The sequence below is a fragment of the Carboxylicivirga mesophila genome (genome assembly GCF_018271975.1).
Classification (GTDB): domain Bacteria; phylum Bacteroidota; class Bacteroidia; order Bacteroidales; family Marinilabiliaceae; genus Carboxylicivirga; species Carboxylicivirga mesophila.
Genome location: NZ_JAGUCN010000025.1, coordinates 1 through 57,671, shown reverse-complemented (window position 1 = coordinate 57,671; position 57,671 = coordinate 1). Strand labels below are relative to the sequence as shown.

General features: G+C 42.5%; 40 protein-coding genes (1 of these 40 running past the window's edge). 20 read left to right on the top strand and 20 right to left on the bottom strand.

The window, feature by feature from the left end:
- From KEM09_RS18105 to KEM09_RS18090, 4 genes are all read right to left on the bottom strand, one after another.
- Window positions 1-1,005, bottom strand: partial view of a TonB-dependent receptor gene (locus KEM09_RS18105; RefSeq protein WP_212230454.1) — the 5' portion only. Its footprint begins 2,493 nt before the window's first position; the window shows 1,005 of its 3,498 coding nt (coding positions 1-1,005); the start codon lies at window positions 1,003-1,005; the stop codon falls past the left edge of the window.
- A gap of 93 nt (window positions 1,006-1,098) precedes the next feature.
- The gene (locus KEM09_RS18100; protein WP_212230453.1) at window positions 1,099-2,079 is read right to left on the bottom strand and encodes a FecR family protein; all 981 of its coding nucleotides are present in this window, start codon (window positions 2,077-2,079) and stop codon (window positions 1,099-1,101) included.
- A gap of 141 nt (window positions 2,080-2,220) precedes the next feature.
- Complete coding sequence (locus KEM09_RS18095; RefSeq protein ID WP_212230452.1) at window positions 2,221-2,904, bottom strand: Crp/Fnr family transcriptional regulator; 684 nt, start codon at window positions 2,902-2,904, stop codon at window positions 2,221-2,223.
- A 114-nt stretch (window positions 2,905-3,018) separates the two neighbouring features.
- Window positions 3,019-3,606 (bottom strand): RNA polymerase sigma-70 factor, encoded by a 588-nt coding sequence (locus tag KEM09_RS18090; RefSeq protein WP_212230451.1) that lies wholly within the window; start codon window positions 3,604-3,606, stop codon window positions 3,019-3,021.
- Window positions 3,607-3,819: 213 nt separating this feature from the next.
- Here KEM09_RS18090 and KEM09_RS18085 point away from each other — a divergent pair, with 213 nt between their 5' ends.
- On the top strand, window positions 3,820-4,275 hold the full coding sequence (locus KEM09_RS18085; protein ID WP_212230450.1) for a UPF0158 family protein: 456 nt from the start codon (window positions 3,820-3,822) through the stop codon (window positions 4,273-4,275).
- Window positions 4,276-4,399: 124 nt separating this feature from the next.
- Window positions 4,400-5,614, top strand: a complete 1,215-nt coding sequence (gene gluP, locus KEM09_RS18080; protein ID WP_212230449.1) for a glucose/galactose MFS transporter — start codon at window positions 4,400-4,402, stop codon at window positions 5,612-5,614.
- Between the two features lie 53 nt (window positions 5,615-5,667).
- On the opposite strand, the gene KEM09_RS18075 is transcribed toward gluP, so the two are convergent.
- Both KEM09_RS18075 and KEM09_RS18070 read right to left on the bottom strand, forming a co-directional pair.
- The gene (locus KEM09_RS18075) at window positions 5,668-6,516 is read right to left on the bottom strand and encodes a fructosamine kinase family protein (protein ID WP_212230448.1); all 849 of its coding nucleotides are present in this window, start codon (window positions 6,514-6,516) and stop codon (window positions 5,668-5,670) included.
- The gene (locus tag KEM09_RS18070; RefSeq protein ID WP_212230447.1) at window positions 6,509-6,988 is read right to left on the bottom strand and encodes a low molecular weight protein-tyrosine-phosphatase; all 480 of its coding nucleotides are present in this window, start codon (window positions 6,986-6,988) and stop codon (window positions 6,509-6,511) included. The genes KEM09_RS18075 and KEM09_RS18070 overlap by 8 nt, the downstream gene beginning before the upstream one ends.
- A gap of 177 nt (window positions 6,989-7,165) precedes the next feature.
- On the opposite strand from KEM09_RS18070, the gene KEM09_RS18065 reads away from it, so the two are divergent.
- From KEM09_RS18065 to KEM09_RS18035, 7 genes are all read left to right on the top strand, one after another.
- Window positions 7,166-8,335 (top strand): alkaline phosphatase, encoded by a 1,170-nt coding sequence (locus KEM09_RS18065; RefSeq protein WP_212230445.1) that lies wholly within the window; start codon window positions 7,166-7,168, stop codon window positions 8,333-8,335.
- Window positions 8,336-8,461: 126 nt separating this feature from the next.
- The gene (locus tag KEM09_RS18060) at window positions 8,462-9,061 is read left to right on the top strand and encodes an RNA polymerase sigma-70 factor (protein WP_212230443.1); all 600 of its coding nucleotides are present in this window, start codon (window positions 8,462-8,464) and stop codon (window positions 9,059-9,061) included.
- Window positions 9,062-9,143: 82 nt separating this feature from the next.
- Window positions 9,144-10,121, top strand: a complete 978-nt coding sequence (locus tag KEM09_RS18055; RefSeq protein ID WP_212230441.1) for a FecR family protein — start codon at window positions 9,144-9,146, stop codon at window positions 10,119-10,121.
- Between the two features lie 106 nt (window positions 10,122-10,227).
- Window positions 10,228-13,578, top strand: coding sequence for a SusC/RagA family TonB-linked outer membrane protein (locus KEM09_RS18050; protein ID WP_212230439.1), 3,351 nt, complete (start codon window positions 10,228-10,230; stop codon window positions 13,576-13,578).
- 17 nt (window positions 13,579-13,595) lie between these two features.
- Entirely contained in the window at window positions 13,596-15,008 is a 1,413-nt protein-coding gene (locus KEM09_RS18045; RefSeq protein ID WP_212230437.1) for a RagB/SusD family nutrient uptake outer membrane protein, read from the top strand.
- 81 nt (window positions 15,009-15,089) lie between these two features.
- Entirely contained in the window at window positions 15,090-16,250 is a 1,161-nt protein-coding gene (locus KEM09_RS18040) for a zinc-dependent metalloprotease (protein ID WP_212230435.1), read from the top strand.
- Between the two features lie 277 nt (window positions 16,251-16,527).
- Entirely contained in the window at window positions 16,528-16,941 is a 414-nt protein-coding gene (locus KEM09_RS18035) for an acyl-CoA thioesterase (RefSeq protein WP_212230433.1), read from the top strand.
- A gap of 86 nt (window positions 16,942-17,027) precedes the next feature.
- On the opposite strand, the gene KEM09_RS18030 is transcribed toward KEM09_RS18035, so the two are convergent.
- The 7 genes from KEM09_RS18030 to KEM09_RS18000 form a co-directional block, all read right to left on the bottom strand.
- Window positions 17,028-17,789: an exodeoxyribonuclease III gene (locus tag KEM09_RS18030; RefSeq protein ID WP_212230431.1), complete on the bottom strand. Its 762-nt coding sequence runs from the start codon at window positions 17,787-17,789 to the stop codon at window positions 17,028-17,030.
- 65 nt (window positions 17,790-17,854) lie between these two features.
- The gene (trhO, locus tag KEM09_RS18025) at window positions 17,855-18,889 is read right to left on the bottom strand and encodes an oxygen-dependent tRNA uridine(34) hydroxylase TrhO (RefSeq protein ID WP_212230429.1); all 1,035 of its coding nucleotides are present in this window, start codon (window positions 18,887-18,889) and stop codon (window positions 17,855-17,857) included.
- A gap of 139 nt (window positions 18,890-19,028) precedes the next feature.
- On the bottom strand, window positions 19,029-20,348 hold the full coding sequence (locus KEM09_RS18020) for a TldD/PmbA family protein (RefSeq protein ID WP_212230427.1): 1,320 nt from the start codon (window positions 20,346-20,348) through the stop codon (window positions 19,029-19,031).
- A gap of 27 nt (window positions 20,349-20,375) precedes the next feature.
- Complete coding sequence (locus tag KEM09_RS18015; protein WP_212230425.1) at window positions 20,376-21,920, bottom strand: TldD/PmbA family protein; 1,545 nt, start codon at window positions 21,918-21,920, stop codon at window positions 20,376-20,378.
- 221 nt (window positions 21,921-22,141) lie between these two features.
- A complete protein-coding gene (locus KEM09_RS18010) occupies window positions 22,142-23,020 on the bottom strand; it encodes an alpha/beta hydrolase (RefSeq protein WP_212230423.1) in 879 nt (292 codons plus the stop codon).
- 88 nt (window positions 23,021-23,108) lie between these two features.
- Entirely contained in the window at window positions 23,109-24,005 is an 897-nt protein-coding gene (locus KEM09_RS18005; RefSeq protein ID WP_212230421.1) for a nucleotidyltransferase family protein, read from the bottom strand.
- A gap of 96 nt (window positions 24,006-24,101) precedes the next feature.
- Window positions 24,102-25,097, bottom strand: a complete 996-nt coding sequence (locus tag KEM09_RS18000; protein ID WP_212230419.1) for an N-acetylmuramoyl-L-alanine amidase family protein — start codon at window positions 25,095-25,097, stop codon at window positions 24,102-24,104.
- A gap of 137 nt (window positions 25,098-25,234) precedes the next feature.
- Here KEM09_RS18000 and KEM09_RS17995 point away from each other — a divergent pair, with 137 nt between their 5' ends.
- The 3 genes from KEM09_RS17995 (at window position 25,235) to KEM09_RS17985 (ending at window position 28,987) form a co-directional block, all read left to right on the top strand.
- The gene (locus KEM09_RS17995) at window positions 25,235-25,870 is read left to right on the top strand and encodes a class II aldolase/adducin family protein (protein ID WP_212230418.1); all 636 of its coding nucleotides are present in this window, start codon (window positions 25,235-25,237) and stop codon (window positions 25,868-25,870) included.
- 154 nt (window positions 25,871-26,024) lie between these two features.
- On the top strand, window positions 26,025-26,396 hold the full coding sequence (locus tag KEM09_RS17990) for a BlaI/MecI/CopY family transcriptional regulator (protein ID WP_212230417.1): 372 nt from the start codon (window positions 26,025-26,027) through the stop codon (window positions 26,394-26,396).
- Complete coding sequence (locus KEM09_RS17985) at window positions 26,396-28,987, top strand: M56 family metallopeptidase (RefSeq protein ID WP_212230416.1); 2,592 nt, start codon at window positions 26,396-26,398, stop codon at window positions 28,985-28,987. Before KEM09_RS17990 ends, KEM09_RS17985 begins: the two co-directional genes overlap by 1 nt.
- Window positions 28,988-29,040: 53 nt before the next feature.
- On the opposite strand, the gene KEM09_RS17980 is transcribed toward KEM09_RS17985, so the two are convergent.
- The 3 genes from KEM09_RS17980 to KEM09_RS17970 all read right to left on the bottom strand — a co-directional run bounded on the left by KEM09_RS17980 (window position 29,041) and on the right by KEM09_RS17970 (window position 32,807).
- Window positions 29,041-29,859 (bottom strand): DUF4249 domain-containing protein, encoded by an 819-nt coding sequence (locus KEM09_RS17980; protein WP_212230415.1) that lies wholly within the window; start codon window positions 29,857-29,859, stop codon window positions 29,041-29,043.
- Between the two features lie 11 nt (window positions 29,860-29,870).
- On the bottom strand, window positions 29,871-32,183 hold the full coding sequence (locus tag KEM09_RS17975) for a TonB-dependent receptor (protein ID WP_212230414.1): 2,313 nt from the start codon (window positions 32,181-32,183) through the stop codon (window positions 29,871-29,873).
- 210 nt (window positions 32,184-32,393) lie between these two features.
- Entirely contained in the window at window positions 32,394-32,807 is a 414-nt protein-coding gene (locus KEM09_RS17970; RefSeq protein WP_212230412.1) for a threonyl-tRNA synthetase editing domain-containing protein, read from the bottom strand.
- 335 nt (window positions 32,808-33,142) lie between these two features.
- On the opposite strand from KEM09_RS17970, the gene KEM09_RS17965 reads away from it, so the two are divergent.
- The 4 genes from KEM09_RS17965 (at window position 33,143) to KEM09_RS17950 (ending at window position 40,172) form a co-directional block, all read left to right on the top strand.
- On the top strand, window positions 33,143-34,285 hold the full coding sequence (locus KEM09_RS17965; protein WP_212230410.1) for an efflux RND transporter periplasmic adaptor subunit: 1,143 nt from the start codon (window positions 33,143-33,145) through the stop codon (window positions 34,283-34,285).
- Window positions 34,286-34,291: 6 nt separating this feature from the next.
- Window positions 34,292-37,420 carry an efflux RND transporter permease subunit gene (locus tag KEM09_RS17960; RefSeq protein WP_212230408.1) on the top strand — a complete coding sequence of 1,043 codons (3,129 nt, stop codon included), beginning with the start codon at window positions 34,292-34,294 and terminating at the stop codon, window positions 37,418-37,420.
- A complete protein-coding gene (locus KEM09_RS17955; protein WP_212230406.1) occupies window positions 37,410-38,813 on the top strand; it encodes an efflux transporter outer membrane subunit in 1,404 nt (467 codons plus the stop codon). Before KEM09_RS17960 ends, KEM09_RS17955 begins: the two co-directional genes overlap by 11 nt.
- Window positions 38,814-39,002: 189 nt before the next feature.
- On the top strand, window positions 39,003-40,172 hold the full coding sequence (locus KEM09_RS17950) for a BamA/TamA family outer membrane protein (RefSeq protein WP_212230404.1): 1,170 nt from the start codon (window positions 39,003-39,005) through the stop codon (window positions 40,170-40,172).
- Between the two features lie 388 nt (window positions 40,173-40,560).
- Here the strand turns inward: KEM09_RS17950 and KEM09_RS17945 are convergent, their stop codons facing one another.
- The 4 genes from KEM09_RS17945 to KEM09_RS17930 form a co-directional block, all read right to left on the bottom strand.
- Window positions 40,561-42,438 carry a SusD/RagB family nutrient-binding outer membrane lipoprotein gene (locus tag KEM09_RS17945; protein WP_212230402.1) on the bottom strand — a complete coding sequence of 626 codons (1,878 nt, stop codon included), beginning with the start codon at window positions 42,436-42,438 and terminating at the stop codon, window positions 40,561-40,563.
- 5 nt (window positions 42,439-42,443) lie between these two features.
- Window positions 42,444-45,500 (bottom strand): SusC/RagA family TonB-linked outer membrane protein, encoded by a 3,057-nt coding sequence (locus KEM09_RS17940; protein WP_212230400.1) that lies wholly within the window; start codon window positions 45,498-45,500, stop codon window positions 42,444-42,446.
- A gap of 429 nt (window positions 45,501-45,929) precedes the next feature.
- Window positions 45,930-47,591 carry a sulfatase family protein gene (locus KEM09_RS17935; RefSeq protein WP_212230398.1) on the bottom strand — a complete coding sequence of 554 codons (1,662 nt, stop codon included), beginning with the start codon at window positions 47,589-47,591 and terminating at the stop codon, window positions 45,930-45,932.
- A gap of 3 nt (window positions 47,592-47,594) precedes the next feature.
- The gene (locus tag KEM09_RS17930) at window positions 47,595-51,368 is read right to left on the bottom strand and encodes a sulfatase-like hydrolase/transferase (RefSeq protein WP_212230396.1); all 3,774 of its coding nucleotides are present in this window, start codon (window positions 51,366-51,368) and stop codon (window positions 47,595-47,597) included.
- A 203-nt stretch (window positions 51,369-51,571) separates the two neighbouring features.
- Between KEM09_RS17930 and KEM09_RS17925 the strand changes: the two genes are divergently transcribed.
- From KEM09_RS17925 to KEM09_RS17910, 4 genes are all read left to right on the top strand, one after another.
- Window positions 51,572-52,867 (top strand): T9SS type A sorting domain-containing protein, encoded by a 1,296-nt coding sequence (locus KEM09_RS17925; protein ID WP_212230394.1) that lies wholly within the window; start codon window positions 51,572-51,574, stop codon window positions 52,865-52,867.
- A 75-nt stretch (window positions 52,868-52,942) separates the two neighbouring features.
- Window positions 52,943-54,424: a sulfatase gene (locus tag KEM09_RS17920; protein ID WP_212230393.1), complete on the top strand. Its 1,482-nt coding sequence runs from the start codon at window positions 52,943-52,945 to the stop codon at window positions 54,422-54,424.
- Between the two features lie 12 nt (window positions 54,425-54,436).
- Complete coding sequence (locus KEM09_RS17915) at window positions 54,437-55,966, top strand: sulfatase (RefSeq protein WP_212230391.1); 1,530 nt, start codon at window positions 54,437-54,439, stop codon at window positions 55,964-55,966.
- Window positions 55,963-57,063 (top strand): SGNH/GDSL hydrolase family protein, encoded by a 1,101-nt coding sequence (locus tag KEM09_RS17910; protein WP_212230389.1) that lies wholly within the window; start codon window positions 55,963-55,965, stop codon window positions 57,061-57,063. Before KEM09_RS17915 ends, KEM09_RS17910 begins: the two co-directional genes overlap by 4 nt.
- Window positions 57,064-57,671 lie beyond the last annotated feature (608 nt).

The window sequence follows — 57,671 nt, the reverse complement described above, 5'->3', positions numbered from 1 at the left end:
ATATAATGATGCAGAAGCAGCATCTTTTAAAATAGTCATCGACTTAATGTCGGAAGGGTTAATGGAGTTAAGCGGGTTGGTTGCATAGTCAGAACTTCCGGACATATTTGATACATCCATAATAACGCCATCAATTACATACAGGGGCGCATTGGAGGCATTCATTGAACTGATACCTCTTAATCGAACGGTGTTCATAGCACCTGGCTGACCAGTTCCTGTAACAATTGTACCAGGCGAGTTACCTCTTAATACATCCTGGAATGAGGCCACCGGGCGTTCCTCGATTTTTTTGGCGCTTACAACGGCTGCCGAACCGGTATAAGCTTCTTTGGTAATGGTTCCGTAACCTGTTACAACTACTTCTTCCAGTCCTATTTGTTCTTCCAGTAGTGTTATATTAACCTGTGAGCGACCGGCTATTTGTACTTCCTGATCTTCAAAACCTATGAAGGAGAACATCAGCGAGGCATCAGCATTATCAACAGTTATGGTGTAGCTGCCGTCAATGCCTGTTATTACTCCGTTTTGCGGATTGGATTTGTCATAAACATTGACACCAGGCAAAGGTTCGCCATTGGCATCTACTACCTGACCAGTTACAGTCATACGCTGTTGCACTACAGTTGTTTTGGCTGTATTGGTTACTTTGGTAATGACCACATTGTTTTCGATAATAGTAAATGTGTAGTCAGCCTCGTTAAGTACTTGAGTCAATACCTCATGAATATCCTGATTAGTAGCATTGATCGAATAAGTTTTGTTCTGATCAATCTGATCGTCCTTATACAAGAATCCTAAGTCGGTATTGGCTTCAATTTCTTTGAATATCTCAAGAAGCGTGGCATTTTTCAAACGTAATGTCAGCTTATTGTTTTGGCTGAATCCAGTTGCTGATACCGATAAGCCAAATGCGACCATCAGAACGAACATGATTTTCATGATGCGTAGAATTTTTCCAATGCCAAGGTGATCCCACCTGGGCTCTGTTTGCTTTTTTTTCATAAATTTGTGATGTTATTATTAAACATTATGAAACTGTTAGAGCAGTTTCGTAAAATCTTAAGCAGTAGCCGCTTCCACCTGGCTGCTGCTTTTTTAGTGGATCATTATTTCTTTCGTGTTTTTAGATGCGTTAATACTGTATTTAATACCTGCCGGATAGGTAATGATATCCAGCACGTTCTCAATAGAGGTGCTTTTCTGTATAACCCCTGTGAAGCGCTCCTGCTTTAGCTTATCGTCTTTAAAAGTGATGGTGACACCATACCAATTTTCCAAATCCCTGGCAATATCACCTAATGTTTTATTAACAAACTCAAACTTTTCTTCGGTCCATTTGCCTGTATAAGTAGTGTCAATAGTGTTAATCGTATAAGTGCCATCATCGATGGAATAACTCAGTTTTTGACCAGGTGCTAATACCTGGCTCAGTAGATGCGCACTATCTTTTACAGCTATTTCTCCATCAATCAGGGTCGCAGTTATTTCATTATCGTTGTTATAGTTACGTACGGTAAAACGCGTGCCTAGATCTTCGATAATTAAGTTGCGGACATTCACTATAAAGCGGCGCTTATCGTCGTGGATAATATCAAATAATGCTTCACCAGTCAGGTTTACTTCCACTGAATTATCAGCAATGCTTACTATATCAATAGAACTATTAGAGTTGAGCCAGATAATGGAACCATCAGCTAATACAAAACTGTTTATACTGCCTTGTCCGGCTTCGAAATGCATAACCTGATTAGTAATGGGCTTACTTTTATCGGAAATATGCCACAAGGCATACGAAGCAGCAAAAGCAATTATAATGGCTGCAGCATATCCTGCAAATTGCCTAAGAAATTTAGTGCCAATACTTGGTTTCTGATACCTGTTTTTGAATTGTGAATAACGTTGTTCAAGCTGCTCATCAGAAAATTGCGGCTGGCTACCAGAAAGGGACCATGTTCTTTTCAGGTCTTTATAAGTTGTCAACAGTTCGGGTGATTGCACGATTTCGTCCCAAACCTGCTTTTCTTTGTCGGTCGGCAGCTGTTTGGTTATCAGCTGCCAAATGGTGTTTTTATCCATTGTGTTTCTCTTCTTCGTTAACTAAGACAGGTAGCGGATTAAATACCCTACATTCTACTACAAATTTAACTGATGATTTCTTCAAATGAGCATCTATGTGGTTGTAATCGTTTGTTGTTCAGGTATGCACTGTTACTGTAATTAGCAAATTCTACTGTATTTTAGTAAAGTTTCCATTTTATTTATGCGAATTTTTTTACCAATAAAGTCAATAATCCGGATGTCTTTGAATTCAGCTAACATCCGTACAGCAGACTCTGGTGCCGCACCAATCAGACCTGCAAAGTCTTTTCGTGAGATAGATATATTAAGAAGGCGGTCCTCGTCTAATCCAAATGTGTTTTTAAGGTATAGCAAACCAATGGCTACCCTGCCTCTAATCTGTTTTTGAGTAAGGTTAACAATAGAATGTTGTGTTTGATCTAATTCGCCGCATGCATGCCTAATCAGCTTTAGCCAAACTTGCGAATTGGAGTACAAAATATTTAGTAAGCAGTCCTTATTAATAAGTCCAATCTTGGCTTTAGTGATGGTTTTTGTAGTAGTGCAGGCTAGTTCGTTGGTCATCATTGAGCGGAAACCTACAATTTCGCCTGCTTTGGCATAGCGAATAATTACATTTCTTCCCCTGGGACCCATTTTTGATTGTTGTATAATGCCATCTAATAACAATGTTAAACTGCTTATGTGGCAATGTTCTTCATATAAAGTTGTATTTACATTTACTTCTCTGCAAATTATATTCTCGGTCAAGTAATCTAATTCTTCCGTTGTTAATGAATTAAAGATATTAAATGACTGAAGTGCAGTTGCTGTTACATTCATGTGTTTCATCTCATTTACAGTTCATTGAAAAACAAGTTAAGGAATGGCTTCATCTTAATATTAAGACAGGTAAACCAAATAATACCCTATATTGAGGCTTTAACTATAAATTGACTAGAGTAAACCCAGCAGAATGCACAAGGGAAGATAATCTTTCAGATGAATACGCAGATGTTTAAGTGCACGGGTAATGTTTGCTTCCACGGCCTTGGTTGAGATATTCAGGCTATTGGCTATTTCTTTATTTTTTAGATTTTTGAATCGGCTCATTTCAAATACGCGCCGGCACTGTTCAGGCATTTGTTCCAGTGCTTTGTATAGCAACCGTTCAATTTCATCGAATGTTACTTCAGAAATTTCCATATGCCCCAGGATATCTATATCTATTTTATACTGATGAAGCTGGTGGTTATTGTAGTTTAATTTATGAGATTCTTTTTCCAGGTGATTCAGGCACTTATTTTTAAGGGTGGTGTAAAGCCATGCTTTAATAGAACCGGGAGTGTTACCTGAAAGGTTTTCTTTGTACATCCATAAAGCCAGAAAGGTTTCCTGTACCAGGTTCTCTGCGTCGGCATTTTTATTAATGTATTGGTTGGCAAAAAAATAGAGCGAGCTATAAAATGCATTATACACTTGTTCGAAAGTTGCTTCGTGCCCCGATTTTAAGAGGCTCATATCTATATCAAGCGAATACTGCATTTCAGATACTTTCCTTTTTGGATTCTATGTAGATGGATGAAATATTTTGAAAGACGTAAAAATAAACAGCGCAATTGAAAATGCAAATTATGAGATATGTCAATTTTAATTACTTCTGTTGTTTTTTCTTATTCTTTTGGTCAATTGAACCTGAAATATTAGCAGATTATCATTAATTTTAGGTGCAACACACGTACCTTAAATATTACAGTGATGAAAAATAAATCAGAACTGATCGATAGTATCATTAAGCTATTAAATGATAACCTAAGTGTTTATATTCAGCGAGGTAGTAATCGAATAGTCGCTTTCCCCGAAACTGAGGAGAAGATAGACTTCATGGATTTTGATGATCAGGATTATGAGTTGCTGTATGCTGAAATAGAAGAAAATCCGGATAACTATTTTAAAATTGAACCTCTTACATCCCGCGAATTATTTAACCTGATGATGGACTTTGCGACAGAGCAGGAAAGGGTTGACAGCGTTAGGTTGGTGAAGGCCTTGCGCACCCGCACGCCTATTGAGCAGTTTCAGGTTGAAATACGGAAAATAGGAAGTGACATGCAAGCTGCATGGCAAACTTATTACAATGATCAATTGCGGACCATCTTACGAGGAAGGTTTTGTAAAGCGCGTATACATATGATATCCGAAAATTGCAATTAATATTACATTGGCTTTCGAAAGAAAATAATACGAAAGAATACAATATTAAACCGTAAGAATACGACAGCTTTCTGTTTTAAGTGTATATTTGCCACATCAATAAACTAAAACAAAACTATTGAATATGGCAAGTACTAATACTCATGACCAGAAAAGCTTTCTGGTCCCTATAACGATTATTGGGCTAATGTTCTTTGCAATCGGGTTTGCATTGGGCATTAACAGTTATTTAATTCCTTTATTAAACTCGGCTCTTGAGATCAGCTCCACAGAATCTTACCTGGTTCTGGCTGCCACTTTCTCGGCCTTCCTGTTGTTTGGCTATCCGGCATCTTTGGTAATTGGTAAGATTGGTTATAAAAATACCATGGCATTATCTTTCTTAATGTTTGCAGTGGGTTTCTACCTGTTTATTCCATCTGCTAACAATGAGAGCTTAGCGTTATTCCTTGTGGCTTCTTTTATCAGTGGTATGGGAAATACTTTTCTGCAAGCTTCCGTAAATCCTTATATTACCATACTTGGTCCTATCGAGAGTGCTGCTAAACGCATGAGTATAATGGGTATAGCCAATAAGCTGGCCTGGCCAATCGCTCCTTTGTTTTTGGCGCTTGTTATAGGAAAGGAAGTAGATATGGTGCAGTTGACGGATATCAACTTACCATTTATGATCATCATTGGTGTATTCCTGCTTTTAGGCCTATTGGCACTATTAGCTCCACTGCCGGAGGTAAAAGCAGCTGGTGAAGATGATGAAAATGGTGAAGATTGTCCGTATGCAGCCAGCAAATCTTCTGTTTGGCAGTTTCCACACCTCTTATTGGGCGTTCTGGCTCTGTTTTTATATGTTGGGGTAGAAACCATATCACTGGGTACACTGGTCGATTACGCTACTACACTTGGCCTGGCAAATGCCGAATATTATGCATGGATTGCACCAATTGGAATGGTCATTGGATATATTTGCGGAGCTCTGTTAATTCCTAAGTATATTAGTCAGGATAAGGCTTTGCGCATTTGTGCCTACCTGGCCTTGTTTGGGTCAGTGATGACCGTAGTGGTGCCCGAACAGTACTCCATTTATTTTATTGCTTTTATGGCATTGGGATGCTCGTTAATGTGGCCGGCTCTATGGCCCCTGGCGATGACTGAGTTGGGTAAATTTACCAAGGCGGGATCTTCATTGATGGTTATTGCCATTGTTGGTGGTGCTTTGATACCAACAGCTTTTGCCTCGTTGAAAGATGTATTTGGCGCTCAAAATGCTTATATGATTTGCATCCCTTGCTTTTTATTCATTTTGTACTATGGCATAAAAGGACATAAAATCAGAACATAGATTAATACAAGCTAATGTATATGGAAGGGTGTTCGTAAGAGCACCCTTTTCTGTTAACGATAACTGTTCATTAGTTGGATAGCCTGACTTCTGTAGGATGTTCCAAACAAATTCAAGTGGTTGAGTACATGATACAGGAGGTAGATGTTTTCGCGGTACTGATAGCCTTCTTTCAGTGGATAAGTATTGAAATAGCTGTTATAGAACTCAACACTAAAACCTCCGAATAGTTTCGTCATAGCCAGGTCCGCTTCCCGGTGTCCGTAATAGACGGCCGGATCAATTAATACTGGTTCACCGTTGGGGCCAACCATGTAATTGTCTGCCCATAAATCACCGTGCAAAAGACATGGCTTTTCCTCGCTGCCATCAAGTATTGCAGGCAACCTTTTTTCGATGATATGGAATCCATCTCTCACATGTTTATCTGCATAGCCGTTTTGTTCGGCCAATTGATATTGATAGAGCAAGCGGTGATTGAAATAAAACTCCATCCAGCTTGTAGATGCCTTGTTTATTTGAGGCGTTGAACCAATGTAGTTATCTTCAAAAAAACCAAATTGATCATTGGTGTATTGGTGGAGGTGGGCAAATGCCACACCAAATGTATTAAAGAAGCTATTTTCTTTATTACCTGTTTCTATGGCTTCAAGTAACAGAAAGTTATTAGCTACCAGAATAATCTCCGGTACAGCAAAAGCCTTCGCTTTGCGGAGCTCAATCAGGCCATTGGCTTCTTTTTGAAACATGCTGCCTTCAAAGCCTTGCTTTAAAAAGTAGTTGCGACCGTCATTGGTTTGAATAATCGAAGTTTGGGCAATGCAACCACCACCAGTTGTTTGTTGACTGGTGATGCTGCACTGTAATTGATCTTCTATTTGTTGAATAATTGAATTATTCATGGCTTTGAATATGTTCCAATAAACCTTCGCAGGCATCTTCAAGCAAGTCAAGCACCAGCTCAAAACCGGCTGCTCCGCCGTAATAAGGATCAGGGACAGAATCGTGTTGATGCCGTGTGCAATAATCGGTCATTTTACTAATCTTCTTTGCCTGTTGCTTGTTGGGCGCTAACTGGTGCAGATCATCAATATTTTGGTCGTCCATACCAATTATATAGTCAAAGTGCTCGAAATCAGCAGGACTCTTAACCTGCCGGCTAATGCTTGTCAGATGAATATCTCTGTTGAGTGCATGCCTTTGCATCCGTTGATCAGCGGGTTCGCCAGCATGGTATCCTGTGATGCCAGCCGAATCAATCTCGAAAAGTTCTTCTATTCCTTTGGCTTTAATCAAGCTGTTCATTACCGCTTCAGCGCTCGGGCTCCGACATATGTTACCCAGACAAACAAAGAGTATCTTGGTCCTATCCATTAGAAAGTTAATTTGAATTAAAAAAGTGAATTTGCAACAAACAATATAAACAAACCAATAAACTTGTTGTTTTTCTTAGTGAAAAGTGATTTTTTTACGCTTCCTTTTGAATTAATGGGAATCGACTATTAAAATAGAATTGCCTGGACAATTAATATAAAGTAATGAACTTTCAATATGAGAAATTTTAAAACAGCCTTTGTAGCCCTGTTGGTATTGGTTTGTTTCACAGCTAATGCTCAGGAAGATTATAAAGATCTTCATGCTAAATATGAGTATACCATTGAGAATACTCATGAAGTTTTAACCATTAACTACGATGATATCCGCTTTAAAAAGCGCCCAAAAAATATTATTCTTTTTATAGGTGATGGCATGGGCGTATCTCAGGTTTTTGGCGGAATTACAGCTAACAACGGTTTAAATATGGAATTAATGCCATATGTTGGGTTCAGTAAAACACAAAGTGCAGATAACTATGTGACAGATTCTGCTGCCGGTGGTACCGCATTGTCGACCGGTACAAGAACCTATAACGGCGCCATTGGGGTGGATGTTAATGGTGAAAATCTCACTACAATCCTTGAGTATTCTGAAAGGAATGGTAAAGCAACCGGATTAGTTTCAACATCGGCAATTACGCATGCTACACCTGCTTCTTTTATTGCACATCAGCCAAAGAGAAGTATGTATGAGGAGATTGCTGCTGACTTTTTAAATACCGATATTGATGTATTTATAGGAGGTGGTGCTGATTTCTTTACCAAGCGTACCGATGGAAGAAACCTGGTGCTTGAATTAAACCAAAAAGGCTACAGGGTAGGTTATAATGTTGAAGAGGTGGATGAGTTCACAAGTGGTAAGCTGGCAGTGCTAACAGCTGTTGGTCATAACGCAGGGTATCGCGATAGAGGCGAAATGCTTACAAAGTCAACAGCTAAGGCTATCGAGGTACTTGATAATGCAGATGGTAAAGGTTTCTTCCTGATGGTGGAAGGCAGCCAGATTGACTGGGGAGGTCACCAGAATGATGCTTCCTATGTCACCGGAGAAGTGCTGGATATGGATAAAGCACTAGCTGAAGCGCTTAAGTTTGCGATGGAAGATAGACGGACTTTAGTAATTGTAACTGCTGACCATGAAACAGGCGGTATGTCGGTATTAAATGGCGATCCTAAAAAAGGACATGTTAAAACCGCTTTTACAACCGGTGATCATAGTCCTGTGATGGTGCCAGTTTTTGCTTTTGGCGCCGGGGCTGAGCAGTTTTCAGGAGTGTATAATAATACAGAGATTTTTGAGAAAATGTATAAGCTCTTTAAGTTTAAAGAAGCCGATAAAGACTAGTTTTTACTAGCTAATAAAATAGAAAGGTGCCCGATGAGGCACCTTTTTTTATGCCCATCTTAATTGTTAAAAAATGTTGCCTGTTAGAATAAATTTCTATTTTTACACAGGCAATAAAGTTTAAAAGTGAATCAAACCATAGGACCTCAAATCAATAACGGCAATATTGAGAGGCATAAGGACGTGTATGAGTATTTGTTTAATACCTATTACTCGCGCCTATGCGCATATGCCTTGCGCTACGTTGAACGAAAAGAGTATGCCGAAGATGTTGTGTCGGATACATTTTATAAGATGTGGCAGAAAGGTGATATTTCTATAAAAACATCACTACAGGGCTATCTTTTTCAGGCAGTTTATAACAACTGCATGTATTTCATTCGTCAGCAGAATAGCCAACAACAGAAACATCAGGAAATTCAAAAGGAATTTGAGAATGCTACCTCAGGTAAGTTATTAGATGGATTTACCGAAGAGGATAGTTTGATACTAAAAGAGATTGAGGAGGCTATCGAAACAGCCATCAACAACTTGCCTCAGCAGGCGAGAACTATATTTATTCTCAAGCGTCACGAAGGATTGAAAAACAAGGAAATAGCCAAACAGCTGGATATTTCGGTTAAAACAGTGGAGATGCATATGACCCGGGCACTTGCTTATCTGCGAGATGAGTTGAAGGGGTATTGTCCCGTTATTGTTGCTTTGTATCTGTCAGTAATTCAATAGGCTAATATTTTATCTCAAAAAAAATAAAGAAACGTACAGGGTTTTTGTGTGCTGGTGCATCATATAATAAAAGGCACACTCAATGGACCATCATTATAAAGAATCATTAGCTATAAAGTACTTATCTGGTGAGGCAAGTATTGCTGAGCTTGAAGAGCTTAAAGCATTGCTGAAGAGTGATGCTGCTTTTAAAAAGCAGTTTGTGGAGTTGCGTGATATATGGAATGTGGCTCATCCAAATGAATTCAATAATCATAAGGCCTTTTTAAGATTCCAGGACCGCATCAAGCAGTCCGAAATCAGGGAGAAAAAGTCGACGTCTTTCCAATGGCTGAAGTATGCCGCAGTTGCTGCTCTTATCGCTATTTCATTATTAGTGGGTAAAGTGTTTTTAACCGAACAACAAGAGGAATTAAAATACTACACCTTTCAAACCAAAGCTGGTGAACGACAACAAGTTCAATTGCCAGATGGTACTATCGTTTGGTTAAGTGGTCAGACGGAGCTCACCTATAGTTCTGAATTTAATGACCTAAACAGAACAGTCCGTTTAAACGGCGACGCTTTTTTTGATGTCAGGCATAATGCCCGTAAACCTTTTGAAGTGTTATCGGGCAATCATGTGGTAAAGGTATTGGGAACGCGTTTTAGGTTGGAAGCGCGTGCCGATGCTTCCATAGTAACAACAGTGCTGGAAGAAGGTAAAGTACAAATAACCATACCCGAGCGACAGCTAAGGTGCGTTTTATTGCCAGGGCAAAAATCGGTTTATGACAAAAGGCTTAAAGAACTGAGAAAAAGGATTGAGCCAGATATAGAGAAATATACGGCCATTACTCGCGGACAGTTGGTATTTAAAGACGAACCGTTGCATGTATTGGCACAACGTCTGGAAAACTGGTATGGTGTTACAATCACTGTTGATGCAGCCATTCAAGACTTGCGATTCACCGGCACATTCGAAAAAGAAAGTATTGAGGATGTTCTGAACATTCTTTCAATGTCGAATGGCATAAAATATATGCGAACTAATGGAACTATTAATATAACCCTTAATTAGATAAGACCTATGTAGTGAAAACTAAAAACCGGAAAGTGCTGCCACACCATCCGGTCTTATTAAAAGTTAAAATCCTGTTTAAGTTTAACCTAAACATTACAAATCTATGAAATTAAAATTGGATCGTCATGCCATTTTCGAAAAGAGTGGTATGATAAAACTGTACCGAATTATGAGACTTACATGCCTACTGCTTGTCATTGGTTTACTGCAAGTTTCGGCTAGTGGTTTTTCGCAAAAGAAAACCATTACCATTTCTTCAGCAAAAATTGAATTAGCTCAGCTTTTCAAAGAGGTTGAAAATAAGACTGAGTATAAATTCTTCTTTAATAATGATGATGTAGATGCCAGCCTGACCACCAAAGTCAATGCTGCAGATGCCGATGTTTATCATGTGCTCGATGAGGCTTTTAAAGACTTGCCATACGCCTATAAAGTGTTGGATAATAATCTGATATTTGTACATAGCCTTAATAAAAATCACGAATCTGTACAGCAGACAATTCGCGTAACAGGGAAGGTGACCGACGAACTGGGAGAGCCTTTACCAGGGGTAAATGTTTTCGAAAAAACCTCACCCACAAATGGTGTGATCACCGGCTTTGATGGCACTTATAGTATTGAATTATCTAATCCTGATGCGATAATTGTCTTTTCATACATTGGCTTTGAAAAGCAGGAAGTTAATGCAGCAGGGCGAACAAGCCTGAATATTACGCTGGTAACTGAAAGTGAGCAGCTGGATGATGTAGTGGTAGTTGGATACGGCGTTCAGCGTCGCGAAGCCTTAACCAGTTCAGTTTCCACAGTTAAAGGCGATGAGCTCCAACGTGTTTCTACCTCGAGCTTCGATAAAGCGCTTCAGGGTAACACAGCTGGTGTGGTGGTGAGCAGTGCTGTGGGTAACCCAGGTAGTTATGCCGAAGTTGTCATCAGGGGAAGTGGTAGTATTAATGCCTCCAATTCACCGCTATACATTGTAGATGGTGTGCCGGTGTTAACTGGCCGTGTTGGTGACTGGGCTGATGATAGCCGCTCTAACTTTTTGAGCTCGTTGAACAGTAACGATATCGAAAACGTGACGATTATGAAAGATGCTGCTGCTACAGCTATCTATGGTTCGCGTGCAAGTAATGGCGTTATCATCATCACCACAAAAAGTGGTAAAAGTGGCAAAACAAAGGTGAATGTTAATGTAGAGAAAGGTGTATCAACATTGACTAATGCCAAAAACAAGAATGCCAATAGCGAAGATTTGGTTCAATACTTTCAGGATGCTTCCAGAAATGCCGGCGAGCGCTTTGATCCTGATGGCAATTATGCCGATTGGTATGATCCAATGGTAGAGGAGGGACTCTATTTCCCCAATTCACTTGCCGATACCAATTTTGACTGGTGGGATGCGTATACTCAAGCAGGTTCGTATGATAATTACAATGTTAGCTTAAGCGGTGGAAATGAGAAAACTGACTTCTTTGTTAGTGCCGGTTACCTAAATCAGGAAGGTACTGTGGTGGGCACTAATTTCGACCGCTTTAGTGGGCGTGTAAACCTAAATCATCGCTTAAATAAATTCCTCAAGTTTGGGAATAACATTCAGGTGAGCCGCAGCAAACAAAATTATGTGATGGATGGCTGGGCTTGGGCCAACCCGGTGGCAGCTTCCTTCTGGACTTTACCATTTTATTCGTCGCACACTGAGGATGGCGAATTTAATCATGATCTTGGCGGTTCTAATGGTAACTACAACACCCTGCATATTATTGATGTTAATTCAATGCAGAACCGCACCGTAAGTATCGTTAACTCAACCTATGTAGAACTTGATATTACTGATAATATCAAGGCTAAAAGTGTATTTGGTCTGGATTGGAAAGATGTTGATGATGACCAGTATTTTGATCCATCGGCCGCCAATGCTATCGATTGGGGAGGCGGTTACTATGCTGTTAATAATAAGTATTACAAGTGGAATATTAGTAATACCTTAACTTATAGTAAAGTGTTTAATGGCGCACATAGCCTGAATGTGATGCTTGGGCAGGAAGCACGCGAATATAGCAACTGGTGGGTGTATGCCGGCGGAACAAAAATAGATCCGGATATTCCAAACCTTGACGGAACTTCTGATGAGCAGGAAGTTGGAGGTTCACGCATTGAAAATTCGGGTATCTCATACTTTTCAAATGCGTCGTATAGCTTCGACAGTAAGTACTACGTAAGTGCCAGTATTCGCCGTGATGCCAGTAGTAAATTTGGAGCTGATAATAAATGGGCTACCTTCTCATCTTTCTCGTTAGGATATACCTTATCCAATGAAGATTTCTTTAATGTATCATGGATTAATAACCTGAAATTAAGAGCATCATATGGTGAGACAGGTAATAGTGGTATTAGCAGTTATGCCAGTAAAGGTTTATACCAGGCCGACAAATATAACTCGGGCTTAGCACTTTACCCTAAGCAAATTGAAAACACCAATCTGCGATGGGAGAGTGCCAAAACCACTAACATAGGTGTTGACCTGGGTTTGTTTAATAGAATTTCAGGTACTATTGAATACTATTGGAGAAATACCAACGATCTGTTGTTGAATGAAGAAATATCGCAAACATCAGGTCAGTCATCTATCCTTGTGAATAGCGGTGAAATTTTGAATAAAGGTTTAGAGGTAGCGCTTAGCTCTATCAATTTCAATGGCAATTTTAAATGGACAACTGACCTTAATTTCACATTGCCATCCAGCGAGATTATCAGCCTTGGCGAAGGAATGGAAGAAATGAATAATGGTTCGTTTCAGAAGCGACGCGTGGGAGGTAAGTACACCGAATGGAACCTGTTTCAATATGCCGGGGTAAATCCTGATAATGGTATGGCCTGGTGGTACGATGAGAATGGGAACAAGACTGAAAACTATGGAGAGGCAGCGCGCGACTATTGCGGAAGTCCAGAGCCGGACATTTATGGTAGTTTGACTAATACATTAAGCTTTAAAGGCATCGAATTGAGCTTTATGTTTTACGGTGTAACGGGTAATGAGGTGATGTTCTCGGAAAGGGTTTACCGCGAGCACGATGGTTCGGATGTGGGAACGCGCAGTTCAGGACCTGTGACGGCTTATGTAGCTAATAACTACTGGAAAACACCCGGACAGGTGACTGATGTGCCAAAACCAATCGCCTATAACGATACGCAAAGTAATGAGTGGGTTAGCTCAAGGTGGCTGGAAGATGGCTCATACCTGAGACTAAAAACGTTACGATTAGGCTATACCATTCCTAAAAACTGGATACAGAAGGCTCATATACAAAATGCCAATATCTACTTTCAGGCCACCAACCTGATGACATGGTCCAATGTAAGCGGTCTCGATCCGGAAGTGGGCATCAATGGCTACTCGTATAACGCTGTGCCAAACCCGCGTACATTTATTTTTGGAGTTAATTTAGATTTTTAATCTAGCATAAAAATACAATGAAAAAGCTACTATATATTATTTCATTCATCTTATTACTTGGATGTTCAGAGGACTTTATTGATAGAAATCCATTTGGGGATATCGATAAAGAACAGGCCTTATCGACCTATTCTAAATTGGAAAGCAGCACCAATGGCCTGTATGTTTACTTAATGCGTACCGACCTGTATGGCGGATTTATTCCAATTTCAGGTTCGTGCAAGGCCGATGATTTGATTCGTAACACGGCAGCCGAGACGGATCGATATGCGGATGAGTTGAATATGATTTTCTTTCCAACTTCAACGGCATCAGGTTTATGGAGCAATGCGTATATGGCTATTACTTCGGCCAATAATGTGATTGATGCCATTGATGCAGATAACTTTGATAAAGAAAATGCGCCACAATCATCCATCGATAACTTAAAAGGTGAGGCTTTGGTCATCAGAGCATTGATGCACTTTAATCTGGTCAATTTCTTCAGCCAGCATTATACGTTTAATGATGCATCCCTTGAGGAAGGTGCCAACGGAAACGGGGGCCATGTGGGCGTACCTTACAAACTCAATAGTGCTGTTGAAGAACCAGCCCGTAACACAGTAAAAGAAGTATATGACTATATCATTGCTGACTTGCAGATGGCCATCTCTTTGCTGGAAAACACTAAGGGATGCGTATATATTTCGCAGACTACTGCTAAAGCTTTGCTGGCCCGTGTGGCACTCTACAAAGAAGATTGGGCTTTGGCAGCTAAAATGGCTGATGAGGTCATTAAGTCAAACAGGTATCAATTATTAGATGTTGATAACTACACCGAATACTGGTCGCTGAAACGAGTTGATGGTTTCGAAAGTGTATTTGAAATTAACATGGATCCTAGTGACAGTAATTTTCCTGGTCGCAGTGAATCAATAGGTGGTATTTATCTTAGTTATCAGGATCTTGGTGTGCCGGTTAGCTTGTTGGCCATGTATGAAGATGACGATGTGCGCCGAAGTGTGATTCAGGATAATGGAGCTGATGGATATAGTATTTACAAATATCCGGGTGAAGGCAATAATACCAATGTGAATAATACCAAGGTAATCCGCTATTCGGAGATGTACCTGATTAGAGCTGAAGCTAACCTGAGAGCTGCTACTTCAATTGGCGATACGCCGCTAAATGATCTGAATGTTATCAGAGGTAAACGAGGTGCTTCTACACTGACATCAGTTGATGCAGAAGTAATTTTGAAAGAGCGACAACTTGAATTTGCCTTTGAAGGATTGAGGTTATTTGATTTGGCCAGGTATCAAAAGGATATTGTTCGCCCTGAAATACCGCAGAAACCATTGGTATCTTATCCTGATAAATCATTCGCATACCCCATTAGTGAATACGAGATGCGAAACAATACCAACATGAAGCAGACTGGAGGGTATTAATTCACGAAGCATCTCAGCCCATAAAAATTGAATGAACACATATGAGGGCGGTAGTGATACTGCCCTCAAATTTCGACAATAATGAGAAAGATACTTTTGTTAGCTTTATTTTTCAGTGCCCTGGCTGGCTATGCGCAGGATGTTAAACCAGAGCATGTTTGCAGTACAACCGATGTGCACGCTTTACCAGCTCATGCCTTAAGTATGTTAAAAGCAACTGGCCGGGAATATCATATACCGGTTGTGTTTCATGTTTTTGATCCTTATAATCCGCAGAGTAAGTTAAGCCTTGATAAAGCACAAAAGGTTATCAAACTGCTGAATGAGAATTTCGCTGCAAAAAATCCAATGATAAGCCAGGTGCAGGATGTTTTCAAGCCGCTCATACAGGATAGTAAAATTGTATTTCACCTGGCGCAGAAAGATCCATATGGCAATGCAACCAATGGCATCACCTATCACACAAGGGATATAAAAGGTGATAATCCCGGATGCAATGCCACCTTAAAAAGACAGGCCAACTGGAACATGGGAGGCGATTATTCGGGGATACAACGTTATCTGCAGATTTGGGTAACCTACAATGTTAATAGTTCCAATAATGGAACTGGTTGGTCTTACTTGCCTGATACAGACGGAGGCGGGAAGATGGCAGGCATTGTTTATAACCATAAGTACCTGTACGGAACATCCAGCGACAATGTATTAGCTCATGAGGTGGGACACTACCTGGGACTGTCGCATACCTTTGGCAGTAGCTACGACTACTGTGGTGACGACGGTATAGACGATACACCTGAAACACGCTGCTACACCTGGGAATGCCGAAAAGGAAATTTGTGTAATGACGGGTTGGTCAATACCGAAAACTTCATGGATTATTCGGGCTGTACGTCCATGTTCACCAAAGGTCAGATTCAATACATGCATTACTGGCTTGAGCATGAATACCGATCAAACCTATGGTCTGAAGACAATCAAAAGTTTACTGGTATTTATGATGAAGTGACTGTTGGTATCAATGATGAATTTAACAACCATATTAAGGTTTATCCCAACCCTTCAAAAGGAGTTATAAATATTACCGGCCTGCCTGGATTTAAAGCTGAACTTTACGATGTGCTCGGTAACCGCGTAGCACATTCTGATAATCAGCCCGTTTATTTCCATGTGCCAGGCATGTACTTCCTGAAAATTATTGTTGGAGAAAAGTCTGTAACAAAAAAAATAATGATTCAATAGGTATCTGTATTGAAATATTAGTGTGTGATTTGGATTTATACTGAGATGAGAACCTGCAAAGGTGGGTTCTCATCTCATAAATCTATGACAACAAAAAAGACATTTACAATAATCCCAAAATCATCTGTCTGAAGATAGTTAAGCCTCGCAAACGTGCGCCGGCACTATCAACATTAATCATAGGGACTAAAGGTTTAGAATATTCTGAGATGATTAATGGAAGGTGGCTTTCGGGCCACCTTTTTTATTTTTACATTCGCAGCTAAATTTTTTGATTATGGCTAATAACTACGATTACGAGCTGGAGTTTAAAGTGCGTGATTACGAATGTGATCTGCAGGGGATTGTTAATAACTCTGTTTACCAAAATTATCTGGAACATACGCGTCATGAATTCCTCGACTCGCTGGGCGTTAATTTTAAAGAACTGTATGATAGAAATATTGTAGCTGTAGTAGCACGTATCGACTTGTCTTATAAAACACCCTTGAAAAGCAATGACCGTTTTGTGGTGCGCACAAGAGTGGAGCACAAGGGTATCAAATACATGTTCTACCAGGATATCTATCGCCTGCCTGATGAAAAGCTCTGTTTGAAAGGCATCGTCACCACTACCACATTAGTTGAAGGCAAACTGGCTGTTTGTAACGAGTTGGCTGAGGCTTTAACGAACGGCGGACAGAAAGAATAAAATAGTTGAGGATGCTACTTTGCTGCAGCAATAATGTAGCATCCACCAATACTTCTGCCTTCTGACTAGTTATCTTCTGACTGAGCTTACAGCTCGATGCCAACAGGGCAATGGTCAGAGCCCATAATGTCATTGAGAATAAAGGCACCCTTTAACTGAGGCAGAAAACCCTCGCTTGCCAGAAAATAATCGATTCTCCAGCCTACATTTTTGCCGCGTGCACCGGCCCGGTAGCTCCACCATGAGTACTTATCAGTTACATCAGGGTAAAAATGACGAAAGGTATCCTTAAAGCCGCCCTGCGTAAAGCGATCCATCCCATCGATTTCTTCCTGCATATAGCCGGCTGACTTGTTGTAATTGGGTTTTGGACGTGCCAGATCAATTTCTGTGTGAGCGACATTAAAATCTCCGCAAACCAGAACCGGCTTGGTAGCTTCAAGGTTCTTCAGATAGTTGAAGAAATCCTCGTCCCAAGTCTGGCGGTAATCCAATCGCTTTAATTCACTTCCCGAATTAGGAACATATACCGTTACCAGATAAAAATCCTCATATTCGGCACACAGTACACGTCCTTCCTGGTCGTGCTCTTCAATGCCCATATCTTTTGTGATGCTCAATGGTGCCTGCTTGCTGATGATAGCTGTACCTGAGTAACCCTTTTTAACTGCCGAATTGGAATAAATATGATAGTCTTTAAATTCAGCCAGAGCCTCTTTTACCTGGTCATCCTGCGCTTTTGTTTCCTGCAGGCATAGGATATCGGCCTCCATGGAAGCGAACGATTCCGCAAAGTCTTTTTTTAGAACCGCTCTGATACCATTGACGTTCCACGATACAATCTTCATAAAGTCATTAATTTTGGTTGAGTTGCAAAATAGTGAATCTGCCTTAGGCTGCAAAATGATATTGTTTATGCCGTTTGATTAGGTCGATGAAAGCGTTTTCCTCTTTTAAACACCAGTCGTTGTTCCAAAGCTTCTTTCTCATCCTGCGGGGCCAGAAAGTAAGTTTGACAATCATCGCCACAGCAGGCATCATATTTAGCTTTACAGCTCTCGCATTGGATAAATAGCAGGTTGCAGCGTTTGTTAGCGCAATTGGTATGTGTATCGCAGGGTGCACCACATTGGTGGCAATGGCTGATGACAGTATCACTTATTCGTTCACCTAAACGATTGTCAAATACAAAGTTCTTACCAACGAACTTATTCTCTATCTGCTCAGTTTCAACCTGGCGGGTGTAATCAATAATACCTCCCAGTAGCTGGTTAACATCCGAAAAGCCGTGGTGCTTAAGGTAGGCGCTGGTTTTTTCACAACGCACGCCACCAGTGCAATAGAGCAGGATTTTCTGGTCTTTGTTGTTTTTCAGTTTATCAACAACCTCTGGTAATTCCTCCTTAAATGTTTCTGCATCCGGAAGTATGGCGCCTTCAAAACGGCCAATTTCGCTTTCGTAATGATTGCGCATATCTACCACAATGGCACCTTCTTCAATGGCAGTGTTCCATTCTTTGGCTGTCAGGTGTTTGCCTATATTTGTTACGTCGTACTCATGGGGCTTTAAGCCATCGGCAACAATTTGTTCACGTACTTTAATCTGTAGTTTCAAAAACGACTGACCATCATCTTCAACGGCTATTTTGAATGGTATGTCCTTAAACTGTGGGATAGCATGTAGTTGCTCTTTAAAGTCGTGCCACAGGTGGTCAGGAACACTCATCTGTGCATTTATTCCTTCTTTGGAGATGTATATGCGTCCATAACACTGCAGCTTATTCCAGGCAGAAAAGAGCTGGTCGCGCATTTCAGCCGGATCATCAATAATCACATATCGGTAAAACGAAACAGTCGTGCGTTTAAAGGTTTCGTTTGCCAAACGTTCTTTTAACTCTTCCGGGCTGAGGAGGTTAATCAGGTGCTTTTTGCTGCTATTCGGATCCATAATTTTCAAATTAGAGCACAAAAATATAAAAATACCTTAAAGTCTGAAAATAGAGCATCCAACAAAAGAAGAGGCTGCTTTATCGGCAGCCCCTTGCTCTAATCATGTATTAGATATTTTTAAATACAATTTATTAGCATCATAGTCCGCTAAAATCAATATCCTTAAATACAAGGGTAGGACTAAGAATGCTTGAGTACTGGTATGGATCATTGCCCAATTCAGCCAGTTGCTTCCAGAATTCTTTCGCATTACCGGATATATTCATTTCATTGACAGGCTTGATAATTTTACCGCCTTCAACGAGGAATCCTGAAACTCCGAAAGAGAAATCGCCGGTAGTTGAGTTGGAGTTACCACCGTTAAATGAAGTTACAAAAATACCCTTGTTGATATCTTTAACGATAGCATCAAAACCACGTGTGCCCAAATCGAAGCGTATATTGGAGGTTGAGCCGCCATTAGGTGTCATACCCAGCTTTTTGCCATAGTAGTTATCAACATAGTACTCTTTCAATACGCCTTTTTCAATCATGGTGCGCTGTCTGGCAGCAATGCCTTGTCCATCGTAAAGCCTTGAAGCAAAACCACCTTCCATCAAAGGATCGTCAATGACCGTCAATACAGGAGATGCAATTTCCTGGCCCAGCATACCATCCAGATATGAACTCTTCTGCTGAAGGGCACGTGCTGACATTGGTCTTACAAACATATACAATAAACGACCGGCTGTACGATTTTCAATCAGCATATCGTATTTGCCAGATGCAATTTTAGTTTGACCCATCTTACGGATGGCATTTTCTGCCGCTTTACTACCCAGCTCCTCCGGAGTGGGCATGGTTTTAAAGTGACGACTGCCACCCCAATGATAACCTTCAGGTCGGGCATCACCATCTCTGACGGTTACTTCACCACCTGCCCAGAATGAGGTAGAGGCACGTTCGGCTATAAGACCGTTGCTATGAACAAGCACACTTTCTGAATAGTCATCACTAAAACCTCCGGTTGCCGAGATGATTTTATCACTCTTTGAGCGGGCCACTTGTTCAATTTCTTTAGCAATTTGAACACGCTGTTCAGGTGCAACACTGTTGTAGCTTTTATCCTCAATTTTTAGATCCCGATTTAAATCAGCCGGATAGAGTGAAGGATCTGGCAATTCGCGGAATTCATCTGCCGTCAGGTATTTTGTGGCCTCAACCGCCTCAGTGATAAATTTCTCCAGATCTTTTTTATTCAAATTGTTGGTTGAATGTCCTGAGTACTTATGATCGCGATAAATATTCAACGACAACCCATTTGTGGTTGATTCTTTGATCTTCTCAATTTTCTGCTCGCGTACCTCAATTTCAACCGAGCGCGAGTTGTTGATAGATGCAGCTACTTCGCTGGCACCTTTTTGTTTGGCGAATTCAACGGCCCACATGGCCAGTTCTTTTCGTTCTTTATTGTTCATTGTTGTTCGTTTTTCGGGTTAGATAGATTAAGCATTTACACCACCAACGGTGATCTTGGATACTTTTACAGTTGGTAAACCTTGCGATACCGGCACACCTTGTCCGTTTTTACCACAGGTCCAGCCGCCTTCAGCCATCTTCAGGTCATCAGCCACCATCTCGATATCGGCCAGTACTTTTGGTCCGTTACCAATTATGTTGATGTCCTTAATAGGACGCGTTAGCTTTCCATCTTCGATGAGGTAACCCGATTTAACGTAGAAAGTGAAATCACCGGCACCAATCATCACCTGACCATTGGAGAATGATTCAGCATAAACACCATATTTCACACTTTCAATGATTTCATCTTTTTTATGCGGACCGTTTTCCATGTACGTGTTACGCATACGAGGCATTGGCATGTGACGGAACGATTCGCGTCGGCCATTACCGGTTGGTTTCACGCCATAATGCTGGGCACTGATGCGGTCGTGCAGATACGACTCCATGGTACCACCGGCCACCAGATACGTTTTTTCTGTGTTATTACCTTCATCATCTACATTAATAGAACCGCGAATATTAGGGTTCGTTCCATCGTCAACAATTGTTACAAAGTCATTGGCCACTTTCTTGCCAATTTTATCACTAAAAATAGAAGTCTCCTTACGATTAAAGTCTGCTTCCATACCGTGCCCTATGGCTTCATGCAGCAAAATACCTGAGCTACCGGCTGCCAGTACAACTGGTAATTCGCCAGCTTTAGGTTTAACGGCATCAAACAATGACACAGTTCGCTTAACAGCTTCGGTTGCCAGAGTGTTAATTGCCTCGGGTGTAAAGAATTCAATACCACGGCGACCTGAGTAGTCAAAATAATTTTGCTCTTTCTGGCCATTTTGCTCAGCCGTTACACTTACCGATAACTGTGCCATTGGTTGGTAATCACAAGTCATAAGGCCTTCGGAGTTGGCAAACAGCACGTAAGAAGTTTCGTCGTTAAACCATACATTTGATTTAATTACACGGCTGTCCATAGCAAAAACTTTATCATTCACCTGCTGCAGATATGGTATTTTTTCGTTGATAGATATTTCTTCCCATGGCGTTTTTATCATGTAGTAGCTGGGTAGCTTTGGCGATTCGAATGCAACAGGCTCAACGGTGGCACTGCTGTTGGCAATGTTAGCTGCTGTGCGGGCAGCTGACTTCATAGCGTTTAAACTAACCTCCTCGCTGAATGAATAACCGGTTTGGTCGCCTTTTAATACACGGATACCAACACCAAAGCTGATGTCGGAGTAGGCTCTGTTAACAGCATTGTCTTCTAAACCAATGTAATTGCCAATGCTGTGCTGGAAGAATAAGTCGCAATAATCGCCGCCTTTTGACAGGCCTTCTGCAATGATTTGCTGAATCATCTGCTCGGTTACACCAAAGTGCTCCAGATAGTCGTGAATAGTCATGTTACCTCCGATTTTTGCCGGCCCGGTTGTGCAACCGGAAAGAACGTGGGGAAGAACAGCTGCACCAACAGCTGTTACCGCTCCGGCCTTTAAGAAATCTCTTCGATTAATAATTGCTTTCATTTTCAAAGATTTTAGGGCAAAGCAACAGAAAAGCAAGGCTGCTTTGCTCATGGGTTTGTAGATAATAAGGCTATAAAAATTCTGACTGCAAATGCAGATTTACATTTGCAGCAGAATAAAATAAGCTAATAAATGGGACAGATTAGCTTTATGTTGTTTAAAGATATTTTTTATTGATGTGAAAAACAAGCAACTATGTTGGTGAAATTTAATACTATCAACTACAGGCGATGAAAAGTATCGCCAACAAATTGAAGACCATGAATGATGTTTGTGCGCCAGTAGGTCCAGTTATGTGCCCCTTCGCGAATACGAAATTCATGCTTAATTTTTAAGTCGTGCATTAATACATGCAGGGCTGCATTGCCTTTATACAGGAAATCATCATCACCGCAATCGATATAAAACCTTACACGTTTAACCTTGTCAATAGGGTTGTTTTGAAGCGTGTTTAGGATATTATAGTTCATCCAGTGTTGGGGGAGTTCGCCTTTCTTGGTAAGCGGACCATAGATGGGTTCAAACCATGCTTTGTTGCCTTCCTGCAAATGATGCTTCATTTCTTCATTGGTATAAACGGCTGCACTAAATGCTGCACAGGCACCAAACATTTCAGGATGTCGGATGGCGTATAGCAATGAACCATTTCCACCCATTGACAAACCACTAATGGCTCTGAATTCTTTTTGCGAACGAATGCGGTATTGCTTCTCCACCTGTGGAATGAACTCTTCAAAAAACATGTCCTCGTAGCGGTCGTTGCCGTCAAATTTATTAACATACCAGGTTACTTTGGCATTGGGCATAATAATGATCATGGGCGGAATAAGCCCTTCTTCGATGGCTTTGTCGGCTGTGCGATTGACTTCTCCAAATTGCACCCAGGCTGTTTCATTATCACTGTAACCATGCAACAGGTATAATACGGGGTAGGCGCGCTCCGATGATTCGTAGCAAGGCGGCAGATAAACTGAATAGTTAACATCATAGCCGGTTATTTTACTTGCGATAGATTGGCCTTCGATTACTTTGCCTTTAGGTGTTTGGGCGCTGGCACTGATCGTAACTAATACAATAGCCAGAAGAAAAAGTTTTTTCATGGTATTAAATATTTTAGAAAACCTAAGATAAAAAAAAGGCGCTTACCTGTTTAAGGAAGCGCCTTGTAATATTTAATGATGATTTATTTTACCACAGTTTTTCAGGGTAAATGCCATTAGCAATCAGCTGATTCAATTGCTCTTGCACCATTGGTTTGTCTTCTTTGTAAGTCACTCCAAACCACTTGGCATCGGTGCGTATAACTTTTGTACTGGCTTCACCTTTTTTAATTAACCCATCAACCACCGCATTAAAGTAAAATTCAGATTTCATCTCAGTTCCTTTCTCTTTCAGGAACTCAACAAAGGCTGTTTCCAGATGCTGGAAGTACTCTGGTTTGAAAGCCCAAAAGTTCATTGACACGGCTTCACTGCCAGTAAGCTCAGTTTTGCTATCTTCTTCATAAAAGAAGATTTTATCGCCTTCATAACCAATTTTGGTGCGCTCGGTAATGTTAACCAGATTGCCATTGACATCAGTCTCACAAACACCTCTCGATACAGTTCCATGCTCTGATAATGTGTTGTTCAAAGCATAACCTACCATGGCATATTCATTGGCATCTGCACTCTGAGCTACAAAATCGAACACCTGTTTATAGGCTTCTCTACCATAAAAATCATCTGCATTAACAATGGCAAAAGGTTCGTTGATAACATCTTTAGCCATCAGTATGGCATGGCCTGTTCCCCATGGCTTTTCACGACCTTCAGGTAAAGAGAAACCATCAGGCAGGTCGGTTAATTCCTGAAACACATATTCCGTTTTAATTTTTCCGGCCAAACGGGGTTCAAAGCGCTCCTTAAAAGCTTCGGCAAAGGACTCGCGAATTACAAATACTACTTTTTCAAAACCCGACTGAATGGCATCATATACTGAATAATCAATAATTGATTCGCCATGTGGCCCCAGTTCATCCATTTGTTTCAAGCCTCCATAGCGGCTTCCCATTCCTGCTGCTAAAATCAAAAGTGTTGGTTTCATTTTGTTTTCGTATTTGCGTGTGTTAGTATTCTATTAGTTGTGTTGCAATAATCACTTAGTGCATGATTAAAATTTTACGAAAGACAAAAATAAGGATTATTTCTTATTATTTCTTTCAAAATCTTTCTTTATTCCCTCATATAACCAATTGGCCAATGCTTGTCGGTTGTCTGCTATCACAAATCGCTGCTGATCACGATAATTTTGAATATTACCCAATTCAATGAAAACCGATGATGGTGTTGTGTGGCGCAGTAAATAAAGATTGCGAGTACTGACAGTACCTGAAAATCCCCTTGAAGGCTGGTGTTGCTTGTATTTTTCGTCAAAGGTATCGCGGAGCTGGTAAGCCAGATTTTTCCCGCCCGAGCTATTTTTATGGTGGTAAAAGAAAACATCAATCTGTCGCCGTTTACTTCTGCTGTCCAGGTGAATGATGATGCAGCGTCGGTAGGCTTCGTTATCTTTCTTATAAAGCTTGTTAACTTCGCGGGTGCGTTGTTTTAATCGTTGGTTCTGATCTAAAGGTATTGTTTCGCTACCGCAAGTTTCATGGTTATCGTATTTCAAGATTTGCTCGTCGCGGATACCGTCATCTTCATCCTGTATAATTAAATGAACTTTAGACCCATTCTCCATTAATTTTTTGGCTAAGCGCAAGGTGATATCATAGGCATATTCATCTTCGTGCAGTTCGTGGTTGCCATACTGACCAATGGCACCAGGATCGGGTCCTCCATGACCGGCAACAAGGTAGAATGCTGTTCCTTTCATGTCATTTGATTCGAGTGGAAAAAACGCTCTTTCTTTGCCAAATAGTGGTTCGTGTAATTCGATAGTTGTTGAAGGAATCAAATAGGCATGGTGTGCTAACAGCGCATTGTTTTTGCCAAATTTTCCTTTGTTGAGATCAATAAAGGCCTGCTGATGTTCTTGCGGCGATAGGTTGTGGCGGATCAGGAAACTGTAAAGTCCTTCACCTGGTTTGGGTTTATCTGTTGCTAATTCGTTTGTGCTTTGAGCTAAAATGGCAAAGCTGTATAGCAATGCGCCAATAAGTATGATGTATTTTTTTATAACTACCTTATTCATGGGCTACAAAAATAAGTTTTTTCGTTTTTCGGCCATGAATAAAAGAAAGGCATATCTGATTTATTTACAGATAGCCTTATTTACGCGATGAATTTTACATCTTTGATGATTATTTTTAGACCTCTAACATGATTATCATGCATAAAGAATCATTTTTGAAGCAGAAAAAAGATGTTGCCAAATGGATGCGTCGTTTATATAAGAGGGGGCTGACCACCTCTTTGGGCGGAAATATAAGTATGCGACTGGATGATAATCATATTGCCATTACGGCATCGGGAACCGATAAAGGCAGGATTAAAAGTAGTGGTATAGCCATTGTATCGATGGATGGTGAACAAATTGATGGACATCAGCCCATAAGCATGGAAACAGGGATGCACCTGGCTATCTATACTGCAAGAAATGATGTGAACGCCATTGTTCATGCGCATGCTCCAATGGGGAGTTTGTTTGCTGTTGTTTCGCGTGGTGTTAATACATCGTTACTGGCGGAAGCATATACCATTTTAGGTCAGCCCAAGCTTGCTGTATATGCAGCGCCCGGTTCTGAAGAGCTGGCAATGAATGTTGCTAAAGTGGCCATGAATACGAATGTTGTTTTGATGGCTAATCATGGTGTTTTAGCCGTAGGGAATGGCTTACTCGAAGCTTTCGATAGAATTGAAGTGCTTGAGAATGCCGCTAAAATGACTTTTCTTACCTCTTTGATAAACGAAAAAAGAGAACTGACAACTGAGCACTTAGTTGAGCTGAAGCGCCTGTTTGGATAATTTTTATGACAGGTTATTCTCTGATAAAGCAGTTGTATGACTCTTTTTAACTAAAAATTTCGTTTGCAAACGAAAAAAATAGTTGATAAAACGAAATAGTTAGTTATATTTGTTTTGTCAATACAATCATGGTACAAAATTTTAATGCAGAATAATGATTTCGAAACGATTAACAAAGCGCGAAGAAGATGTGATGAAGATATTGTGGGAAGCAGGTAAGGGATTTGTAAAGGATTTGCTCAAGCAACATCCGGAGCCTAAACCGCACTATAATACCTTTAGTACTATTATTCGCGGTCTCGAAGAGAAAGGGTATGTGGCACATAATTCATATGGCAACTCCCACGAATACTATCCTGCGGTTAGCAAGGAGGTATATCGTAAGTTGTTTATTAAGAATGTGGTGTCGGATTACTTTGAGTCATCTTACAAAAATGTGGTATCCTTTTTTGTGAATGAGGATAAGCTGAATGTAGATGACCTGAAAGAGTTAATTGAATTAATAGAAAAGAAAAAACAAGACTGATGGATGCTTTTCTCGAACTGCACGTAAAGTCCGCTATTATCATTGCCATATCTGTATTGGTGTATTTAGTGTTTTTGGCGCGCGATAGTTTTTTTCAACGTAACAGAATTTGGTTATTAACCACTTTGTTTGTACCATGGTTGATGCCATTATTGGCGATGCCCCTGTGGTTGAAAGAATTATTGTTTAAGCCTGAAATTAATACTGAGCCGTTGGCATTGACATTTGATGTGCCGGTGACACAAATTATGGCAGCGCCCGCTCCAAATCCTATTAACTGGATGAACTGGGGACTGGGATTTTATGCAGTGGTGAGTTTATTTTTCCTGATGCGCTTGTTATGGGGGTATTACAGTATCAGTCGCTTAAAGCAAGGCGCGCGTGTTAGCTCTTACAAAGGTTACCAGTTAGTATTGCTTAATGATGGTGATGTTAATCCCTTCTCATTTTTCAAAACTATTTTTATGCCCGCTCATTTGGAGAGAGACAAGCATGGGCGTATGATTTTGGAGCATGAACGCACACATTGTGCACAGTTGCACTCAATTGATATATCCCTGGCCGAATGGTTGCTGGTAGTTCAATGGTGGAATCCGTTTGTTTGGTGGCTGCGTAAGCTGATAGCTCAAAACCATGAATATTGTGTTGACAACGCGATGGTGCAAAAAACAAAGGAACCACAGGCTTATCAGTATTCGTTGCTGAACCTATTGCAAAGCAACAGAGGGGTGCAATTGGTCAATAACTTTAATCAAAGTTTAACGAAAAAACGAATTGTTATGATGAATAAAAAACATACCAGCCTGATAGTTGGATGGACAAAGAACCTGCTGCTGATTCCGCTTTTGGGTTTGGCTCTGCTGGCCTTCACTAATCCCGATAAAACAAATAACGTTATAAGTGCAGAGGTAGATGCAAAAATTGAGAATACGAATGACTTAAGAAACTTTATTGCCCGAAGTATCAAGTATCCATTGGTGGCTCGTGATGGTGGTGTTGAAGCGACGGTGACGGCCAATTTTAGTGTGAATAAAAAAGGCAAAATTACAGAAGTAGCCATTGGTAGCAAACCTGGGGCTGTTAAACTTGAAAATGTGGTAGTTGTTGCTTATGCCGGTGAAACAGAAAAAACCAAACAACTGGAAGTTTCGCCAGAGAATGGCAAATTAGCCTTGGAGGATGAGGTGGTAAGGGTTGTGCAAAAACTCCCCCTTATTAATGATCCGGGACTTCTAGGCAAGCAACTGCAAATGGATTTTGAATTCAAGCTGCAACGGAAAGTAGGCAAAAACGATAGTAGTCGCGCAGAGGACTGGGAGGGACGAACAACTAAACTGACCAATTCTAAAGGCGAGGAGTTTGAACTTGTAGCTGCAAATGGACGTATTAAACTGGATGGGCCAGCCAGCAATCAGCCTGTTTTAATACTTGACGGCAAAGAAGTGTCAATGAAGGAAATAACAGCTTTGGATTTGAATGAGGTAAAAGCCATTGGTCATTCGCCTGCTGGCAATCCGATTAAATATCTTTCGTCAACACCCGAAAATGGGGCCTTTATTATCCATACTGAAGCTTTTCTGGCTGAAAAACTAAAGGCTGGCAAGGCTTATGCATCAAGTGAACCTTCGATGTATATTGTTGATGGCAAGGAGGTAGATAAGGAAGTGTTTGGTAAGATTGCTCCGGAACAGATTGCAAGTGTGAATGTACTTAAAAACAACGCTGCAACCGATAAGTATGGTGACAGGGCTAAAGATGGTGTTGTTGAGATCACAACTAAAGGCAATGCTGATGCAATGCCATTCTTTAAGTCAACGGATAAGGTGAAGATTAGTTCCATGAAACTGAGTGTCACTGCCGATAATGGTGAAACTCCACTATTTGTGGTTGATGGCAAAAAGCAGGAAAAGAGCGAGGTGGATGAGCAAAACATTGAGTCAATAACCGTGCTTAAGGAGCAGTCAGCCATTGATTTGTATGGAGAAGAAGGTAAGAATGGGGTAGTTATTATCAATACGAAAAAGGGAAAGTCACTTGATATGATAAAGGATGGTGAAGTGAAGATCAACACCACTAAAGACGATCCGCTTTATATTGTAGACGGTAAAAAGTACTCGGGAGGCGGTGTTGTTGACGCTAAGGATATTGAATCAGTTAATGTTCTTAAAGGTGATGCAGCGATTGATTCGTATGGCGAAGAAGGTAGAAATGGGGTTATTCTTATCAATACTAAAAAAGGAACGGTTGAGCATGATGATGTCGTAGTATCGGCTGAAACGGTTGATATAAAGCCTAACGATGCTGAAGAGGTAGTAGTGGTTGGTTACGGATCAATGAGAAAGGGAAATTCAGCTGCGATGGATAATATTCTGGTTCGTCGAGGAGAAAAGGCAGAGACTGTTCGTATTAAAGGCATGTCGGGCGAACAGCAACCCTATGTTATTTTAGATGGTGAGGAATATACGGGTTCTATGGAGGATTTAGATTCTGAGAAGATTGAGTCCATCTCAGTCTTAAAAGATCATTCTGCTGAATCGCTTTATGGTGATAAGGGTAAAAACGGCGTTATCATCATCGAATCGAAAAAATAAAAAAAGTAAGGTGCTGGAAGCTACTTTTGAATAGCTAGCTTCCAGCAGCTTGCTTATTCATCTTCAACCTGAATGCTTTTTTCATCGAAGGACCAGGCTCTGAAATAACCCAGAATACCTTTCCCCAGGTTGGAGGCCGGATTAAAAGGCGTTGAACTGCCACCTCCACGCTGGTCAATTATTTCATCGAGTTGAGAATAATAATCATAGGTACCCTCATCAATTGAATAAGCCTTTACGGTTACAAAATCGTCCTTAGTAAAAGAAAATCTGAGAGGTGAGAATTCAATTAATTCATCATTAGGAAAAAACTCATGTGACCACAAGCTATAGGTTTCCTCTTTATCAGAGCTGTTCAGGTAATATTTTACTAAGTAATAGTTGTCTTCCTGTGGATTGTTTTTAAGTACTATCTCTAAGTTGTATTCGTCTTCGTCAGAAGAGCCAAAGCCGTCGAATTTTGTGTAGCTGAGGTCAACAATTTGAGTGGGTGTCATAAGTCTGCTACTGCCAGCGTAGAACTTGTCATCCACTTCAACAGATAGCTCATATTCAATGCCTACTTCGCCCAATAAGCTCTGTCCGATGTAATATCCATTGCCAACATGAGAAAGTATCTCGCTTGTGCCCCTTGTATTCGTTATCTTAATTGTAGCATTGGTCTCGTAGATTGGCGGTTCATCAGCAAAATAGCTGGTAGTATAACTTAGTTTTACAGTTGCCGGACTATTGAGGCTAATGACACCATCAATCGTTAGCTTAGGTTCTGCATCATTGAGTGTTATATCAATCACTTCTTCGCAGGATGCCAATACCAGGCTGATAATTAACAGATAGTTTAGGCCGAATATATATTTCTTTGTTGCTTTCATAGGTAGTCATATTAGAATTTAAAATTCCATGTTACGGAAGGGACAATGCCGAACAAGCTTAATTTAACAGCCTCTGTGATATTTGGATTCGTTTCATTCTCGCGAAAGTTAATGGTGTAGGCATTCATCCGGTTATACAGGTTGTAAAGCGAAAAGTCCCAACTTGACTGTATACGTCGTTTGCCTTTGCCTTCCAGGTGTATGTTTAAATCCAATCGATGGTAGTCAGGCATTCGATAGCCATTTCGTTCGGTATAATAGGGCACCTGATTGCCATCAAATTCGTACTTGCCACTTGGGAAAGTTACAGCATTCCCGGTATAAAAAATCCAGTTGGCAGAAACCGATAGGCGTGTGGACAGCTGATAGCTTGATACAATGGACACATCATGGGTTTTGTCATACGACGAGCTGTACCATTGACCGTTGTTAATGCCATCAATCTTATTCTCAGTGTTCGATAGGGTGTAGCTTATCCAGCCTGTAAATTTGCCATACTTCTTTTTCAGGTATAGCTCCAATCCAAAACTCCTGCCTTCACCCTGAAGTACATACGACTCGATATCTTCGTTAAGCATTACCTGAGTGCCATCCTTATAATCACTGATGTTGTTCATGGTTTTGTAGTAGGATTCGGCAGAAAACTCGAAGGTATTATCGAAGAAGTTTCGGAACCAACCGACTGAATATTGGTTAACTGTTGTTGGCTTAATATTATAAGTACTGGGAGTCCATGTGTCAGTTGGCTGCCCCGAGGTGCTGTTCGATAGCAGGTGCAGGTATTGAACCATTCTGTTATATGAGGCCTTAAAGGAACTTTGAGGCGTCAGCCGATAATTGATACCCAAGCGAGGCTCCAGGCCATAATAGCTCTGCATTATCTGGCCATTGCTGAAATACTCTTTGTCGATGATGTTATTGTCATCATCGTAAGTGATATTTTCGCCTTTGCCTACCTGGTTAAACATGGAGGCTCTCAGACCGTAATCCAGTACCAGCTGTTGACCAATCTTTTGTTCGTTACTAATGTATAGCGAAGATTCAAAGGCTTGTTTCTCGGCTACTTTTATGTCAGAGATGGATTGATCTTCAAATAAAAATTCGCCCGGATAGAAAATGTGATAGGTGCAGTTAAGCCCATATCTAAGTGTATTTTCAGGACTGGCGTACCAGGTAAAATCCTGTTTTAGGCTCACATCTTTAATGCCCGATTGCATGCTCCCATTATCGCCAAAATTAAAGCCATAATCGTATTCGCTGTATAGCGCCGTAGTATTCGAAAAAAGTTTGGCACTAAACAGATGGTTCCAGCGCAGAGTGGCTGTTGTATTACCCCAATCCATCCCCAGATCGTCAAAGCCAAAATCATCTTTACCAAAGTATCCGGAAAGAAACAGACGGTTGTTATCATTTATTTTATAATTGAGTTTGGCATTCAGATCGTAGAAATACATTTTCGTATCCCCATCAATTTGGTTGGCACCCTTCGCCATCAGGTCGGCATAACTGCGGCGCCCCGATATTATGAATGACACTTTATCTTCAACTACCGGGCCTTCTATGGTGATGCGCGATGCCAAGAGGCCAATACCTCCTGAACCTTGTAGCTTTTTCATGTTCCCGTCTTTCATGGTAATATCGAGTACAGATGCTGCTCTGCCACCATAATTCGCCGGAATGCCGCTCTTGAATACGGTCATGCCTTTAATGGCATCGGCATTAAAAACCGAGAAAAAACCCATCAGGTGCGAGGCGCTGTAAACAGGCGCTTCATCCAATAAAATCAGGTTTTGGTCGATAGAACCACCTCGCACGCTAAAGCCATTACCGCCTTCAGATACTGTGCTAATGCCTGGTAATAACTGGATGGTTTTTAACACATCGCGCTCACCAAAAAGTACCGGGAGCTTATCAATGGTTTTCATGTCCAGTTTTTCGCCAGCCATTTGTGTTGAGGTAATGTTCTTGTCCTTCTTTTCGGCCTTTACCACCACCTCATTTAAAGCAGTTTCATTGGTTTGTAAAGCTATTTTAATGTTTTGATTTGTATTAAGAAGTAGTTGCTTTTGCTGGGTTTTATATCCAACAAAACTAAAATAGATGGTTTGTTGACCAGCTGGCAAAGTGAGCGAATAAAAACCATAAGTATTGGTCATGGTGCCGATCATTTTATCTGCCGTGTATATGGTAACACCAATCAAAACTTCCCCCGTTTCAGCATCGGTTACTTCGCCACTTATGGTGTATTTCTCCTGCGCAGTGACAAGTAGAACAGATAGCCAATAAAGTGCAATTATTAGCCATAGGTATTTTTTAAAATTCATTGATAAGATTTAGGTTGTATAATCTTAGATTACTTTGTTGTTACAATGCTTTAGCAATGTATTAAAAATTAATAGTGTATTTACACTAAACATCTCTCCACTGGCAAAAGTAGGCCTTTTATGCACCTATAGTTGTAAAAGGCTAATCAATCATGAAAAAACAGTGATGAATCAGTTGGTTCATTTAATGAAAGGGTGATGTGTCAGGCTTTAAAGGTCGGCCCATATTCTCGCCAGGGAGAAGCCTGGAGCATCTATTTTAAGGTCGAGAAAATAGCCAAAAGGAGTCTGAGCCACTTGATAGTCTGCATTTTCTAATCTGGATTGGGCATCATCAAATAGTTGCTTCGTAAAGTCAACCGAAGCTTTGGAATCAGAGAGGTGTGCAAATGAATGGAGAACAATGTTATTGGTGTTGTTTTTACGGGCGGCCCATTTCAGGTGATTGGCCAGCTTTTTTTCACGGCTTCTGACGCCTTTAACTTCATCACTTTGTTCAACCTGAATACATGCCAGAAGACAATCGGTAAAATTTTTAGGCTCACCTGGTTCCGGGGCATTCTCCAGATTTCTTTCTGAAGGCGTGTAGGCAAACTCTTTGGTATAGAAGATAAGTACTTTCATAGGGGCTTAATTATTGTTCTTTGCTAAATTAACAAAAAGATTAGTGATGAATAGAAAAAACAAGCGCTTAAGCGTTGTGAGTAATATCTGTAAAAGTATGTAATGTCTTCTTTGTTTTTGGACTCTTTACCGCTTGTATAATAAATAACATAAAGAAACTTGGTGGTGTATTAGTGATCTTAGAATTTTCTTAAGATGTGTTTTTGTTGTTTCTTTATAAAACATTAGCACTCCAACATCATTTAACAAATGTTATTGGGAATTATTAGTTGAAAATTATCTTAAAACCATGCAAAAGCGTAATTTTGGCCTTTCTTGATAATAACTTACACACCATGAGCAATAGAAAATTACTTCTGTTCCTATTTACTATATTTAGCATACTAGCTTGTAAAAAAGAAAAAGAACCTGACCATCCGGCAGTTGTTGTGGCATCAGTCGAAAGAGAAGATGTAAAGCTGTTTGGCGAATACGTTGGTCGCATACGCGCCTATCGTTATGTTGAGGTACGCGCCAGGGTTGAAGGTTACCTTAACCAAATGATGTTTGAGGAAGGAAAGCGGGTAGAACAAGGTGAGGTTTTGTTCTTAATAGATCCATCTCAGTATAAGGCACGTATGGACAAAGCTGAAGCGCAGTTAAAGCGTGATATAGCTTCGTTTAATAAGGCCAAACGCGATTTGGAACGTCTCAGACCACTCTATGAGCAAAATGCTGCCAGCCGCCTCGATTTGGACAATGCAATTGCTGCTTATGAAAGTGCCGAGGCTAATGTGGCTATGAGTAAAGCCGATTTGGCTCAATATAAACTCGAATATGATTTTACTACTGTGCGCTCACCGTTGCATGGGTATATTAGTGAGCGTTACGTGGATATAGGAGCCCTTGTTGGTCCGGGTAACAATTCACTTTTAGCGACAGTTGTACAAAGTGATACGGTTTTAGTTGATTTCAAAATGACCGCATTGGATTACCTGCGAAGCCGTGAACGTAATGTTAATATCGGGCAAACGGACAGTACACGCTCGTGGCAGCCAACAGTAAGAGTGACTTTAGCAGATAACAGTGAGTATCCGCTGGAAGGTGTGGTTGATTTTGCCGATCCTCAGGTAGATCCCAAAACTGGTACTTTTGGCGTAAGAGCCGAATTGGCAAATCCTAACCAGGTGCTATTGCCGGGGCAGTTTACCAAGGTTAATTTCCTGCTGGATGTCCTTGAAGGTGCAGTAGTAGTGCCGCGCAAATCCCTTATCATCGAAAAGGGAGGAAGTTTTGTATATGTGATGAGGCGTGATAGTGTAGCTGAGAAGCGTTTTGTTGAAACAGGCCCCGAGATTGATAATAACGTGGTCATAGAACGAGGTCTGGGCTACAATGAAAAGATAATTATTGAAGGTCAGCAGAAAATAAATCCGGGTATTAAAGTGAATCCGGTAGCTCCTTCTAGCAATGACAGTACTAATGAGGATAAAAAGTAAGGCAAGATGAAACCAGGATTTTTTATTGAGAGGCCGGTCTTTTCATCCGTTATCTCCATTCTGATTGTGCTGTTGGGACTTATTGGCCTGATGTTTCTGCCCATCGACCAATATCCTAAAATAACACCACCGGTGGTAAAAATCAGCGGTTCATATCCGGGAGCCAGTGCCATAACCGTATCTCAGGCTGTATCAACACCTATTGAGCAGGAGCTGAACGGAACACCGGGAATGATTTATATGGAATCAAGTAGCTCCAATTCGGGCAGTGTTTCCATCAATGTAACATTTGATGTGGGTGTTGATCCTGATTTGGCGGCCGTTGAAATTCAGAACCGGGTAAAACTGGCTGAGTCTAGGTTACCCGCCGAGGTGGTTCAGAACGGCTTAAAAGTAGAAAAACAGTCGGCCAGTCAGCTGATGACCCTCTGTCTGGTTTCTGAAGATCCCAAGTTTGATGAGATTTACCTCAGTAATTTTGCTACCATAAATGTATTGGATGTATTGCGACGCATACCAGGGGTGGGGCGCGTATCTAACCGCGGTAGCCGTTACTATGGTATGCGCATTTGGGTGATGCCCGACAGACTGGCGAGTTTTGGATTGACCGTGAAGGATCTGCAGGATGCCCTGAAGGATCAGAACCGCGAATCGGCCGCTGGTGAGCTGGGACTGCAGCCTATGGATGGCATTGATGTAACCATGCCTATCTCTACCAAAGGACGATTGGAGACCGCCGCAGAGTTTGAGCAGATCGTAGTCAGAGCCAACAGTGATGGAACCATCATCAGGATGCGCGATGTGGCACGGGTGTCGCTCGAGTCATCGTCGTATACACAAGAGAGTGGTATAAATGGGGGTAATGCCGCTATGCTGGCTATCTATCTTTTGCCGGGTGCCAATGCGGTTGAAGTGGCAGAAAATGTGCGTGCTGCCATGGAAGATATCAGTCGTAACTTCCCGGAAGGTTTAGAATACCTGATTCCGTTTGATATGACGGATTATATTACACAGTCTATTAAAGAGGTGTATGTTACCTTATTTCAGGCATTGCTGCTGGTGGTAATAGTTGTATTTCTTTCACTTCAAAATTGGCGGGCAACCGTTATTCCGGTTATAGCCGTGCCAATTTCTTTGATAGGCACCTTCGGTTTTATGCTGGCTATGGGATTTTCGCTCAATATGTTAACCCTTCTTGGACTTATTCTGGCTATTGGTATTGTTGTGGATGATGCCATTGTTGTGGTGGAGAATGTTGAGCGCATCATGGAAGAAGAGAAGATAGGGGCCCGTCAGGCCACTCATAAAGCTATGAAGGATTTGTCGGGAGCACTTATTGCTACGTCTTTGGTGTTGGCAGCCGTGTTTATTCCGGTAAGTTTTTTGAGTGGTATTACCGGAGAATTGTACCGCCAGTTTTCAGTGACGATAGTTGTATCAGTACTGATTTCAACAGTGGTGGCCTTAACCTTAAGTCCGGCTATGTGTGCCATTATTTTAAAGCCTGGTGATGCCAATAAAAATATCGTCTTTAGAACAATTAATCGCTGGCTCGATATAACGAACTCTAAGTACCAGGGAATCCTAGGTAAGGCAGTTGGAAATCCTAAACGTATGCTCGCTGGTTTCGGAATGGCCATGGTATTCATTTTTGTGTTGGCCAGAGTTATCCCGACGTCGTTTATACCCGAGGAAGATCAGGGCTTTTTTACAGTTGAAATAGAGCTAAATGAAGGAGCCACGCTGGAACGCACAAGAGTGATAACCGATTTGGTTGTAGATTATTTTCAAGAACAGGAGGCTGTTGAATTTGTGCAGAGCATAGCTGGTACTAGTCCACGCGTGGGGACCAACCAGTCAAGGGCTGAGCTGACTGTGACGCTTAAGCCATGGGACGAGCGCGAAGATGATGAGCTAAGTCTTCAGAGTGTTATCGATAAAGCCCGGGCAGACTTACACGATATACCAGAGGCTCGTTTCTTCTTTAATAAACCGCCTGTTATTCCAGGTCTTGGAACTTCCGGGGGATTTGAGTTGCAGCTTCAGGCCAAGGCAGGTGCCACCTGGGAAAATCTGGTTGATGCTACAGATACCTTGTTATTTTATGCCGGACAGCGCAAGGAGCTTAGTAATATCTCATCAGCATTGCAAGCTGATATACCACAGCTTTATTTTGATGTTAATCGTGACAGGGTGAAGCTATTGGGGATACCGCTATCAGATGTGTTTTCCACCATGAAAGCATTTCTGGGTTCGGTATATGTGAATGATTTCAATATGTTTAACCGAATCTATAAAGTATTTATTCAGGCCGAAGCGCCTTACCGTGCCAATAAAAATACACTTGGATTATTCTTTGTAAAGGGAGACAATGGTGCTATGGTGCCGCTTACAGCATTAGGCAATACTTCCTATACTACAGGGCCTGGTAACATAAAGCGGTTTAACATGTTTTCATCAGCTGTAGTAAGAGGCACTCCGGCAAGTGGCTATAGCTCTGGTCAGGCAATGGAAGTAATGGAGGAAATTGTAAGAGAGAAACTACCGGATAATATTGGTTTAGACTGGAGTGGTTTATCCTACCAGGAGAAGCAGGCCGGGGGCCAAACAGGCATTATTATGGCTTTGGTGTTCTTATTTGTTTTTCTGTTTCTGGCTGCTCAATATGAAAGCTGGCTGGTGCCCGTTGCTGTCATACTATCATTGCCAATTGCTGCTTTGGGTGCCTTTGCAGGTATCTGGGTAACCGGGCTTGAGAATGATATCTATTTTCAGATTGGGCTGGTAACCTTGATCGGACTGGCGGCGAAAAACGCTATTTTGATTGTTGAATTTGCAAAGGTTGAGGTAGATAAGGGTATGGATGTGGTGCAGGCCGCGCTTTTAGCTGGTAAGTTGCGATTCCGACCTATCGTGATGACTTCACTGGCTTTTGTATTAGGCATGCTGCCTATGGTGCTGGCTACAGGTCCTGGCTCAGCCGGGCGTCACTCAATTGGAACAGGGGTGTTTTTTGGTATGCTGGTAGCCATTACAGTTGGTATCGTGTTAGTACCATTCTTTTTTGTGATAACATATAAGGTAAAAGAGTTATTTGCTCAAAAATTAAATAAAGCAGGGGGTAATGAAGAATAATAAACTGTTTTACACAATGCAGCAAAAAGCAGTTGTTTTGTTGCTCATCGGCCTGATAGCCCTAGTTTCTTCATGCAAAGTGGGAAAGAAATATGTGAAGCCCGAATTAAACTTGCCTGATAAGTTGGAGGTGATGAGTATCGATTCTACTACTATTGATGATTTGCAGTGGTGGGAATTATATACAGATACAGTGCTGCAGCAATTGGTGTATGAAGCGCTTGAAAATAACAAAGATGTGTTGATAGCCAGTGCAAGGCTAAAGCAATATATGGCGGCCAAGCGCATTGCTTCGGCTGATTTGTTTCCTCACCTAGGGGCAGATTTTCATGCCGAACGTGAGATGGAGAATTATGGTGGTAATAATGAGAGTGCGTCAACAGAGTTGGAGGTACGGGCATCGCTAACATGGGAAATTGATCTGTGGGGAAATATACGATGGGGCCGTGAGGCAGCTATTGCTGATTATCTGGCCACTGAGGAGGCCCAAAGAGCTTTGCAAATGTCTATTGTGGCCGAAGTGGCGGAAACTTATTTTGTGCTTTCAGCTCTCTATGATGAACTGAATATTGTACAACAGACATTGCAGGCACGTCAGGAAGGGGTGCGTTTGGCAGATTTGCGCTTTCGCGGTGGTTTAACTTCTGAAACATCTGTTCAGCAAGCTGAAGTGGAACTGGCTAAAACAATGACATTGGTGCCTGTATTGGAACGAAAGATACGCATATCTAAGAACAATATGGCGCTATTGCTCGGAACCTATGAAAGTGAATGGGTGAGAGGTAAAGGCCTGGATGAACAATACATACCAGATGAATTACCAGCCGGATTACCCTCAGAGTTACTGGAGAGAAGACCTGATATAAGGGCAGCCGAACAAAGTGTAGTTGCAGCGAATGCTATGGTTGGTGTGGCCACAACCAATCGTTTTCCCAGTCTGTCATTGACCGGACGATTCGGCCGTGAAAATGATGAGCTGGGTGAGTTTCTTAAGTCGCCATACTGGTTTATAGCCGGCGATGTGCTGGCACCAATATTTCAGGCTGGTAAGCTCAAAGCGCGTCAAAAAGAATCAGAAGCACGACTTGAGCAGGAAATTTATGCCTATCAGCGCTCGGTACTGCAAGCTTTCCAGGAGGCTAATACTGCCATTATGACCTTCAGAAAAGCAAAAGAGGTTTACGATGCACAGTCAAATCTTGAGGAGGCTACTCGCAAATACCAGAAGTTGGCCGAATTGCAATACCTGAATGGGGTTATCAACTATCTGGATTTATTAGATGCTCAGCGTAGTTTATTCGATGCAGAAATAAAACGCAATAATGCCCGGCGCGATGAACTGCTTTCAATGGTTTATTTATATAAAGCACTAGGTGGTGGTTGGAAGCTATAAGCAGCAATTTGCCAGTGCTTCAATAAAGCTAGTGTGGGTATTTTAGGACGCGAGAAATATTTCAATATTTCATATGTTAAATAATATTGACTCACTCGCTTTGTTGCGCTATATGTTTTTCTTTGTAGCTTTGATGATATTAAGTGCATAGCCACTCTGGTGATGTACTTGATAATAGATTTGCTGTTTATGAGAAGTGTTCTGAGAATTAATGCAATAATGTTGGTAGTTTTTTATGTCAGCACTATACAGGCGCAGGCAAGTGAAAAAGATAGTATTCAGCAGAAGAAAAATCTGAGGTTTAGTATCCTTGGTGGGCCTGGCTATACACCTGATTATGGATTGGTCATTGGAGGAAGCTGCCTTTTTACCTTTTCTACCAATGTGGCAGATACAGCCATGAAGCGTTCGGTATTGCCTGTTGCTTTTGCCTATATGACCAATGGGGGTGGCACTATGATTGTCAGACCACAATTGTTTTTTAATGAGGATCGCTTCCGGATTTTCGGCCAGTTCAGCATTAACAGTACCCTTGATAACTACTATGGTGTGGGGTATGAAACCAATTCCAGTACCGAGCGGGGAGAGGAAACCACCCAATACAGAAGTGTCGGGTTTAAGCTGAATCCGGTTTTTTTATTCCGATATAGTGACACAAACTTGTTTTTAGGAGCGTCAATTGACGCCGGAAAACGTTCAATGGAGGAACCCAGTGAGGGAGTTATCAACGATCCGCATTTTATTGCACAGGGAGGAACTACTGAAGGACTTAGTTTTACTAATGTTGGTATTGGTGCCAATATCAGTTACGATACCCGCGATATCCCCGCCAATGCATATTCAGGTTTGTTTGTTGAAGTTTCGGCGACGTATTACCCGAAGGCAATAGGAAGCACAATGGAATATGGTGTTTACAAGCTGGATTATCGTCAATTTAAAGAATTAAAGATGCTGGGAGAAAGGCGTGTATTAGCCTGGATGCTAAACGGACGATTTACTTCAGGAGATGTGCCCATCACTGAGATGTCGCTGGTTGGTTCGCCTTTTGACTTACGCGGGTATTATTTGGGGCATTATCGCGATCGCAATGCCTTAATGTCGGTGGTGGAGTACCGTCACATGTTTAATGCTGGTGATGAAACCCGGTTTAGAAGACTCCTTTCCAAATGTGGCTTTGTAACATGGGGTGGAGTTGGTTCTGTCAGTGATAAGTTTATGGATTCAAATCATCTGTTGCCAAACTATGGTGCGGGTTTACGTATTGAAGTGCAGCCACGCATGAACTTCAGACTGGATGTAGGTCGGGATCCGACAAATAAGCAAAACCTGATCTATTTTAACATGACGGAGGCCTTCTGATAATATGTCGATGAGGTAAAATTAAAAAGGCCACCTGTTGGCAGCCTCCATATGATTATACATTAATTATTATCTATTGTCTGAATTGAGAAATGGTTTCAACAACTGCTAAAACGATTGCTCCGCTTACAATGGCCAGTACGCCGATCAAGAAAAACTTTGCTAGTATCATATCATTTAGTTTTTAATTGTTTGTAACTGATATTGCAAGTGCCATACCAAAAAGAACGCCTAGGCAGGTGGCTTAACATTCTTTATCAAATCACTTGCGTTTTTAAACTTTTCTAACGATTGGTGAGCAATAGCTGTAGTATATCCTTCAAAAAAAGTCCCCAAGGATACCCTTGAGGACTTGACTATATGGTAATAAGTTTTGGTTATTAGTGACTTATTGTTTTGAAATCCACATTCTGGTAGTGATGAAATGGCTACCATTTCCTACCTGACCATACTCACTGATTTGGCGCTGTATGGCTGCCTCGATGTTTTCTGTGTTATTCGTTCTTTCCGCGTTTGGATAGTTAATGCGTCGGGGACGGTGTCCCTCAGTATCACCTCCGTTATGGAAAGGTTGATTGGTGAATTCGCTGGTTGGAATCTCCACAGCAAATGCGGGATCTTCAACTTGCTCAGCTGTATACACAGGTATTTCGGTGAACTCAGTTCCCGGGTAAGGAATCCCTTGAGGGATGATTGACAGGTTGGTGCGGTTCCAAAGAGTAAACGCATCGTAAGCAAAAGTGGTCATTAACGATTTCCACCGCTCTCTCCAGATTAACTCCAGGTCAATGGTTTCATTCATTACCATGTCCATGTACTCAGCCTGCAAACCTTCATAGCTCAAATCTGTACCTTCAGTAGCCGATTGCATAGCCAGGTATGTTTGAGGCGAATTTGAACCTTTCTGGAAGAGAACAGGGTACTTTTCGAAGGTTAGCTCCATTGCCTTTTCAAGGTTGGAAGCCACATCGCCTGGCACGTTCCAGCCTCTTTCTTTTGCTTCAGCTAAAATGTAATATGACTCGTCGCCACCAAATACCACAATAGGTGCTTCTCTGTGACCAACAGTTTCAGGATTGATACCTGTTACTGTATGGTATTGAGCGTAGTTGGCAGTGGTAGCATTTAAGTCAACAAACCAGTCACCACCAACTTTAGTCAGGTCACCATCTTGTCCTTTCACAGCATACATGGCACGAATGGATAAAGACTCTGTACCACCAGCCTTAATTGGCATAAATGTGACAGGTTTCCAAGGCTCTCCAAATTGGGGTGCTTCTTCAAAAGCATCAAAATTGCTCATGCCTGTCCATGCCGACCAATCGTTGCTGTTAGTTACCTGCGAGGCCACATAAAAGATGCGGGGATCACGGTTTCTTTGTGCTAAGCGCAACCATTTTTCGCCCACATAAGTGTGTCCCCATTTGGTAGCGTTGGCACCATTGATATGGTTACCCCAGTCTCCACCGTTTACGCTGGTCTGAAGTATAAATGCATCTCCAATTTTAATGGAAGTGATGAAGCCTGCTCTGTTATTAGCTGCTTCTTCAACCGTTGAACGGGCCCATGATTCATCTGCTGCAGATGCATTCATGCCTAAGCGCATGATTAAAGAGTTGGCGGTTTTGGCCCATGCTCTGTTCCTTTCTGTCTCATCCAGATTACCAAAGAAGATATCATTTTTCGGCAGGAATGGTTCAGCATCGGTTTCCATCAGTATATCGCGGTGCTTCTTCAAGGAGTCTACCATTGACTTGTAGATATCTTCCTGGCTGTCAAATTCAGGATAGAAAGAACCAGTGTTATAGGCATTACCGGCGTCATGGTACGGTATATCGCCATACATATCGGTTAAGCGCTGAAATACGAATTGCATGGTAATAGTTGCAATCGATGTTTTAGCCGTATTGTCATTTTCTTTGTCAGTGTCAAGGTTCTTAAGCAATTGCACGCCGTTTTTTACAGCATCCTTATACATCTCAACATATTTGGCTTCGTTATATTGATCATTGTTACCCTCAAAGCCTTGGCCTGTTCTGTAAGCCGATTGCACAATGCCCGATAATGGACCAGCCATAATCATGTTGCCTCTTAATTCCTCGTGTGGAGTACCATTGTAGCGCATCCAAACACGGGTTAGTAGTAATCCCGGATCAATTTTCTCGCCCTGGTTAGGGTCATTGTTAATTCGTTCAAAGTCATCGGTACAAGCTGCCGAGAATAGCATTACGACAGCGAGTAGCATATATGTTATTTTATTTCTCATTGTTCTTAGAATTTAATGTTCAAGTTGAATCCATAAGTTGTTGGCAGGGCCATGTTACCCATTTCAACACCAGCTCCACCATTGGCAATAGAGAAGGTAGCTTGCGGATCGATGTTATCAGTAGCACGCCATACATAACCCAGGTTTCTAACAAATAAACCTGCTGAAGCACCTCTCATGAAGTTAACATTGTCGAACAGCTTCGATGGTAAGTGATACGTTAAGTTGATTTCCTGGATAGCCACATATGAAGCGTCATACACAAATTGCTCATCCACATTGGATACTGATTGGTAGAATTCCTGTGGGGTTGAGCTGGTACCTTGTCCGCCAAGGACAGAAGGATACCAAACACCGCCGTCGTAGCCATCACGATCTAAAGTGGCTTGGTGACGACCGGTTGAGTAGGCCTGTGCCTCTGTTTGAGAATATACTTCTCCACCAAATTTAGCATCCATCACAAATGTAGCTGACCAGTTTTTGTACTGGAACTGGTTCACCCATCCGAGCATTACTTTATGGTAGGCATTACCAATTACGCCTAATCCATCATTGACCATTGGTCGGCCGTTTTCATCCAATAGGATGTTTCCGGCATCATCACGTCGGTAAGTAGTACCCATAATCTGACCGTATTCCTCGCCAGGACGAGCTACCACACTAACGCTTCCGTTTGTTTCAAATAAGGTTAGCTGGTTAACGCCTTCAGTTAAGCTAAGTACTTTGTTTTCGTTGTAAGCATAGTTAAGGGCAGTGTTCCAGTTAAAGTCCTTAGTTTTAACAGGATCAGCATAAAGGCTCATTTCAACACCGGCATTCTGTATAGCACCGGCATTGATAATGGCATTGTCGTAACCAGCTGATGGAGCTGTTGCAACGCGCACAATCTGATTAGTGGCTTTTGAGTTATAGTAGGCCACATCAAGTCCAAGGCGGTTGTTGAAGAACTTAAGATCCACACCAAATTCGTACGATTCGTTCATCGATGGTTTCAGGTTACGGTTGGGTACCGTACCACTGCCGATACCTCCACTCGGTGAATCACCTCCTGCACCTGGGTGCAGAACTCCATCGATATTATAGTATAAACGTGTGCGGTATGGATCGGTGTCAGAACCTACTTTGGCCCATGAAGCTCGCAGTTTACCAAACGATAACCAGTCAGGAGTATCCATTATCTCAGTAAACACAAAAGACGAACTAAGAGATGGATAGAAATAAGATGGTTGTGCATCTATTAAAGATGAAGCCCAGTCATTACGGGCTGATATATCTAAATACAAGAAGTTCTTGTAACGCAATTGCGCAGTTGAGAAAACTGAGTTGATGCGTTTTCTGTTGTAATTAACAAAGCTGGTGGTTACTTCACCAAAACCAGGCTTTTGCATGGAAGGGTCCGAAAAACGCTCGTCAAAGATTTGACGCTCATCAAATTCCTGGTCCATACGGGCTGCACCCACATTTACCGTGAATCCCCAATCGGCAAAATCTTTGTTGTACGACAGCATACCGTCGATGTTGGTCTCTGAGTTGATGGCACGCACCTCAGAAGCTCTACCTTGTTGGTAATGAGGTGTACCAATAGGCCAAATAGACTGCTGGTTGAAGAACGTTTTGTCATCTCCGTAACGAACCATTACACTTAAGTCGTTGGTGAAGTTATACTTCGCCTGAGCCATTGACATCACCCGGTCTTTATTATACAAGTGGCTTACTTCATACAGGTTCCAGTATACATTCGAATTCAGGTTACCAAAACCAACAGGTAATCCTGTTACCGGATCTTTGTAGTTTCTTAAGTCTGATAATGGCACGTTGTTAGGTGTACCCATCAGGTTAGCCGAGAAAGGCGTGTTGCCAATCATGGCATTGGTTGAATTCTCATTCACATATGATATTTTCCCCGTTAACTCCAGCTTGTTATTCATTGCTTTTGTTGAACCGTTCAAGGTCAATGTGTTTCGGTTGTATTCTGTATTTGGCAACATGCCATTGTTATGCAGGTTACTATACGACATACGCAGAGTCGATGACTCGGTGTTGTGGTTAATAGCAACGTTGTTGCTGGTTGTTACACCTGTTTCATAGAAGTTATTTTCATTGTCGTAAAAACGATATTCCGAACTTTGCCCCCTGTAGTCGGTGTACTTGTTTACATCCGAATACCGGGCACCCCACATGCCGGTGTTGTCTTTGGCCTCTTGCATTGATGATGGTGCGTTGCCAAAGTTACCTTGTCCGTAAACGTTTTGCCAGTCTGAATAAATGCGGGCATTCTCAATAGTAGTAGTTGAGTTAAAATCGATGGTTGTACCTTGAGCACCTTTACCCGATTTGGTGGTAATCATTACTACACCATTAATGGCACGCGAGCCATACAAAGCCGTAGCTGAAGCACCTTTTAGTACAGAGATGTTTTCGATGTCGTCGGCTGCAATACCTGACATACCGTTACCTGAATCGATACCTCCACCGTCTTTGTTATCAGCATTAGAGTACTGGCTGTTGGAGATAGGAATACCATCCACAACATAAAGTGGCTCGTTTGAACCATCGGCCAATGCATTACCGCGAATAATTACGGAAGTTGAACCGGCTGCACCTTGCCCTGTTGAGTTAATTTGCACACCCGACAGGCGTCCGGATAATGACGACATTGGGTTGGCTGCTTTTGAGCTTTCGAAGGCCTCATCGCCTACTTCAGCAACCGAGTAACCCAGCGCTTTCTTTTCGCGTTTAATACCCAAAGCTGTTACCACCACATCTTCCAGCAGCTCCGAGTCATCTCCCAAGGTTACGTTAATAACGGATTGGCTTCCAACAACAATCTCCTGTGCCTCAAAGCCAATGAATGAGAAGACAAGGGTTGCATTGTCATCCTCAATTTCTATCGCATAATCTCCGTCAAGATTAGTGACAGTCCCATTCATCGTTCCTTTAATCATGATATTTGCTCCCGGTAATGGTTCCCCGTCATCAGAACTGACACGGCCTGTTATAGTCCGTTGGGCAAAAGTATTGCCTGCCAACAGAACCAAAATGAGCACCCATAAACTTCTCATAAACTATAAATTATTTGTTAGATAAATTTTTTGTGTAATGGCTTATATACTCCACAGGCAGTTAGAAACCAGTAAAAGCATTAGCATTACGGTGTTATTTTAATTAGAATGAGCTAGATTATAGACTCATGCATCTTTCGATGCGTTTCAATAGAAAGGGGCAAGCCGATAAACAAAACACATGCCAATAGTGTATGTGATAATTAGGTACTTCAGTACCTTTAGGGGGATAAATTTTAGTATTTGTTAAGGAACAAACTAAGCCAGGTCTATTGTCAGTCGTTTGAAGAGCTTCAAAAACAGCGCAATAGTTTATAAGTAGTAGGGTGTATAAATGTTCAACGTTAAAGAAGATTAAAAAAAACGCAGAACCGTTAATATCCTTTTAACGGTTCCGCGTTTTTTATCGATCACTTGAATGCACCTGTTTTAATGCACAATTATTTCATTGATGGCAGAAGTTTGATAGCCGATTCGAACAGCCCTTGCAACGATTTTTCCCTTTTTTAGTATTATTGGTCCGGAATATAACTCCCATAAGTTAGTGCCAATATTGTTATCCTTTTGGTAAGCAATAGAAGCGCCGGGTGTTGCGCAGGTCATTGACACATACCGGTTCTCGGTAGTAAATCGGACAGCTGCCGTTTTCGGTTGAATGCCATTGGGCCACATCAGGTGAACCAGGTCGTGCTCGGGGATAAAGCCTTTGTCATTCATCTCCAGTTGCCATTGGCATAAAGCGTTTCTGAGCTCTTCCAGCTTATCCTGATAGTCAGGATGATTTGCCAGATTATGGACTTCATCCGGATCATGCTCCAAGTCATATAATTCTTCCCTGGGTAAGCTTTGCTGGAAGATATAGCTGGCATCACCACTTAGTTGACCTTGTTGATTAAGTGTAATCAATTCACGGGTCATCTCAATTTGCTCCCTGTAATACAGCGGATAGGTATAGGGCTGATCAAGCAGGTAGTTGCGAATGTACACATAGCGTCCATCCAGCACCGAACGGCTCATTTGGGTATGCTCATCAAAACGGTCGGCACTGCCAAAAGCATATGGATGCGCATTTTCGGCTTTGTATGAGCCAAAGAAGGCCTTGCCATGCATATAATCAGGTGGTTGAATGCCTGCCAATGATAAAACGGTTGGTCCTAAATCCATCAACGATACAATGTCATCCACAACCGTTCCGGCTTGTATTTTATCCGGAAAGCGAACGATTAAAGGAACTCTTAGTCCCGAGTTGCCCACAGCCCTTTTTTGTCGCAGCAGGGGGCCGCCATGGTCGCTCCAAAAAAAGATGATGGTTCTGTCCAATAAATCTTCTTCTTCGAGCTTTTGCAGCCATTCGCCAATTTGTGCATCCAGCTCTTCGATGTTGGCGTACTTGCGTCCCACATCGCGTCGAACGACCGGAATATTGGCGTAATAATCTGGTATGCGTATCACATTGGTATCAACGGTTAATGGTTCGCTTTGGCGTTTCCATATTTGCGATTCGTGGGTGATACCATGATTGAATACGGCAAAAAAGGGTTGTTCTTTTGCTCGGTGCTGATAATGGGCATCATTACCCACTTCATCCCAGGCGGTGATGGGGCAGTTAAATTGGTAATCGCACTTGGCATTATTGGTACAGAAGTAACCCGCTGCTCGCAGGTATTCAGTGAAACAACGGACCTCTGCTGGTGGCACCACCGAGTATTGGGGCACATTACGGCCTGTTTTATCTTTTACTTTAATGCAGGTTTCATAATGTTCCTCTTCGGGCGTATGAAATCCCCAGTGATCGCCTGTTCGCATGTTATGCGCCCCAATGCTGATGGGGTACATGCCCGTTATAATGGATGAGCGGCTTGGGGCGCAAACACCCACTGTGGCATAGGCCTTACTGAACAGGATACCTTCTTTGGCCAGCCGGTCTATGTTGGGTGTTTCAATACCACTGGTACCATAAGCACTCATAATGGGCCCAATATCTTCACAGCTTAGCCATAGAATATTGTAAGGCTTCTGAGCGCTGCCCTGAAGGCTATATGTTACAAGTAATGTAAAAAACAGGATGTATTTCAGGTGTTTCACTTTCATGCCTTACTCTTTAATGAATTTGTGTATGCTGCGTTGCTGACCAATGCTTAGTTCAATAAAATAGATGCCCGAAGCCAAGTTAGAGATATCAACTGTATTTTGCACATCCCACTGACGTAAAAGCACCTGGCCTTTGGTATTCAGGATGGTCACTCTGCTAATGGCTTGCGATGATTTAAAGTACAATCTGTCAGTGGCAGGGTTGGGATATATCACTACCGACGGGCTATGCTTTTCTTCAATATCATTGGCTTCCGTTACGGTGGTATAGGATATTTTCAGGTCATCTATCCATACTTTATAGGATTGACCCGGAGTCAGACTCATGTTGTTGAAGTATAGAGCTAAGCGGTTGTTGGTGAGCGATACCGTATCGAAAAAGTACTGGTATTCGGTATTGAGGGCATGCCACTCATCAGCTTGTTCGGTAGCGCCTGTTTTTACCATATTTTGTCCTTCAGCATTCGTTCTGGCTTTGTATGAAACGATGAAGTGGCTGCCGCCAAAACTTTGCAGGTCGATGGTCTGCAGTTTAATCAGCTGACCATTATCGGCGCTCGCTTTGGGAGTGAATGTCAGCTCTAATGCCTGGCTGCCTTCATTATTGGAGTCATCCACCACCTTGGCTTCAAAACTATTAAGGTATTCACCTTGCCATAGGCGTTCCCACAGCGATTCACTATTTAACCAGTAATCGCCGTTAAAGGCATCATTTAGCTGGTAGTTTTCAAAATGCTCAATGAATGGAATACTTAATGCACCGGTTGACTGGCCGCTCAGAAAGTTATATTGCAAGGTCCACCAGTCGCCTGCTTTAGTTTTAAGCTCCTCCACAACAGCCGCATAAGCTGCCTCGTTTGCCAGGTTAGTGGTTTCCAGCGGGTCATTCTCATAGTCATACAGCTCAATGGCTTTAATGCACGAGGCATCCCAATCGCTCAAATCGGTGCGGTCGTTACTGCCTTGCATCCATAAGGTGAGACGGTAACGTTCTGTTCTGAATGAGTAGCTGGAGCCACCGCCTGAGCGGTATTCTGTAACAGCCATATCCTTATTGATTGATTCACCCATGAGAACAGGAGCGAGGCTTTCACCTTGTAACTTCGATGAAGGAATATCCAGGCCCGCCAGGTCGCAAAGTGTAGGATAGATATCTACAAACTCAACGGGTGCATGGTGCTGACCGCTGATGCCTTTGGGTGAACTGATAATAAGGGGAGCCCTGGCCGAATGCTCAAACTGCGTGTGCTTGCCCCACTGGTTGTGGTCGCCCAGGTGATAGCCATGGTCACCAAAGAGCAGGATAACTGTATTATCAGCCATATTTGTTTCTTCCAGCTTGTCAAGCAGCTTACCCACCTGCGCATCAATATAGGATACACAAGCATAGTAGCCATGCAGCAGCTGCCGCTGGTCGTCGGGCGTTAACAGGCCATCACCCAGGGTGGGATCGTTATAGGTCCAGGTGTCTGGTATATCATCGTAACCAATGGGTTCAGGTGTGTGATAGGCATAGTCAGGACTGCCCGTTGCTACTTTCTGAAAGGCAGCCAAGTCGATGCTGCTACGGTCGTACAGGTCCCAGTATTTTTTAGGAGCCACAAAAGGAATGTGTGGCTTTTTAAATCCTACCGCCATGAAAAAGGGCTGGCTGTTTTGGCTTAATACATCCAGCTTATTGAGTGCATCCAGGGCAATCTGTCCATCGGTATAGCCATCGTCATCAACACCTTCCGGACCTTGTTCGGTGGCTGTGTTAGCTCTCACCCGGTAATTGGTGCCCTGTACAAATGGCGGGTAATTTTCCGGATAGTTGTAGCTGCCCGGTTGTGTGTATGGCATCGACCAGCTGTAAATATCATGGTGCTCATCCACATTACGCGGATCATATATCTTTCCGCATCCGGCCGTTGCGTAGCCCTGATTACTAAAATATTCGGGCAGGGTAATCAAATCAGGTCGTTCCTCTCGTAATTGAGAGCTTAGATTACGGATGCCTGTGCCATCAGGCGTTTGACCAGTCATAATACTGGCCCGCGAAGGTCCGCAAACAGCCCATTGACAGTAGGCCTTGGTAAATACTACGCCTTGTTCGGCCAGTCGATCAATATTGGGTGTGTGTATCTGCGTTTCGCCATAGCAGTTTAATAATGGTTTGAGGTCATCAACGGCTATCATTAGTACATTGTACTCAGGTTTAATAGCCTTGGGTTTAAGCACCAGGAAATTAACACTGTATTTTCTGGCTTCAATCACATGCTTGTTGGTATAGCTTGCTTTATAAGGGGCAATGGTGGCAAAGTCATCGGGTCCTCCGCCAATCGTATTGCCCGATTGGCCATTGATATAGAATTTCTTGTCATTCGCTTCAATGCTGTTGGCATAAAACTCATGCCAGTAAATGTCTGCTTCTTCGGCATTAAGTGTTTCCAAATCGAGCTTAACGGTTTTTGCTGTGGCATTGCTGTTGATGATGATAAGTCCTGTTTCACCACTGCTGAAAGTGGAGGCATACACCTGTATATCGGCATTGTCCGATGAGCATTTCACCATCTGATCGCCAAAGCTGCGTTTAAAGTACTGGTAGGGGATATAACTCTGGCGGGGTGTATAATCAGCCTGAGCAGGATCATCCTTGGCCAGAAAGCCTTTACTTTCCTGAGCTGTCTCACTCCATTTCCACTCTGATACCCACAGGTCCACCATGCCATAGCCATGTTTGATGGCTTCAGCCAGTACACGCGTTACAAATATGCCATTGACCATGGTGCAGTTAACAGGGCCGCGCGAGTTAAACTCAGTCATGGCTACCGGGAAGTAATCGCGTGATTTATCGGTATACTTCTCCACGCAGTTGAGCAGTGTTGTATGCACACTCTCCACTTGAGGCACACTTTCCAATATGTTTTCAGCGGTGGCTTCCTTTACCGAAGTAAAGTAATTATGCACCACCAGAAAATCGGCATGGTTTTGCACTTCGGGGAGGAGGGTGCTGTTCCAGTCATCGTCTTCGCGGGTGACCACAGCACCCACTTTTATCGAGGAGTCAACAGCTTTCATGGCCTCGGCAAATACACAAAAATCTTCGCCATATTCTTTGCCTGTTGTTATAACGCCATCTATCTCGTAGCCTTCTTCCCAGCCGCCGTAGCATTCATTGCCAATTTCCCAGTATTTGATATTGGCATTCAGATCAATGTTAAGCTTGCGTACAAAACCGGCTGCATAGTCGGCGGCTTGCTGAACGCGGGCTGAACGTGTGCCCTCGCTGGTAATGCCATAGCGTGCATAAAAGTAATTAACCACCACAGTGGCTTCGCTGTTGGCATTGTTTTTAAATTCCACAAACAGCTCTGGTGTCATATTCGCACTTTTGGTGCCGTCAATGGGATTAAAGTCAATGCGGAAGTTGTTGGGAATGATGCCATCGTAGAAGTAGATATTGGAACCACTACCAGCCGGGTAACGCATGGAGCCAATACCAGCATTTGTGTACAGGTGTGTTCGGCTCAGCTGGTCGTTGCCATTGCGAAATGTGGTGTTAACGCCAAAGTGCGTGGGCAGCACTTTATTGATAATGGTGTTAGCATCAATACTAATGGTGGCATCGGCATTGCTGGCTTGTTTAAGCTCCATGGGTGTAGAAGTACCCGGCTCTGTAAATGATTTTTCCTGCCAGGTATCGTCAAAAAAATGGCGTTGGTTTTGTGCCTGTAACAGCAGCATAACAGGCCCCAGAAGTAAGCCGGCCAGTAAAAGCAGTAGTGATTTATTCATAGTGTGTATTTAAACTGATTGTATTAAAAGGTAAAGCTAAAAACGACTGCTTATTAGTATGTTATGGATATCGTTCTGCCTGGGTTGATAAATCGTTCCAGTCAACATTGAACCATTTTTACACCTTCGCGGAACGATTTGTCAACCACCTGCGTGTGCTTACCTCGATACCTTAGTCGGAGCAAATTTTAAATTCAATTATTATGAGAAAAATTTTTACTCTTTTATTTATCGGTTTAAGCGCAACTATATATGCGCAGACCAATCTGGTAGGCAATGCCAATTTTGAAAACGGTGACGATAGCTGGATTAACAGTGGTGCCGTTAGTCGTACCATTGTAACACCTGGGCATGATTCCAATCAGGCTTTTCAAATTGAGGGAGAGGTAAACAAAGGTGCACAGATTAAAGATGTAGGTGTGGATGTAACCGTTGATGCTTATGAAGTATCTTTTTGGGCCAAAGGAACAGCTGGTGAGATAGCGAAATTTAAAATTGTTTTTACTGATGGCTCAAATGAACTTGTTAAGGGAACATTTGCAGAAACTGATGTTTGGGAGTTCTTTAAGTATACCTATGAACAAACTGAAGTGAAGACGATTAGTAAGTTTATTTTGCAATGTGGTAGCGGTACAACAGCTGCTCCGATGACATTTGTTGCGGATGATTTGTTTTATGGCGTGAGTGCAACAGGCGTGGATCCGGTGGAACCGGTTACCCCTGATTATACCAACTTTCCGTTTACCGAAGATTTTGAGTCGGCGGATTACACCATTAATGATGAGCTGGCAAAGCAGAATGCAACAGATGGTGAATTGGATATGTGGCCTACAACCAATCCGCAAGTATTTGACCGTTTTTGGAGGGGTAATAATACCACTGAATATCTGGCGACTGTAGACGCCGATGCGGCCTCAGGTTCAAAGGCGATGAAAATTGCCATTACTACTCTGGAAGGCGCTGACTTCAGATTTAGAACAGTTAACATCCCTGTAGGGACCTATACTGTTTCCTTCAAAGCCAAAACAGATGCCAGCGGGGTTGGGGTTGCTAAATTAGGGTTTGTTGAAAACTCAGCCGAATGGACTGCGTTGACAGCGACCTACGCTACCTACTCTGGTTCTGCAGAAGTAGTTGCTAATCCTTCAAGCGGCGTAACACGTCTTATACTTTTTTATACAGCCGATAAAACAGTGACTGGCACACAATCCTATAATATCTGGATTGATGATATTACTATTGAAGAGGGTACAGCTACATCCATTGAAAAAGTGACGAGTGACATCGTTTTTTACCCCAACCCAATGCAATCGGAGCTTCGCATTATGACCGATGCCAAGGTGAATAAGGTAGAGGTGTTTAGCTTAACTGGTCAGAAGGTGGCAAGTGACTATACCGGCAGCAAGCAGGTTAATGTTGCCGGCTTGAGTAAAGGTGTTTACATTGTGTCGGTGGAGGCCGATGGACAAACCATACGTAAAAAAGTAACCAAGCAATAATATGCTGGATTGATTTTGCTAAAAGGCCTTTGAGAAATCGAAGGTCTTTTACGATTAATAACGTAGATTTATATAATGATAGGGAAAGCAACTTTATTATTTGTTGTGGCTTTAGTGCTGACATTAGGGGTTCAGGCCAAGCCGCGAAAAACTGACAGGCAACCTAATATCCTCATCTTTTATGTCGATGATTTGGGTTGGATGGATTTAAGCTGTCAGGGCTCTGAATTTTATGAAACGCCTGCCATCGACCAGCTGGCTGATGAAGGCATCCGCTTTACACAGGCTTATACAGCTCATCCGCGATGTGTGCCCGCACGGTACGGGGTGATGACAGGGAAATACCCGGCGCGGGGTCATGTGCCCGGTCGTGGTGGTTTAGTGGCCGATGATGTCACCATTGCCGAGGCCTTGAAGGAAGGAGGCTATGCCACATTCTTTACCGGTAAATGGCATTTGTTATTTAAGGATAAAGAAGGCAATATGCCCGAAATGCAGGGCTTTGATATTAATGTGGCTGGTGGTGCTGCCGGCTCACCGCCTACCTATTGGTATCCTTATCGCAAAGGTGAATCGACGCCTGCAGGCCGTAAGGGCTTGAAAAAAACAGAGATTCACGGGCTGGAAGATGGGCAGGAAGGTGAATACATTACCGACCGCCTCACTGATGAAACCGTTCAGTTTATGCAGCAGCATGTGCAGCAAAAGCCCGATGAGCCCTTCTTTGTATTCTTGTCGCACTATGGGGTACACACCCCCTTTGAGGCTAAACCCGCGTTGGTGGCTAAATACAAGAAAAAGCTTAAGTCGGAGATGAGCTATGACTTACCAGAGTACGAAAAAACCATTACGGGTGATACTAAGCTGCGCCAGGATTTTCCGGTGTATGCAGCTATGATTGAAAGCATCGACCAGAGTATGGCCAAGGTATGCCAGACATTGGAAGAGCTGGGGGTGGCTGATAATACCATCATCATTTTTACGGCTGATAACGGCGGGCTGTCCACTCGCGGTAATACGCGTCAGCTGGCCACCAGTAACTATCCTTTGCGCTACGGTAAAGGCTGGCTTTACGAAGGTGGTATACGCGAAGCTTTTATTGTGAAATGGCCCGGTGTAACGCCGCAAGGGCAGGTGTCTGACGCTTTGGTGACGGGTACAGATATTTATCCAACGGTGCTGCAAATGGCCGGATTGCCTCAACGACCCAAAGACCACATCGATGGTGTGGATGTTACAGGCGCCATTAAAGGCAAAGCATTTAACAGGGAAACACCCATCTTCTGGCACTCACCAATGGGACGCCCCACCAGTACCGGCGACCGCAACAGCACTGCCGTACGACTGGGCGACTATAAGCTGGTGGACTGGTACGATGAAGGCACCATCGAGCTCTACAATCTTAAAGACGATATTGGTGAGCAGCATAACCTGGCGGAGCAGATGCCAGAAAAGGCCGGTGAGCTGCATCAGCTGGTGAAAGAATGGCGGGCATCTATCGATGCCGAGATATTGGATCCATCAAAAAACAAGTGGTCGAAAAAGGCTGCACACTAATCACTGTTTGAAATGAAGAATTTTAGTAAGGTAATTATAATACTGGCCGTTATATTGAATTTGGCGGCCAGCTGTACGGCGCAAAAACAGCAACATACCAACATACTTTTTATTGCGGTGGATGATTTAAAGCCCATGCTGGGATGCTATGGCGATAAGGCTATTATTAGCCCTAATATCGATGCATTGGCAAAGCAGGGGGTGTTGTTCGAAAATGCCTATTGCCAGCAGGCTGTTTGTGCGCCCTCACGCGTGAGTATATTCAGTGGCTTGCGTCCTGACCAGACCAGGGTGTGGGACTTAAAAACCAATATGCGTGACGTGAATCCCGATGTGGTGACCTTGCCTCAGTATTTTATGCAACATGGCTATCAAACGGCCGGGGTGGGAAAACTGATGCACGGGGCTAAAAATAATGATCCAGGCTCCTGGACCATCCCGTATAAGGAAGATAAACACCTGCGTTATGCCGATGGTTATCAATATCCGGCCAATGGTAAGTACCAGGCAAAAGCTATTCATAAGGCTTACCGCGAAAGTCGTAAGCAAAAGCTGGACTGGAAAGCTACCAATCAGTATCTGAAAAGCAAAGGTTTGTCGCCATCGGTGGAGTGCCTTGATGTGCCTGACGATGCCTACGAAGATGGAGCGGTGGCTGTTAAAGGCATGGCTTTGCTGGAAGAGATGAGTAGTGATGATAAACCCTTCTTTTTAACATTGGGGTTTCATAAACCTCACCTGCCTTTTGCCGCACCTAAAAAATACTGGGATATGTATGACAGGGCAAGTATTGAGCAGGCGGCCTTTATGGATAAGGCCAAGGGAGCTCCTGAATATGCCTACCATACCTGGGGCGAATTACGCAATTACTCAGATATACCACAGCAGGGACAGGTGCCTGTTGATAAGCAGAAGGAGTTGATACATGGCTATAGGGCCAGTGTGAGCTATGTGGATGCGCAGATAGGCAAGGTGCTTAAAAAGCTGGATGAGCTGGGACTGCGTGAAAATACGGTGATTGTGTTGTGGGGCGACCATGGCTGGCACCTGGGCGATCATGGTATCTGGTGTAAGCACTCCAATTTTGAACAGGCGGTGAAGGCACCATTAATCATTGCGGCTCCGCAGGTGAGTAAGGGACAAGTGGCCTCAACCATGGCTGAGTTTGTAGATGTTTATCCAACACTTTGTGAGTTAAGTGGCTTACCGATCGAAGAACACCTGGATGGGGTAAGCCTGCTGCCAGCATTGCAACACCCTGAGACAATGGTGAAGGATTATGCCATCAGCCAGTTTCCGCGAGGTAATAATATAATGGGTTACACCATTCGCAACCAGCGTTACCGCTATACGGTATGGTTGCAGGGCGCCTTTCGTAAACAGCGTGTTTATGAGCAACCCAAAATTGTGGGTGCCGAATTATATGATTACATCAACGACCCGCTTGAAACTGTTTCATTGGCCGATGATGAGGCACACAAAGCACTGAAGCAAGAAATGGAGCAACGGTTATTCACTATTCTAAACAATCAGGCCCAATGAAATGGATGCATATAACAGCGTGGCTGCTGATAGCAGGACTAATCATCGCCTGTAAAACCGCCGATGCGCAGGATAAGCTGGTGGAAGCCGATGTGTGTAGTGACCAAATTGTGGTTAAAGGAGCTAATTATGTGTACAAGCAGGATGGCATGCTGGCTTTCTCACGTTTCTCGGAGGCAACGCTGGAAGCACCACTTAAGGAGGCTATGTTCAATGCCGATAAGGCACGTACCAACAGTGGTATTCGTTTGCTGTTTAAAACAAATAGCTCGAAGGTAGTACTGGTATTTAAAGCACTGCCCGGGCAAAACAGAGGTGCTGAGTTTGCCGTTTATCAGAACGGAGCCCACGAAGAGACGTTTGCCTTTAAGGGTGATAAGGCAAAAGAAGAGATGGTGCTGACCATTGACAATCGCTTTGATGAAGCAGCTACTTTATTTGAAGTGACGATGCCTAGCTTTGCCAATGTGGGACTGGTAAAAATGAAACTGGAAGAGGATGCGTCCTTGATGCCCGTTGAGGAGCCCAATCAGCCTGTTTACCTGGCAGTAGGTAACAGCATCACACATGGCGTGGGGCAGGGTTCAGCCACTTTTCTGACCTATCCATACTTGTTGGCTAAAGCTAAAGGTTGGGATTACTATAACCTGGCGGTTGGCGGGGCCAAAATATCACCGGCCATTGCACGCATGACAGCCGAAATGCCACAGGCTGATGTGATAAGCATCCTGATTGGTTACAACGACCTGATGTTTAATGATAAAACGGTGGAGGACTTTACAACTTCTTACCTGAGTTACCTGAAAGAGATAAGGCATAACCAGCCTAAGGCTAATATTTATTGTATTACCCTGACGCATACACGGGCAACAGGCAATGAGCGCACTGGCGTTAAGCCCGATGATTTTCGTAAGGCCTTGAAGCACCTGGTGTACCAGTTACAGTCCGAAGGCGATAGCCGTCTGCACCTGATTGAAGGCGATAAGATTACTTCGGAAGCCAACTTAAGGGCCGATGTGTTAACCGATAAAGTGCACTTCGGCATTGAAGGGGCTGCATTGTTTGCCAAAGAGCTGGAGGCGCTACTGATGCCGTAAGGCAATATTATTTATTACTAACTGTACCAATTCATCCCGGGGCTATTTATTTAGCTTCGGGATTTTGTTTTTATAGTAACATTATTAACCGATTAAATATATATATACAACCTCGCTGAGGTTGATTGGCTATTAATATTGCACTTATCTACAAATATTTATCTCCGCTGGAGATGATAAAACAACTTCGGAGAAGTTGAATATTTATAGAAATAATAAGCCTACCCTATTAATAACAATCCCGGCGGGATTGCATATCATATTGGCGTTTCAATGTTTTTTATATTTTGAATCGGTCTGTAATGTTAATCTTTAAATCTTCCCTGAAACAAAATGTTAGTGGGTAGGCGAGTGCTGTAGTCTTGATGTTCTTTGCGTACTTTCTTATATCAAGATAAGAAAGTATGAGCCCCTGCGGCTTGAGCAGAATAAGGCTTAATGGCCCTCGTGCCGGGTCAATGTCATTAAGTTATTTAGCCTCCCTCACACTCACCCTTTGCTTCCCTAAAGGGCACAGCGCGCGGGGTAAGCCCCTTTAGAGCTTGTCCCGACCTTTCGGGAGGTTTGGGGTAGTATCTGTAGGTTGTATAGCTGCACGAAAAACCCTT

Bases quoted from the DNA above. Each gene is read 5' to 3' on its own strand.
- KEM09_RS17980 (WP_212230415.1), bottom strand. From the start codon at position 29,859: ATGAAAGCAACAAAGAAATATATATTCGGCCTAAACTATCTGTTAATT.
- KEM09_RS17965 (WP_212230410.1), top strand. From the start codon at position 33,143: ATGAGCAATAGAAAATTACTTCTGTTCCTATTTACTATATTTAGCATA.
- KEM09_RS17960 (WP_212230408.1), top strand. From the start codon at position 34,292: ATGAAACCAGGATTTTTTATTGAGAGGCCGGTCTTTTCATCCGTTATC.
- KEM09_RS18055 (WP_212230441.1), top strand. From the start codon at position 9,144: ATGGACCATCATTATAAAGAATCATTAGCTATAAAGTACTTATCTGGT.
- trhO (WP_212230429.1), bottom strand. From the start codon at position 18,889: ATGGATCCGAATAGCAGCAAAAAGCACCTGATTAACCTCCTCAGCCCG.
- KEM09_RS18090 (WP_212230451.1), bottom strand. From the start codon at position 3,606: ATGCAGTATTCGCTTGATATAGATATGAGCCTCTTAAAATCGGGGCAC.
- KEM09_RS18085 (WP_212230450.1), top strand. From the start codon at position 3,820: ATGAAAAATAAATCAGAACTGATCGATAGTATCATTAAGCTATTAAAT.
- KEM09_RS18035 (WP_212230433.1), top strand. From the start codon at position 16,528: ATGGCTAATAACTACGATTACGAGCTGGAGTTTAAAGTGCGTGATTAC.
- KEM09_RS18050 (WP_212230439.1), top strand. From the start codon at position 10,228: ATGAAATTAAAATTGGATCGTCATGCCATTTTCGAAAAGAGTGGTATG.
- KEM09_RS18015 (WP_212230425.1), bottom strand. From the start codon at position 21,920: ATGAAAGCAATTATTAATCGAAGAGATTTCTTAAAGGCCGGAGCGGTA.
- KEM09_RS17940 (WP_212230400.1), bottom strand. From the start codon at position 45,500: ATGAGAAGTTTATGGGTGCTCATTTTGGTTCTGTTGGCAGGCAATACT.
- KEM09_RS17920 (WP_212230393.1), top strand. From the start codon at position 52,943: ATGATAGGGAAAGCAACTTTATTATTTGTTGTGGCTTTAGTGCTGACA.
- KEM09_RS18040 (WP_212230435.1), top strand. From the start codon at position 15,090: ATGAGAAAGATACTTTTGTTAGCTTTATTTTTCAGTGCCCTGGCTGGC.
- KEM09_RS18100 (WP_212230453.1), bottom strand. From the start codon at position 2,079: ATGGATAAAAACACCATTTGGCAGCTGATAACCAAACAGCTGCCGACC.
- KEM09_RS17975 (WP_212230414.1), bottom strand. From the start codon at position 32,183: ATGAATTTTAAAAAATACCTATGGCTAATAATTGCACTTTATTGGCTA.
- KEM09_RS17945 (WP_212230402.1), bottom strand. From the start codon at position 42,438: ATGAGAAATAAAATAACATATATGCTACTCGCTGTCGTAATGCTATTC.
- KEM09_RS18045 (WP_212230437.1), top strand. From the start codon at position 13,596: ATGAAAAAGCTACTATATATTATTTCATTCATCTTATTACTTGGATGT.
- KEM09_RS17930 (WP_212230396.1), bottom strand. From the start codon at position 51,368: ATGAATAAATCACTACTGCTTTTACTGGCCGGCTTACTTCTGGGGCCT.
- KEM09_RS18070 (WP_212230447.1), bottom strand. From the start codon at position 6,988: ATGGATAGGACCAAGATACTCTTTGTTTGTCTGGGTAACATATGTCGG.
- KEM09_RS17950 (WP_212230404.1), top strand. From the start codon at position 39,003: ATGAGAAGTGTTCTGAGAATTAATGCAATAATGTTGGTAGTTTTTTAT.
- KEM09_RS17995 (WP_212230418.1), top strand. From the start codon at position 25,235: ATGCATAAAGAATCATTTTTGAAGCAGAAAAAAGATGTTGCCAAATGG.
- KEM09_RS18020 (WP_212230427.1), bottom strand. From the start codon at position 20,348: ATGAACAATAAAGAACGAAAAGAACTGGCCATGTGGGCCGTTGAATTC.
- KEM09_RS17955 (WP_212230406.1), top strand. From the start codon at position 37,410: ATGAAGAATAATAAACTGTTTTACACAATGCAGCAAAAAGCAGTTGTT.
- KEM09_RS18000 (WP_212230419.1), bottom strand. From the start codon at position 25,097: ATGAATAAGGTAGTTATAAAAAAATACATCATACTTATTGGCGCATTG.
- KEM09_RS17915 (WP_212230391.1), top strand. From the start codon at position 54,437: ATGAAGAATTTTAGTAAGGTAATTATAATACTGGCCGTTATATTGAAT.
- KEM09_RS18030 (WP_212230431.1), bottom strand. From the start codon at position 17,789: ATGAAGATTGTATCGTGGAACGTCAATGGTATCAGAGCGGTTCTAAAA.
- KEM09_RS18075 (WP_212230448.1), bottom strand. From the start codon at position 6,516: ATGAATAATTCAATTATTCAACAAATAGAAGATCAATTACAGTGCAGC.
- KEM09_RS17910 (WP_212230389.1), top strand. From the start codon at position 55,963: ATGAAATGGATGCATATAACAGCGTGGCTGCTGATAGCAGGACTAATC.
- KEM09_RS17985 (WP_212230416.1), top strand. From the start codon at position 26,396: ATGGATGCTTTTCTCGAACTGCACGTAAAGTCCGCTATTATCATTGCC.
- KEM09_RS17935 (WP_212230398.1), bottom strand. From the start codon at position 47,591: ATGAAAGTGAAACACCTGAAATACATCCTGTTTTTTACATTACTTGTA.
- KEM09_RS17970 (WP_212230412.1), bottom strand. From the start codon at position 32,807: ATGAAAGTACTTATCTTCTATACCAAAGAGTTTGCCTACACGCCTTCA.
- gluP (WP_212230449.1), top strand. From the start codon at position 4,400: ATGGCAAGTACTAATACTCATGACCAGAAAAGCTTTCTGGTCCCTATA.
- KEM09_RS18095 (WP_212230452.1), bottom strand. From the start codon at position 2,904: ATGAATGTAACAGCAACTGCACTTCAGTCATTTAATATCTTTAATTCA.
- KEM09_RS18010 (WP_212230423.1), bottom strand. From the start codon at position 23,020: ATGAAAAAACTTTTTCTTCTGGCTATTGTATTAGTTACGATCAGTGCC.
- KEM09_RS17925 (WP_212230394.1), top strand. From the start codon at position 51,572: ATGAGAAAAATTTTTACTCTTTTATTTATCGGTTTAAGCGCAACTATA.
- KEM09_RS17990 (WP_212230417.1), top strand. From the start codon at position 26,025: ATGATTTCGAAACGATTAACAAAGCGCGAAGAAGATGTGATGAAGATA.
- KEM09_RS18005 (WP_212230421.1), bottom strand. From the start codon at position 24,005: ATGAAACCAACACTTTTGATTTTAGCAGCAGGAATGGGAAGCCGCTAT.
- KEM09_RS18065 (WP_212230445.1), top strand. From the start codon at position 7,166: ATGAGAAATTTTAAAACAGCCTTTGTAGCCCTGTTGGTATTGGTTTGT.